We start from the raw sequence: 54581 nt of genomic DNA, 5'->3' as shown, positions 1-54581 counted from the left end.
GAGTCCGCCGATGAGCCCGCCACTGGCCATTCCGCCGATGGAGCCGGCGCCACCGTTGGAACCGCCACCGCTGGAGCTGCCGCCGGAGTTGGAGCTGCCACCACTGGAACTCCCACCGGAGCTACTGCCGCTGGAACCACCGCTGTTGGAACCGCCACCGGACGAACCGCCGGAGTTGGAGCCACCGCCGGAGTTGGAGCTGCCGCCGGACGAGCCCCCGGAGTTGGAACCGCCACCAGAGGATCCGCCGCTGGAGGAGCCACCGCTGTTCGAACTTCCGCCGGAGTTGGAGCTGCCACCGTTGCTGGAGGAGCCACCGCCGGACGAACCGCCACCGTTGGAACCACCGCCACTGGAGGAACCTCCGCCGGAGACGCCGCCGGTGTCGTCGTCGTCATCATCCGACCCACCGCTGTTGGAGCCGCCACCGGACGAGCCACCGGAGTTGGAGCTACCGCCGCTGTTCGAGCCGCCGCCGTTGTTCCCGCCGCCGCTGGAGGAGCTACCGCCGGAGTCACTGCCGCCGCTGTTCCCTCCCCCGCTGGAGGAACCACCACCGTTGGAGCCGCCGCCGTTGGAGCCGCCGCCGTTGCTGGAGGAGCCTCCGCCGGAGGCGCCTCCGGTGTCGTCGTCATCGTCGTCATCCGACCCGCCGCTGTTGGAGCCGCCGCCGTTGCTGGAGCCGCCGCCGTTCGCGCTGCCGCCGGAATTACCACCGCCGTTGGACCCGCCGCCTGAGGAGGACCCCCCGCCGTTGTCACCGCCGCCGTTGGACCCGCTACCGCCACCGTTCGAACCGCCACCGCTGGCTCCGCCAACGTTGTCACCGCCGCCGGAGTCGCCTCCACCGCCGTTGTTCCCACCGCCGCCGTTCGAACCGCCCCCACCGTTGGCGCCGCCGTTGTCGCCGCCGCCGTTGTCACCGTCGCCCGCGACCGTCGTCGATTCGCAGTCACCACCGAGGATGTTGCAGACCTGCGTCCGCAACCCGTCGGAAATCGCGGGTGCCACACCGCTGAACAGCAGCGTGCCGATGATGAGGGCGACCAGGCCGACCATGCCCACGTACTCGACCGTCGACTGCCCACGGTTACGACGCCAGGTGATCAGATGCGGAACCGACGGCACCGCCTCCCGGCGCAACCGCTCCAACGTCCAGCGCGGCCTCACCACCCGCCGCTCCGCCGGCAGATCGAACCACGACCGGCTCGCCCCCACACTCACCAACGCCAGCAGCGCACCCGGCAGAAGCAGTTGGCTGATACCCCGCGCCGAACCCCCGTACAAGTTCGCGACGCCACCCACCAGCAGCCACGCCTGCAGAGCGACCAACGCGAACCAGACCACCCTCCCCCCGGTCCACAAACGCCCCGCCAGAACCACCGCGGCGACACCCGGCACCACCGCGTACACCGCCGCCACACCCACCGTCACCGACACACGAGTGCCCAGCTCCAACAACGAGTTCAGCACACCCACGCCACCGAGCAGCGTCAGCCCGAACATCAAATACAGCAGAACCCGAGTCGCGGCCAGTGATCGCGGCAACTCCCATCGGTGCCCTGGGGTGCCGGCCTGGAACGCCAGGCCTTGTGAGTCCGACAACGGAGAAACCTTTCACCAACTGCTGAAGAAGTCCGGCCCCCACCGGGTCCAGCTGCGACGTGTACCTCGCCACGGTATGTACGGGCGAGACCCATTACGAAGGGCCCAGGGGCCCACTCCGGGCCCAAGATCGGCTGTCCGAACGGCTCGTGGTCCGGGAGGTGCCGGAGGAAACGAAGGCCACCGTCCCGGTGCCCGGAAATCTCCCCCCACGTATGGATTACTTTGGAGTCCTCCGGACGAGGCATTAGGTTAGGCTCGCCTAACAATTGGCCGGACTGTAAGGCGGCCGTCGACGTTCTTGGCCGATCCGTCTATCTGGAGGGGAGGGGGCGCTCGTACCCTGATACCGCGGGCCGCCAGCCGAAACCGGTCGATCCCCCACCCCCCAACCGAGGTTGAAACCGTCGTGTCCGTCCAGTTCCCGCCCTCCGCCGCGCCGCTCGCCGCCCACCCCGTGGACGTCCTGCCGGTCACCGTCCGCAGCCGACTGCTGGAGCTGGCGCGCGGCGCCGAGCCCGTGTCGGCGTACGTGTACGACGGAGAGGTCGCCGCCGCGCGGGCCCGGGAGTTGCGGGCCGCGCTGCCCGACTGGGCGGCCGTCTACTACGCGGTGAAGGCCAACTCCTTCCCCGGCGTCGTCCGCGCCCTCGCCCCGCACATCGACGGCTTCGAGGTCGCGTCCGTGAGCGAGCTGGAACTCGCCCTCGCGACAGGCGGGTTCACAGGCACCCCCGCCGTCGTCGCCGCCGGGCCCGCCAAGTCCGTGCCCGTTCTCACCGCCCTCGTGCGCGCCCGCGTCGAGGCCATCAACGCCGAGAGCCTGCTCGAACTCCACCGGATCAGCCGTATCGCCGTCGCCGAAGGCGTCACCGCGCGCGTCGCGCTGCGCGTCAATCCGGCCGACATCCCGATCAGCGGCTCGCTCCACATGGGCGGCGCGCCCTCGCAGTTCGGTGTCGCCGAGCCCGACGTACCCGACGTGCTCGACGCCGCGGGCAGACTTCCCGGCCTCGACATCGTCGGCTTCCACATCCACGCCGCGTCGAACAATCTCGACGCCGACACCCATGCGGCGTACCTTCGTTGGTGCGTCGAGTGGAGCGTGACCACGGCCGCCGCGACCGGCATCGAGCTGCGGCACGTCGACATCGGCGGCGGCATAGGCGTCGCCTTCGAGGGTGAGACGCCCTTCGACATGGCCCGGTTCGGTGAACTCGCCGCGCTCGTCGAGCCACCCGTGGGGGTGAAGGTCGTGCTGGAGCCCGGCCGGTTCCTGGTCGCGGACTGCGGCTGGTACGCGGCCGAGGTGACGGACGTCAAAGCCTCGTACGGCGAGTGGTTCGCCGTACTGCGTGGCGGAATCAACCACTTCCAGCTGCCCACTTCGTGGGACATCGTGCACAACGTCGCCGTGCTGCCCGTCGACGCGTGGGAGGCGGGCGAGGAGTGTCCGAGGCCCGCCGCGGAACATACGCGTGTCACCGTCGTGGGCGAGCTGTGCACACCGGAGGACACCCTGCTTCGGGACGTCCTCGTCGAGCGGGTGCGCGCGGGGGATCTCGTCGTCTTCCCCAACGCCGGTTCCTACGGTTGGGAGTTCGCCATGCACTCCTTCCTCGGGCACCCGGTCGCCGGGCGGCATCTGCTCTAGGGCGTGTCTCTCCAGCGTGTGTCTCCACGGCGTGTCTTCAGGGCGTGTCTTCAGGGCGTGTCTTCATGGCACGTCTTCAGGGCCCACGCCTCTTCTTCTCTCCTCACCCTCATCATCCGGAGCCGTTCCATGACCGTTCCCGCTGTCACGTTGCCCGCGGCCGCGCCGTCCGCCGCCGGGCGACCCGCGGAAGCCACCGCCGACTCCATCCTGGAGCGGCAGCGGGCCAGGGAGTCGTCCGCCCGTACGTACGCCCGTTCCTTCCCGATCGTCCCGGCCCGCGCCCACGGCATGACCATCGAGGGCACCGACGGCCGCCGCTATCTCGACTGCCTCTCCGGCGCCGGAACGCTCGCGCTCGGCCACAACCACCCCGTCGTGCGCGAGGCCATCCAGCGCACGCTCGACAGCGGGGCCCCGCTGCACGTACTCGACCTCGCGACGCCCGAGAAGGACGACTTCACGGACGCGCTGTTCGGGACGCTCCCGAAGGAGTTCGCCGACCGTGCCCGCGTGCACTTCTGCGGGCCCGCCGGGACGGACGCCGTCGAGGCCGCGCTGAAGCTGACGCAGACGGCGACCGGGCGGCGCGGGGTGCTCGCGTTCACCGGCGCGTACCACGGGATGACGGCGGGCGCGCTGGCGACGACCGGCAGCGTGGCCGTCAAGGAGCCGGTGCCGGGCGGGGGCGCGGCGGGTGGTGAGGTGACGCGGCTGCCGTACCCGTACGCGTACCGCTGCCCGTTCGGCGTCGGCGGCGAGCGCGGCGCGGAGCTGGCGGCGACGTACACCGAACGGCTGCTGGACGATCCGTCGGGCGGCGTCGTACGGCCGGCGGCGATGATCCTCGAAGCGGTCCAGGGCGAGGGCGGGGCCGTACCCGCGCCCGACGGGTGGCTGCGCGAGATGCGGCGGATCACGCGTGAGCGCGACATCCCGCTGATCGTGGACGAGGTGCAGACCGGTGTCGGGCGCACCGGCGCCTACTGGGCGGTCGAGCACAGCGGCATCGTGCCCGACGTGATGGTGATGTCGAAGGCGATCGGCGGCGGGCTGCCGCTGGCGGTGATCGTGTACGACCAGGAGTACGACGGGTGGCTGCCCGGCGCGCACACCGGCACGTTCCGGGGCAACACGCTGGCGATGGCGACCGGCGCGGCGACGCTCCGGTACGTCACGCGCGAAGGTCTCGCGGAGCGGGCGGCGACGGTCGGCGCGCGGATGTCCGCGCGGCTGGAGGGGCTGCGGTCCGAACTGCCGCTGATCGGCGACGTACGCGGACGAGGACTGATGATCGGCGTCGAAATCGTGGACCCCGAGGGGCCGTTGGACTCGTGCGGGTCCCGGCCGGTGGCGCCGGAGCTGGCGGCGCGGGTCCAGGAGGGTTGTCTGAGGCGGGGGTTGATCCTGGAGCTGGGCGGGCGGTTCGGGTCGACGGTGCGGCTGCTGCCGCCGCTGGTGATCACGGACGAGGAGGCCGAGTCGGTGCTGGAGAGGCTGACGGACGCGATCGTCGAGGCGTCCTCCTCCCGTGTCGCGGGGCGGGCGGCGTGACGACTCAGGCGCTGGGCGCCGCCGTTGAGGAAGCACTGCGGGCGCTGCGGCCGGCGACGGGCACGGAGCTGTCGGGCGGCGTGGGCGGGGCCGCGGCTCTGGAGCCTCTGGTACGTGAGGTGTTGGACGCGCTCGCGGAGGGCGCGGCCCGGCGCGGGGGGCCGGTCGCGGCCTCCTCGCCGGCCGGGATCGCGGCGGGCGTGGCCGAGGCGTTCGGCGCGGCGAGCGGTGCCGGCGCGCTCGGCCGGCTCACCGAGGTCCTCGCGCACGGCAGCGCGGACCCGGCCGACCCCGCGTGCGCGGCGCATCTGCACTGCCCGCCGCTGGCCGTCGCCGTCGCCGCCGACCTGGCGGTGTCCGCGCTGAACCCCTCCCAGGACTCGTGGGACCAGGCGCCGGCCGCAACCGCCCTGGAAACACTGCTCCTTGAGGAGCTGGCGGGCATGCTCGGCTACGACCCCGCCGAGGCGGCGGGCGTGCTGACCTCGGGCGGTACCGAGTCCAACCTGATGGGTCTGATGCTGGCCAGGGACCGGGTGCTGGGCGCCGCGACCGGCCGGCAGATCGAGATGACGGGTGTGCCGAGGGCGGGGGTGGGTGTCGGCCTGGGATCGGTGGCCGGGGCGCGGCCCCGGATCCTGGCGTCCGCCGCCGCACACTTCTCGGTGCAGCGGGCGGCGGCCCTGCTCGGGCTCGGCGAGGACTCGGTGATCCCGGTCGCGGTCGACTCCCAACTCCGGATGCTGACAAGCGCGTTGACGGCGGCGCTGGAGCGGTGCGTCGAGCGCGGACAGCTGCCGGTCGCGATCGTCGCGACCGCCGGTACGACCGACACCGGGGCGATCGACCCGCTGCGGGAGTGCGCGGAGCTGGCGGCGGAGTACGGGGCCTGGCTGCACGTGGACGCGGCGTACGGGGGCGGCGCGCTGCTGTCCGACCGGCTGGCGCCGCTGCTGGACGGCATCGAACTGGCCGACTCCGTCTCCCTGGACTGGCACAAGCTGGGCTGGCAGCCGGCCGCCGCGGGGATCTTCCTGGTGCGGAAGTCGGAGACGTACGCCTCGCTCGCCCGCCGCGCGGTCTATCTGAACCCGGCGGACGACGAGGAGGCCGGCTATCCGAGCCTGCTGGGTCTGTCCCTGCGTACGACGCGCCGCGCGGACGCCTTCAAGATCGCGGTGACGCTGCGGACGCTGGGGCGGGAGGGTCTTGGGCGGCTGGTCGACGCGTGCCACGAGCTGGCGGTGGCGGGGGCGCGGGCGGTGGCCGCGCGTCCGCGGCTGGAGCTGCACGGTGGCGGCGGGCCCGACGGTGGGGATCCGGTGCTGACGGCGTTCCTGTTCCGGTACGTGCCGGCCGGTGGGGCGGCGGACGAGGTGGTGGACGAGGCGGTGGACGAGGCCCGTGTCGATCACCTGAACGCGTCGCTGCGGCGGCGGTTGCTGAGGGAGGGCGGCGGGGTCGTGGGGCGTACGGAGCTGCCGGGGGAGGGGCCGGGGCGCGTACGGCTGAAGCTGACGCTGCTGAATCCGTACACGACGGCGGTGGAGGTGGAGCGGTTGCTGGACGCGGTGGTGGCGGCGGGTGTGGCGGAGGAGGGGGCGTGAGCGGGGAGGCCGGTGGGCGGGGCGCTGCCCCGGACCCCGGCCGGGGCGCTGCCCCGGACCCCGCTCCTCAAACGCCGGAGGGGCTGAATTGGTCCGCCGGTCCCAGCGAGGGCGAGGGGCTGAATTGGTCCGCCGGTCCCGGAAGGGGCGAAGGGCTGGTTGAGCCCGCAAGGCTGGGTGAGGGCGGAGAGTTGGATGGGGCGCCGGAGGGGTTGAACGGGCTCGACCCTCTCGATCATCCCGATCATCTCCGCGCCGCCGACTCCGCCGCCACCGAGACGCTCCTGCGCGCGTACGTCCGGGAGACCGGCGTCGAAGTGCCGTGCACCGGCGACGTGTTGTACCTGCCGCTGCCGTGCAGTGCGCTGACCCTGCGCGTGCGCGTGCTGTACCGGTCCGACACCGGGTGGCACCGGTTGGGGGCCGTCCGCGTCGTCACCTCGCAGCAGGGCGGCAGCCTGCCCGCCGACGTTTCGCTCGTCGCCGCCGCGCTCGTCCGGGAGTCCACCCTCGGGCGCGGCGCGCTGCCGCATCTCGGCGGGGACGCCGTCGCGCGCGTGCTCAACTCCGCCGCGCGGACCGGGGCCCACCTCGTTCGGCGCCGGGCCGAGAAGCCGGGAACGCGGGGCCCGACGCCCTTCCTCGACGCCGAGCAGGCGCTGCTCCTTGGCCACCCCTTCCATCCCGCTCCCAAGAGCCGCGAGGAAGCCTCGGACGTCGAACTCGACGCCTACTCGCCGGAGTTGCGAGGGTCCTTCGCGCTGCACTGGTTCGCCGTGCACCCGGACATCCTCGTCGGGGAGAGCGCCGACGGCCGTACTCCCGCCGAGCTGCTGCGGCCCCTCACCGCCGGGCTCGACCTGCGGGTGCCGGACGGGATGGCCGTGGTGCCCGCGCATCCGTGGCAGGCCAGGGACGTCCTCGCGCGGCCCGCCGTCGCCGCGCTCGTCGACGCGGGGTTGGTACGGCCCCTGGGACCCGCCGGGCCGGACTGGTACCCCACCTCCTCCGTACGGACCGTGCACCGGCCCGACGCCGACGTGATGCTGAAGCTCTCCCTCGGCATGCGGATCACCAACTCCCGCCGCAACAACCTCCGTAGCGAGATGCGCCTCGGTGTACGGGCCGCGCGGCTGCTGGCCGCGGGGCCCGCCGAGCGGCTGCGCGCCGAGCACCCGGAGTTCGGGATACTGCGCGACTTCGGGTGGGTGTCGGCGGGCCGCGATAAGGAGACCGGTCCGGAGAGCTGTCCGGAGACCGGTCTTGAGACCGCCGTACGCGACAACCCCTTCCGGCGCGGCGGCCCCCAGGGCCTCTGCGTCGCCGGGCTGGTCGCCGAGAGCACCGGGCCCGGTGACGGGTCGCCGCCCGCGTACCGCGCGCTGCTCGCCGAGGCCGTCGCCCGTACCGCCCGCGCCCACGGCGTCTCGACCGCCGAGGCGTCCGCGCGCTGGCTGGCCGCGTACCTCGACGTACTCGCCGTCCCGCTCATCAGGCTCCACGCCTGGTACGGGATCGCGCTGGAACCCCACCACCAGAACACCCTCGTCGCGCTCGACGCGCACGGACTGCCGCGCGCGGGCTGGTACCGCGACAGCCAGGGCTACTACGTCGCCGCGTCCCACGCGGCCGCCGTGGAGCGGCTGTTGCCGGGCGCGGCCGACGGGCTCGACCTCGTCTTCGAGGACGCGTTCGTGGACGAGCGCGTCGCGTACTACCTCGGCATCAACAACCTCCTCGGCCTCGTCGGCGCGTTCGGCGCGCTCGGGCTGGCCGACGAGGGCGACCTGTTGTGTGTGCTGCGTGCCCGGCTGGAGCGGCTGCGGGCCGCCGAGCCCGGGGCGAAGGGGCTGCTCGACCTGCTGCTCGACGCGCCCGTGCTGCGGTGCAAGGGCAACTATCTGACCTGCGTGGACGGGCTCGACGAGCTTGTCGGGGACGTTCAGTCCCAGTCCGTCTACGTCGACCTGACCAACCCCCTCGCGGAGGCCCGCCGGTGACCGAGTCCACCCCCCATGCGCACGACGCGCACGACGTCTACGACCTGGTCGGCGTCGGGATCGGGCCGTTCAACCTCTCGCTCGCCGCGCTCGCGGACGGCGCGCCGGAGCTGCGCACGCTGTTCCTCGACGCGAAGCCCGCCTTCTCCTGGCATCCCGGCCTGCTGATGGAGGGCACCACCCTCCAAGTCCCCTTCCTGGCGGACCTGGTGACGATGGTCGACCCGACGAGCCCGTGGTCGTACCTCAACTACCTGCGCCATCACGACCGGATGTTCCCGTTCTTCTTCTCGGAGCGCTTCCACATACCGCGCCGCGAGTACGACGCCTACTGCCGCTGGGTCTCGGACGCGCTGCCGTCCTGCCGATTCGACGCGCACGTGGAGGAGCTGGGCTGGGACGAGACGGATGACGTCTTCGTCGTCGCCCATCGCGCGGCGGACGGGACCCGTACGCGGGTGCGCGCCCGGCAGATCGTCCTCGGGGTGGGGACGAACCCGGTCGTGCCGGAGCCGCTGCGCCCGCTGCTCGCGGAGGGCGGGCACGCGGGCCGTGTCCTGCACAGCGCCGACTACCGCACGCACCGCGCGCGGCTCGCGGCCTGCGACGACGTGACCGTCATCGGGGCCGGCCAGTCCGGCGCGGAGGTCGCGCTGGATCTGCTGCGGCACCAGGACGGGGAGGGGGCGGGCGGGCCGTACGTCCGCTGGCTCGCCCGCACGAACGCGTTCGCGCCGATGGAGTACTCCAAGATCGGGCTCGAACACTTCACGCCCGACTACATCCGCTACTTCCGCGCCCTCCCCGAGGATCGGCGGGAACAGCTCGTGGCGGAGCAGTGGCAGCTCTACAAGGGCGTCAGCGAGGAGACGCTGGCCGAACTGCACGACGAGCTGTACGAGCGGACGATCGGCGGTGCGGAGCCAAGGGCCGCGCTGCATCCGGGAGTCGCCATCGTCGCCGCCGAAGTCGCCCCGGGCGGCTTTCTGCTGACGTGTCGTCACACTCAGCAGGAGGCGCTCTTCGAGATCCGTACGTCCGCGATCGTGTCGGCGACCGGGTACGCGGCGTCGCGCCCCGCCTTCCTCGACGGCGAGGACGGGCTGGGCACGCTCGTGGACTGGGACGAGAAGGGCCGGTACCGGATAGACGGTGACTACCGCGTCGCGCTCGACCCCCGTATATCGGGCGGGCTGTACGTCCAGAACGCCGAGCTGCACACGCACGGCGTCGGCGCGCCCGATCTGACGCTGGGCGCCTGGCGCGCGGCGACGATCCTGAACGCGGTGGCGGGCCGCACGGTGCTGCGCGTGCCGCACCGCGCGGCGTGGACGACATTCGGGGTCCCGCGCGCAGAGTCCGACTCCGAGTCCGGGTCCGACTCCGGGTCCGACTCCGGTGCCGTCCCGGCGGCGGTCGTCCGGCCCTGAGAGTCTGGAGCATTCAGTCATGTCGCGTGTCCGAGGAGAATCAACGTTGAATCACCCCAACCGGGCCGCCTGGGAGCAGGCCGGCCGGCGGCTGCTGGTCAAGGCCGTGGAGGAGTTCGCGTACGAGGAGCTGCTCGTACCCGTACCGGACGGACCGGACGGGCGGGGCACCGGGCCGGGCGTGCCTGGCACCTACCGGCTCGACCTCGGCGACGACGTCCACTGGACGCTGCGCGCCACCCGGGGCACCTTCGGGACCTGGCGCGTCGAGCCCGACAGCCTGCGCCGCCACCCCCACACCCCGGACCTCGGCCCCGAGCGGCTGCTGCTCGACGCGCGCCCCGTGCTCGGCTGGGACGGTGCCACCACCGCCGAGGTCCTGCGCGAGCTGACCGCGACCCGGCGGGCCGACGCGGCGGCCGTCGCCACGGCGCTGCCCGCCGCCGCGCTGGCCGATCTCGGGTACCTGGAGCTGGAGGCGTACCAGGACGGGCATCCCTGCATGCTCCTCAACAAGGGCCGCCTCGGCTTCTCGGCGTCCGACACCGCCGCCTACGCGCCCGAATCGGCCTCCGCCGTACGGCTGTTGTGGGCCGCCGTGCACAGCGACCTCGCGGTGTACTCCGGCGTCCCCGGGCTCGACGTCGAGCAACTGCTCGCCGAGGAGCTGGACGCGGCCACGCGGGAACGTTTCGCCACTGTCCTCGCGCGCGAGTGCGCCGAGACCGGGTTGCCCGCCGGCGCCTTCGTCTGGCTGCCCGTACACCCCTTCCACTGGGACGAGGCCGTCGCCACCCTCTTCGCGCCCTATCTCGCCGAGGGCCGCATCGTGCTGCTCGGACAGAGCGACGACCGCTACCGCCCGCTCCAGTCCATCCGCACCCTCGCCAACATCGACCACCCGCACCGCCGCAACGTCAAAGTCCCGCTCCTCGTCCGCAACACCCTTGTCTGGCGCGGACTTTCGACCGACCCGACCGAGGCCGCGCCCGACGTGAGCGCCTGGCTGCACTCCGTACGGGACGCCGATCCGTATCTGCGCGACGAGGTGCGCATCCATCCGCTCGGCGAGGTCGCGGCCGTCGCGGTGGGCCATCCGCTGTACGAGTCGGTGAAGGACGCGCCGTACCGCTACCACGAACTCCTCGGCGCCGTCTGGCGCGAGCCGGTCGCCGCGCTGCTCGACGCGGACGCGGGTGAACGGGCCCGCACCATGGCCGCGTTGCTCAAGATCGGGTCCGACGGGCGGGCATTGACCGCCGAGTTGGTCGAGCGCTCCGGGCTCACGCCCGCCGCCTGGCTGGAACGGTTCTTCGGCGCGCTGCTGCCGGGTCTGCTGCACTACCTCTACCGCTACGGCGTCGCCTTCTGCCCGCACGGCGAGAACACCGTCGTCCTCTTCGACCGCGACGAGATACCCGTCGGGATCGCCGTGAAGGACTTCGCCGAGGACGTGAACCTGCTGCCCGGCGACCGGCCCGAGTACGCGGGGCTCCCCGAGCGCGCCGACCGCGTCCTGCTCCGCTGGCCGGCCCACGAGCTGGCGCACTCGCTGCTCAGCGCGGTGTTCGCCGGGCACTTCCGGTTCTTCGCCCCGCTGTGCGCCGATCAACTCGCCCTGGACGAGGACGCGTTCTGGGCTCTCGTACGCGCCGAGATCGAGCGTTACCACGCCCGCTTCCCGGAGCTGGCCGACCGCTTCGACGCGTACGGTCTCTTCGCCCCGTCCTTCGACCGCGTCGCGCTCAACCGCGAACAGCTCCTGGGCGGCGGCTTCCACGACCGTGCGGAGCGGGACGAGGGCTTCGACGTCGTGCACGGCACCGTGCCGAACCCGCTGGCACGACTGGCACGAACAGAGGACCGGAAATGACCGAACAGGCCGACCCGTACGAGCTGTTGCGAGCCGAGGCCGCCGCCGGGAGGGCCGAGGAAGTCGTCGTCGCCGTCCCCGACCTCCAGGGGCGTCTCCAGGGCAGCCGGCTGTCCGTCCCGTACTTCCTCGAAGAGATCGCGAACGGCGCAGCGGGTTTCGGCGCGTGCGTCTATCTCCTGGCCTCAGACGTGGAGATGGACACCCGCCCCGGTTACGCCATCGACGCCTGGCAGACCGGCTTCGGCGACTTCCTCCTGCGGCCCGACCCCACCACCCTGCGCACGCACCTCCCCTGGGACGAGGGCACGGCCCTCGTACTCGCCGACGCGCACTGGCCGGGCGCGGCCGACTCCCCGGTCGCCGTCGCCCCCCGCCATATCCTCCGCACCCAGCTCGACCGCCTCGCCGAGCGCGGGCTGACCGCACTCGCCGGTACGGAACTCGAATTCCTCGTCTTCCTCGACACCTACCGCGCCGCCCGCGAGACCCGCTACCAGGGCCTGACGTCGGCCACCACGTACAACGTCGACTACTCGCTCCAGGGCCTGACCGACATCGAGCCCGTCGTACGCCGCATCCGGCGTGAGATGGGCCGCGCGGGGCTGGCGATGGAGACGGCGCGCGGGGAGGTGCACGCGGGACAGTACGAGATCGTCTTCCGTTACGCGGAGGCGATGACGACCTGCGACAACCACGTCTTCTTCAAGAACGGCGCCAAGCAGATCGCCGCCCAGGAGGGCGTGGCACTGACCTTCATGCCCAAGTTCGACGAGGGCGAGGGCAATTCGTGCCACATCCATCTGTCGCTGCGCGGCACGGAAGGCACCCCCGTCCTGGCCGACGCGTCCGCCGACGACGGCATGTCGGAGCTGATGCGCCACTTCGTGGCCGGTCAGCTCGCCTGCCTGCCGGACTTCGCCCTGCTGATGGCGCCGAACATCAACTCCTACAAGCGCCTCCAGCCCGGCGCCTTCGCCCCGACCGGCATCACCTGGGGCCGAGACAACAGGACGTGCCCGATACGCGTGGTGGGTACGGGCTCCTCCCTGCGCATCGAACACCGGGTGCCCGGCGGCGACGCGAACCCGTACCTGGCGGTCGCGGCGGCCGTCGCGGCCGGTCTGTACGGGATCGAGCACCGGCTCGAACTCCCGCCCCCGCACACGCGGAACGCCCTCGCCGACCCGTCGGTGCCCCGGCTGCCCGGCACGCTCACGGAGGCGCTGCACCGCTGGGAGAGCAGCGAGATCGCCGCGAAGGTCTTCGGCGAGCCGGTGGTCACGCACTACGCGCAGGCGGCCCGTACCGAACTGGCGGCGTTCGAGACGTCGGTGACGGACTGGGAGCGGATGCGGGGCTTCGAGCGGCTGTGATCGACAGTCCCTAGCTCGTGGCGCCGCCGTAGTTCTTCTCGATCTCGTCCAGCACCTGGCCCGCGCCCGTGTAACCGATGCCCAGCATCCACAGGTTGTCGTCGACCTTGAACGCCGCCTTCTCCTTCACCGCGGCCAGGTTCTTCCAGAGCGGGCCGCCGATGATGTCGGTCTCCTTGGCCTTCTTCGCGTCGCCGTAGGTGGAGTAGAAGATGACGTCCGCGTCGGCCTGGTCGATCTTCTCCGGGCTGACGTCGAGCGAGAAGCCGTCCTTGTCCTGGTTGGCCGGGCGGCCCACGCCGAGGTCGCCGAAGATCGAGCCGACGAACGTGTCGTTGAGGTAGAGGCGCGTGTCGGCGCCCTCCACGAAGCGGACGAAGCCGAACGTGGTCTTCCGCGCCGCCTCCGGGCCGCCGAGAGCCGTGGTCAGCGACTTCACGCGGGTGTCGTAGCCGGTGGCGATCGTCTTCGCCTCCGCCGCCTTGCCGAGGGCGTCGGCGTGCAGCTCGAAGTTCTCACGCCAGTTGGGGCCCGTGGTGTCGGAGAAGACGGTCGGGGCGATCTCCGACAGCGGCTGGTAGTTCTTCTCGTCGCGGACCTTGCTGCTCAGGATCAGGTCCGGCTTGAGGGCGGCGATGGCTTCGAGGTTCGGCTCGGCGATCAGGCCGACCGGCTTGATGCCCTTTAGCTTGTCCGCCGGGAGGTACGTGGAGAACGGCGCGTCCGCGACGGCCGTCGTGGCGCCGACCGGCGTGACCCCGAGCGTGATCGCGGAGTCGAGCGCGTCCGTGTCGAGCACGACGACGCGCTCGGGGTCGTCCGGGACCTTCACCTCGCCCATGGCGGTCTTCACGGCGTGCGTCGCTCCCGAACCGGCCTTGTCCGAGGGCTCGTCGCTGTCACTCCCGCCGCACGCGGAGAGCGAGACGGCGAGCGCGGTGACCGTGGCGGCGACGCCGAGACGGCGGGTGAGGTGTGTGGACACGGTGGGAAAGCCTCCCTGACAGCCGCCCGGAGTCGGCCCGGACGTAACTAAGGAGAACCTAACTTAGCGGGGTGGGGCGACAACTGCCGGACATTACGGTCCAGTCACCGGGCCCGTACCTGCCACGTACGTACCATCGCTGGATGCCGCACCCCCGCACCGACCCCGCCTGGGGCACCCTCCTCGACCTGGGCGAACGGGCCGCAGGCCCCCTGCACCTGCGGCTCGTCCGGGCCCTCCGGGCGGCCGTCGTGGACGGCCGTATCGCTCCCGGCAGCGCTCTGCCGCCCAGCCGGTCGCTCGCCGCCGACCTCGGCTGCTCCCGCTGGGTGGTGACCGAGGCGTACGCGCAGCTCGTCGCCGAGGGGTACTTCGAGGCGCGCGGTGGATCGGCGACCCGGGTGCGTACGGAGACGGCCGGGCGGGCGCCCTCGTACGAGCGGCGAGCCCAACAGGCCCTCTGGAAACCGGAGTTCGACATGCTGCCCGGCATGCCCGACCTCCGTGAGTTCCCCCGGAAACGGTGGGCCGACGCCGTACGGGACGCGACCGGCACGCTCACCCCCACCGACTTCGGCTATCCCGACCCCGCCGGCCACCACGCGCTGCGGGAGCGGATCGCCGCCTATCTCGTACGCGGCCGGGGCGCCGCACTCGACGCCGGACAGCTCGTCGTGTGCGGCGGCACGCTGGACGGTGTGCTCCGGCTGAGCCGCGCCCTGCGCGCGGCCGGGCACACCCACGTGGCCCTGGAGGACCCGGGCTGGTCCCGGCTCCGTACCGCCGTCACGGCCGCCGGGCTGACCGTCGTCGCCACCCCCGTGGACGACGACGGCCTGCGCGTCGACCTGCTGCGCCGCGAGCCGCACGTACGGGCGGTGATCGTGGCGCCCGCGCACCAGTTCCCCACCGGTGTCGTCCTCAGCCCGCCCCGCCGGGCCGAACTCATCGCCTGGGCACGGGAGACGGACGGCCTGATCATGGAGGACGACTACGACGCCGAGTTCCGCTACGACCGCCACCCCGTCGGCACGCTCCAGGGCATGGCCCCGGAACGGGTCGCCCTGCTGGGCTCGCTCAGCAAGACGCTGTCACCCGCCCTGCGTATCGGCTGGACGGTCGTGCCGCCGGGTGTGACGGGGCTGCTCGACGGGCTGTACGCGGCGGACGCCGTCGGGTCGCCGCCGCCCGTGATCGACCAGGCGGCGTTCTCCCGCTTCCTGGAGTCGGGGGCGTACGACCGGCATCTGCGCGCCTCCCGGCTCCGCTACCGACGGCGCCGCGACAGCCTCCTTACGGAGATCGCCGAACGGCTGCCGGAGCACCGGGTGTCGGGGGCCGCCGCCGGATTCCATCTGCTGCTGCATCTCACGGGGTGCGTGGCCGGGGACGTGGTCCGTGGCGCGGCTCGGCGCGAGGTGCGGCTGGCGGATCTGGCGGAGTACACGGCGGGAGGGGTCGCGACCCCGGGCGGCGGCGCTCTGGTCATCGGGTACGGCAACCTCGCCGACCCGTCGCTGCCCGAAGCCGTACGGCGGCTGGCCGACGCGATCCGCGAGGCGGGCGGCCCGGCGGGTCCGGTTGGCCGGGTCGGTCCGGCGGGTCCGGCGGGTCCGGCCCACTGATCAGCCTCGTCACGGCGCCGGGTCGCCCGCCGTGTCCAGCCGCGCCCGTATCTCCGCCGGCAGCTCCACCTCCAACGCGCCCAGCACCTCGTCCAGTTGCTCCAACGAACTGACCCCCACGATCGGCAGCACCGCCGGATCCGCCCCCATCAGCCAGGACAGCACCACCTGGTTGGGACTCGCGCCCAGCTCGTCCGCGACCTCGCGCAGCACGGCGAGCCGCGCCGGGGTGCCGGGATGGTCGTACGCGGCGGGCAGCGGCTTGTCCGCCCGCGTGTACCCGCCCGAGAGCAGCGACGAGTAGGCCATGAGCGTCAGTTCGGGCTCGCTGCGCACGTAGTCCAGCAGCTCCGGCGTCACATGCACATGCCCGGACTCCGGCAGGCCGGTGTCGAAGCGCGGCTGGAGGTAGGACTGGCGCTGCTGTACGCAGGTGTACGCCGCCCAGCCGTTGGCGTGCGAGATGTCACGCGCCCGCGCGGTGCGCCACGCGGTGTGGTTGGAGCAGCCGATGAGGCCGGCCAGGCCGCCCGTCACCAGCTCGTCCAGCGCGCCGAGGGTCTCGGCCAGCGGTACGGTCCGGTCCTCGATGTGTGTCCAGTAGAGGTCGATCCGGTCGGTGCCCAGGCGCCGCAGGCTGTCGGCGGCGGCTTTGCCGATCGCACCGGCCGACAGTCCTTCGGCCGTCTCCAGGCCGGTGCCGGGGACGGTGGGGCGGGCCCCGGCCTTGGTCGAGATCAGCACCTCGTCCCGGACACCCCGGCTCGCCAGCCAGCGGCCGACCGTGGTCTCGCTCTCGCCGCCGGTGGCGCCGGGGACCCAGAAGACGTAGTTGTTGGCGGTGTCGATCAGATTGCCGCCGGCCTCGACGAACCGGTCGAGGATCGCGAAGGACGTCTTCTCGTCCACGCTGCTGCCGAAGGGCAGCGCGCCCAGACACAGCGCACTGGCCAGGGGCCCGGACGGCCCGCCGATACGGCGTCGTCGCATGTCCACACTCCTCGTGTTCACGTTCGTGTTCGTGTTCGTGTCCGCGTTTCTCCCTTCACGCTAGGCGCTGATCGGCATGGTGTACCGGTCCGATCAGCGAGTGAAAAACCAGACCAATATCGACTCAGGAGCCGTGTGGGAGCCGTTCGCGTTCCCCGTGCGTCCCCAGAGGGAAGACGTGCGAATACCCCCACAGTTCCAGGAGAGACGAGCGTCATGGACTTCCCCACGAATGCGCCGAAGAGCGGACCCGCCGAGACCACCTTGGGCGAGCAGTTGCTGCTCCTGTCACTGGACGACGAGTCCGGGTCCGAGAAGGAGTCGACGAACGTCGCCTTCGCCATCGCCGCCGCGTCCCTGGTCGAGCTGGCGCTGGCGGGCCGGGTCGAGGTGGACGGCGACCACGTCACCGTCCGTGACACGACGCCGCTGGGCGATCCCACCCTCGACGCGGCACTGGCCGACATCGCCGGCTGGAACAAGTCCAAGCCGCGCAAGACGAAAGGGTGGATCGAGCACCTGAAGCGGGGCGCGGTGGCCGGGACGACCAAGAACCTGGTGGCGAAGGGCCTGGTCCGGGAGGAGAAGAAGAAGGTGCTCGGCCTCTTCCCCGTGACCCGCTACCCGGAGGCCGACGGCTCGGTCGAGACCGCGCTGCGGCAGCGGCTCGACGAGGTGGTGATGCGAGGGGCGACCGCCGACGAGCGCACAGCCGGTCTGGTGGCCCTGCTGCACGGGGCGAAACTGCATGGACTGCTTTACAAAAAGCCCGAGTTGAAGACCGCCAAGGCGAACATGGAGAAGATCGCGCACGGCGAGTGGGCGGCCCCGGCAGTACGCCAGGTGGTCAAGGCGGCGGAGGACGCGCTGATGGCGATCATCGTGGTGACGACGGTGACGACGACCACCACCTGACAGTGTCTGCCTGACGTCCCATCACCAGCCGGTGAAGACAAGGTGGTTGACCAGCAGCGCGACGACCGCCTGCCCGGCCAGCCACCCCCGCCGCCGGCCGGGCAGCAGGGCGGTGGCGGGGATCAGCCACAGCATGAACGGCAGCCAGATGCGCTCCGTCTCCGCCTTGCTCATCCCGGACAGATCGGCCGCGAGGATCGCGAGCAGCGCCGCCAGGACGAGAACGGCGAGGCGGAGCGCGGGAGTTCCGGGGGTGTGGTCGCGGCCCGGGCGCAGCTCCCGTACGGCGCGGGGCGCCAGCGTCAGGACCCGGCCGAGGCCCGCCACCGTCGCGAGGCCGACGGCCAGGGTCGTGGCGGCGAGGTTCCCCCAGATCCAGTACGCGTACGGGCGCACCCCGCCCGCGCCCTGGTAGTAGCGCACGACCAACTCCTGGTACGCCTCCCACCAGTTGAACCCCGCGAGCGTGAACGCCACCGGCACCACCGACGCCCCGACGAGCACCAGGGGCAGCGGGCGCGCGGTGCGGGCCAGGGCGAGGACGCCGAGGCCGGGGAGCGCCATGAGCGTCAGGCCGTACGAGAGGTAGCAGGTGAACCCGTACAGCAGCCCGGCACCCAATGCCGCCACGGCGGGCAGGCGCGTCGTACGGGTCGCGGCGAGCGCGAGCAGGGCGAGCGACCAGGCGGCGACGCCCGCGAAGTAGCCGTCCGCCGACGTGCCCATCCAGACGGCGGCCGGGGCCAGCGCCAGGAAGGGTGCCGCGCGGCGCGCCGTCGGCTCGTCCGTGAGGGCGCGGAGCGTGACGAGTACGGCGACCACGGCCGAGCCGCCGACGACGATGCACCAGACCCCCGCCCACGAGCCGCCGCCGAGGCCGATCCGGTCGAGCCAGACGAAGGTGAGGGTGGCGCCCGGCGGATGGCCCGCGACGTGGGCGGGCCAGTTGCCGGGTTCGCCGATCACGATGTGGTCGGCGAAGCCGCGCAGCGTCGTGCCGATGTCGGTGAAGCGGTCGATGACGCTGAGGTACTCGTGCTTGGTGGTGAGCCGGCGCGCCACGCCCGTGCGCCAGCCGTCGACGAGCGCCAGCGAGAACGTCCAGGCCAGCGCGGCGGCCCAGGTGGTGAGGAGCAGCGCGCGCCACGGCAGCCGGGCGGCGAGGCCGGGGCCGTACGCGACGATCAGGACGGCGACGGCGAGCGCGGCTGGGGTGCCGGGACCGAGGCGGGGATCCCACGTGCCCAGCAGGGGTGGCCAGTTGACCTGGAGGCTGCCGTCGGCGCGCTGGATCGCCCAGCCCACGAGTGAGGCTGCCGTGACGAGGGCGACGCCGACCGCGGCGGCGACGAGATCCCGGCGGTGGGGTGGGCGGGGAGTGCCTTCGCGGGGAAGGGTGTCCGCCGGCAGGTGTCCGCGTTCGTCGGTCTTCACCCCGGCACGTTATGCAGCGGGCGCCGGGTTCCGGCGGTGTGGCGGGGCCACGTCACCATTTCGTCAGAAGTCGTACCACCTCCCGGGCGGGTGCGCGGGCTTACGGTCGCCGCATGGATCACCGCCCGTCCCTCTCCAAACCGTCGAAGTTGCCCGCGCTGCCGACGCTGCCCACGCTTCCGACGGATCCCGGCTTCTGGCGCAGCCCGGTGCGTGGCGTCCGGTTCACCGCGGTACTCGGGCTCGTCCTGCTGGTCGGGCTCACGCTGGTGTTCGTGACGGGCCTGCTGTCGTACGCGGCGTACAACCCGGATCTCGCGTCCGTCAACGACAAGACGCCGGACCGGGGGTGGCTGGGCTTCTACCTCTTCGACTGGCCGACTCACCCGTACTGGCTCTACCGCCTCACGCAGGGATTCCACGTCACGGTGGGCATCGCGCTGATCCCGGTGGTGCTGGCGAAGCTCTGGTCGGTGATCCCGAGGTTCTTCGCGCTGCCGCCGGTGAAGTCGGTGGCGCACGCGCTGGAGCGGATCTCGCTGCTGCTGCTGGTGGGCGGTGTGCTGTTCGAGCTGATCACCGGGGTGCTCAACATCCAGCTGGACTATCTCTTCCCGGGCTCCTTCTATCCGCTGCACTTCTACGGCGCGTGGGTGTTCTTCGCGGGGTTCGTGGCGCATGCCGCGCTGAAGATGCCGAAGGCGCTGGCGGCGATCCGCAGCGGTGAGTTGCGGTCGGGGGGAAGGGCGGGGGGAAGGGCGGGGCGGCCGGGGCCCCCGCCGGGCGGGGAGCCGGGCGCGTACCGGGCTCCCGGTGGTCCCGCCGACGACGACCTGGCGTCGCCGAGGCCCGCCGCGCCGACCGTCTCGCGGCGCGGTGCCTTCGCCGTCGTCGGGGCGGGTTCGCTGTTCATGCTGCTCACGACGGCGGGCCGGAGCTTCGACGGGCCGCTGCGGCGTACCGCGCTGCTCGCCCCGCACGGCTGGGAGGATCCGGGCAGCGGCCCGAGCGGGTTCCAGATCAATAAGACCGCCGCGTCCGTCGGGGTCAGGGCGGCCGAGACGACGGACGGGTGGCGGCTGACCCTCAGCGGCCCAGCCGGGGACGTCATGCTCTCGCGCGCCCAGCTCCTCGCCATGGCCCAGCACACCTCCGAGCTGCCGATCGCCTGCGTGGAGGGCTGGTCGACGTCGAACCAGTCCTGGCGCGGCGTACGTCTGCGGGACCTCGCCGCGCTCGCGGGATATCCGGACGGCCCACCGGGGGTGTTCGTGGAATCCCTCCAGCGCAGGGGCAGTTTCCGGACGGGCGCGCTGCGCGACAACCAGGTGCGCGACGGGCGCTCGCTGCTGGCCCTGCAGGTCAATGGCGCGGATCTGTCGCTCGACCACGGGTTCCCGGCGCGGATCATCGTCCCGGCCGCGCCCGGGGTGCTCAACACGAAGTGGGTCACCAAGCTGACGTTCGGAGCGGTCTGATGAGTCCGATGCCTCCGATGCCTCCGATGAGTACGGTGAATCGCCGTCAGGCGTACCGGGCCCTGCTGGGCAGTCCGTTCCAGATCGTGCTGCTGCTCACCACGCTCGCGTTCGCGGGTTACGTGGGCGTACGGCTGCTGACGGGCGAGACGTTCATGATCGTGGTGTGGTTCGTCGGCGCCGCGCTCGTGCACGACCTCGTCCTGCTGCCGGTCTACACGGCGGCCGACCGTGCGGTGGCCGCCGCTCTGGGACCCCGGCGCCGGCTCGTCAACTTCGTACGCGTACCGGCCTTCCTGTCCTTGCTGCTCCTGCTGGTGTGGTTCCCGCTGATCACGGGGCGGGTGAGGCGTTACGAGCCGTACGCCGCCCTGTCGTCCGACGGGTTCCTGGCGCGCTGGCTGCTGGTGACCGCCGCGCTGTTCGCGTGCTCGGCGCTCTGCCTGGCGACGCGGGCGGTGTTGCGGCGCAGGGCCACGAAGGGACGGCCCGCCGCCTCCCACTGATCCACGGGCAGCCAGCCGAGGGCGCGCCCGTACCGGAGCAGGGCGGGGGTGCCGAGCCGGGCCCACGGGAAGTGCGAACCCGCCGCCCCCGGTGGCGGGCGGCGCCCGTCGTCCACCCGTACGCGTACGCGCTCGTCGACGTCCACGGGCGCGGTCTCGGCGATGATCAGCCCGCCGTGGGTCAGCAGCCCGCCGGCCCGGTGGAGCAGACCGGCCGGGTCGCCGCCGATGCCGATGTTGCCGTCGACGAGCAGGACGGTGCCCCAACGCCCCTCGCCGGGAAGGGGATCGAAGACGGAGCGGTGCAGGGCCGTGCCGCCGAGGCGCAGCGTACGTTCGACGGCCGCCTCGCTGACGTCGATGCCGAGCGCCCGCCGGCCCCGGGCCGCGAGCGCGGCGACGAGACGGCCGGGGCCGCAGCCGACGTCCAGGACGGCGCCCTCGCAACGGTGCAGGGCCGAGAGGTCGGCGGCGTCGGCGCGTGCGCACCAGCGTTCGACGTCGAGGGGCAGCAGCCAGCCGTCCGTACGGCGAAGGAAGAGCGGGCCGCGGCCGGCGCGGAGGGCGTCGGCGTACGGGTCGTCGCTCCAGGCGGCGGGCGCGGTGTCGGTGTCGGTGTCGGTGGCCGCGGTGGTGCCTTGTGTGGTCTCCGTCGCGCTCATCGGGCGCCCACCGGGGTCAGCCGGCGGAGGGTGGCGGCGAACTGTCCGTGCGGGGCGAGCGCCGCGACGTACTCCGCGTCGGCCGCCGAATCCACGTCGCGCAGGGGCGGGAGATCGCGCACGGTCAGCCCGGCGTCGACCAGACGACGACGCTGTACGGCGCCGGTCTCGGGTACGGACATGGGCACCCCGCGAATGAGGTCCGGCGGCGCGGACTCGGGCGCGGCGAGGCCGAGCGCCCAGAAGCCGCCGTCGTCGGCGGGCCCGAACCAGGCGTCGCGGTCGCCGAGCCCGACGGGGGCGAGCGCGGGGGCGAGCAGGGCGGGGGTGAGCTGCGGGGTGTCCATGCCGACGAGGAGCGTCGGCCCCGTACAGCTCTCGAAGGCGGCGGCGATCCGCTCGTCAAGACCGCCCGCGCCCTGCGGCACCACGTCGATGCCCGGCGGCAGCCAGGGTCCCGGGCGGCCTTCGAGGACGAGGACGCGGCGGCGGGCGGGGAGGGCGAGGACGGTCCGCAGGGTGTCGGCGAGAGCGGCTTCGGCGAGGAGGGCGGCCTCGGTGGGGCTGAAGGGCGGGGTGAGGCGGGTCTTGACGCGGCCGGGAAGGGGTTCCTTGGCGATGACGAGGAGGGTGGTGGCGGGGGACGTCACTTGGCCGCCTCCGCGGGGGTGCTGGCGGTGGTGGTCGCAGGTGCGTGTCGTGCGGGCTGTGCGGGCGGCTGACTCAGTACGGCGCGCATGTCGCGTACGGCGTGCCAGGTGCCCCGCCAGGTGCCGGTGACCTTGGACTTTCCCGTACGCGGCCGGTAGGTCACGTCGGTCTCGGTGACCGTCAGCCCGGCGTCGGCCGCGCGCACGACCATCTCCAGCGGGTAGCCGCTGCGCCGGTCGGTGAGGCCGAGCGCCAGCAGGTCCGCGCGGCGTGCGGCGCGCAGGGGGCCGAGGTCGTGGAGCGTCACGCCGGTACGGCGGCGCAGCATCCGGGAGAGGGCGAGATTCCCGGCGCGGGCGTGCGCGGGCCAGGCGCCGCGACCCTGCGGGCGACGGCGTCCGAGCATCAAGTCCGTCTGCCCGTCGGCGACTTGGCGTACGAAGCCGGGGAGGAGGCCGGGGTCGAGGGAACCGTCGCAGTCGCAGAAACAGACGTACTCGGCGTCGGCCGCGAGGAGGCCCGCGTGGCAGGCGGCACCGAAACCGCGCCGCGGTTCGTGCACGACGGTCGCGCCGAGCGCGCGTGCGATGTCCGCCGAGCCGTCCGTGGAGCCGTTGTCGACGACGATCGCGCGCCAGCCGACCGGGATGTGTTCCAGCACCCAGGGCAGTGCGGCTGCCTCGTCGAGGCAGGGCAGGACGACGTCGGCGGTGAGATCAGTGAGGTGGGTCACGGCGCTCACCCTACGGACCATAAAGCCGTATAACGGACTTCTGGTCCTTACGAAACAGGGACGTCCGGCCGTTCCGGGCGCTCGCCGGGACCGTCGCGGGCGGCGGAGTGCGAAGGTGGACGTATGCAGAGCAATCCCCCTGGAGGCGGCGGTCCCGCGCACGTGCTCGTGGTGGACGACGACCCGACCGTGGCCGAGGTCGTCGCCGGCTACCTCGACCGGGCCGGCCACGACGTCGCCCGCGCGGCCGACGGCCCGTCCGCGCTCGCGCACTTCGCGCGCCGGCGCCCGGACCTGGTCGTACTGGATCTGATGCTGCCCGGCATGGACGGCTTCGAGGTCTGCCGCCGGATGCGCCAACAGGGCGGCCCGGTGCCGGTGATCATGCTGACGGCGCGCGGGGACGAGGAGGACCGCGTGCTGGGCCTGGAGACGGGCGCGGACGACTACGTCACCAAGCCGTTCAGCCCACGGGAGTTGGTGCTGCGCGTGGAGTCGGTGCTGCGCCGGGCACGGCAGTCGGTGCCGCTCGGTTCGTCGCCGGCCGAGAACGTGCTGCGCACGGCCACCCTCACCCTGGACCCGACGGCCCGCCGCGCCACCCGCGACGGCGCCGAACTGGCGCTCACGCTGCGGGAGTTCGACCTGCTGGCGTTCTTCCTGCGGCATCCGGGGCGGGCGTTCTCGCGCGAGGAGCTGATGAGCGAGGTCTGGGGCTGGGACTTCGGCGACCTGTCGACGGTCACGGTCCATGTCCGCCGCCTCCGCGCCAAGATCGAACACGACCCGGCGCGGCCGAGGTTGATCCAGACGGTGTGGGGGGTGGGGTATCGCCTGGCGGGGGCGGGGGCGGGTGCGGGTGCGGAGGATTCGCGTACGGAGGCCGCGCGCGTTGCCGACGACCCGCCGAACGCGCCTACCGGGCCTGCGACGCCGGGCACCAAGGAGGCGCCCGCCGCCGGCGGCCTCGCCCCCACCACGTGGACGACGATGCCGGGCCAGGTGCAGTCGCCGACCGTCGATGGACGGCCGAACCCGCCCGCAGGGACTACCACCGCGCCCGCCGAACCCCGCACCGCGCCCGCCGGGATTACCACCGTGCCCGCCGGGACCGGCGCCGCCCCCACCCCGCCCGGCCACGGCGACACCCACCCCCGCCCCGACCTGAACCCCCACCCCCACCCCCACCCCCAAGGACCCGACCGGCCATGACCGACATGTTCCTCATCGCCCTCATCGCGTTCCTCGGGGCCGCCGCCGCCGGGCTGCTCGGGGCCCTCACACTGCGCCTCCTCCGGCACCGGTCGCTCGTCGTGTCCGTGACCGTCGTCGCCGCCGTCGCCGTGACCGCCATGCTCGCCGGGACGCTCGCCGTCGCCTGGGCGATGTTCCTCTCTCCGCACGACCTGAGCGTCGTCACGACGGTCGTCGCGATGGCCGCCGTCGTCTCCCTCCTCACCGCCGTCCTCCTCGGACGGTGGATGGTCGCCCGCAGCAGGGACCTGACCCTGGCCGCACGGTCGTTCGGCGACGGCGGCGTCTTCGCTGCGCCCGTCGAACCCGCGACCGCCGAACTGGCCGCGCTGACGCGCGAGTTGGCGGCCACCAGTGCCAAGCTGGACAGTTCGCGCGAGCGTGAGCGCGCGCTGGAGACCTCGCGGCGCGAACTCGTCGCGTGGATCTCGCACGACCTGCGGACGCCGCTCGCCGGGCTCCGCGCCATGTCGGAGGCGCTGGAGGACGGCATGGCCGTCGACTCCCCGCGATACCTGCGGCAGATACGTACCGAGGTCGAGCGCATGAACGGCATGGTCGGCGACCTCTTCGAACTCTCCCGGATCCACGCGGGATCACTCACCCTGACCCCCACCCGCATCTCCATGTACGACCTGGTCGGCGACGCCCTGGCCGGCGCCGACCCGCTGGCGCGCGAGCTGGGCGTACGGCTCGTGGGAGACCGTATCGACGCCGTACCGGTGGAGGTCGACAGCAAGGAGATGAGCCGCGTCCTCGGCAATCTGCTGGTCAACGCCATCCGCCGGACCCCGGCCGACGGCACGGTCGCCGTCACCGCGCGCCACTCCGAGGGCGGGGTGGTGCTCTCGGTGACGGACGGCTGCGGCGGGATCCCGGAGGAGGATCTGCCGCGGGTGTTCGACACTGGCTGGCGCGGCAGCGACGCCCGTACGCCCCCGGCCGGGGCGGGCCTCGGACTCGCGATCGTGCGCGGCATCGTGGAGGCCCACGAAGGCCGGGCGGCGGTCCGTAACGTCACGGGCGGCTGCTGCTTCGAGGTGACGCTCCCCGCGGCGGCCTGATCCCGGCCCTCCCGCTTACGGCGCCGGGCGACCTGCGCTCCGTACGGTTCACGTATGACTCGCTCAACTTCCCGCGCCGGCTTCCGCGCCCTGCACCACCACGACCTGCCCCTGGTCCTCCCCAACGCCTGGGACGTCCCCTCGGCCCTCGCCTTCGTCGAGGCCGGGTTCGAGGCGGTCGGCACGACCAGCTTCGGGGTCGCCTCCGGTCTCGGCCGCCCGGACGGCGGCCGGTCGACGCGCGACGCGAATCTTGCCCTGGCCCGCGCGCTGGCACCGCTGCCGGTGCATGTCAGCGTGGACATCGAGGACGGTTACTCGGACGACCCGGACGAGGTCGCCGCGTACGTCTCCGCGCTGGTGGCGGTCGCGGGCGTCAACATCGAGGACAGCACCGCCGAGACGCTCGTCGAGCCCGCCGCGCACGCCGCGAAGGTCGCAGCGGTGAAGCGGCGTTGCCCGGAGGTGTTCGTCAACGCGCGCGTCGACACGTACTGGCTCGGCCAGGACGCCACCGTCGCCGCGACGCTGGAACGCGCCGCGCGCTACGTCGAGGCGGGCGCGGACGGCGTGTTCGTCCCCGGCGCCACGGACCCCGCCGTGCTGCGCGAACTGGCGGCGGCCGTCCCCGTACCCCTCAACGTCCTCGCGATCCCCGCTCTCTCGCCCGCCGAACTGGCGGAGCTGGGCGTACGCCGTGTGAGTACGGGATCCCTGCCGTACCGGGCCGCGCTCCACGCGGCCGTCGCCGTCGCGGAAGCGGTACGGGGCGGCGGCAGCGTCCCCGAGGGGACGCCCTATCCGGCGCTACAGGCGCGACTCGTGGACTACGCCTCCGGGCTCGCGTAGCGGCGCCGTCGCGAACTCCGCCATGCCCTCGGCGAACCCCACCTCCGGCTTCCAGCCCAGCTCGTCGCGCAACGCCCGTGAGTCGGCGGTGACATGGCGTACGTCCCCGAGGCGGTACTCCCCGGTCACGACGGGCGCGGGCCCGCCGTGCGCCGCCGCCAGGGCGGCGGCCATCTCGCCGATGGTGTGCGGCTCGCCGCTGCCGGTGTTGTACGCGGCGAAGCCGGGGGCGACCGCCGTGGCGAGGGTGTCGAGCGCGGCCACGTTGGCGGCGGCCACGTCCCGTACGTGCACGAAGTCCCGCCGCTGGCCGCCGTCCTCGTACACACGGGGCGCCTCGCCGCGCGCCAGCGCGGACCGGAAGAAGGAGGCGACGCCCGCGTACGGGGTGTCGCGGGGCATCCCCGGCCCGTAGACGTTGTGGTACCGCAGGGACACGGCGCGCCCGCCCGTGGCGCGCGCCCACGAGGAGGCCAGATGCTCCTGCGTGAGCTTCGTCGTGGCGTACACGTTGCGGGGATCGGTGGGCGCGTCCTCGCCGACCAGGCCGGGTGTCAACTGCGCCCCACAGGCCGGGCAGTTGGGCTCGAACCGCCCCGCCTCCAGATCGACGGCCGCTCGCGGTCCGGGCCGGACCACGCCGTGGCGCGGGCAGTCGTAGCGCCCCTCGCCGTACACGACCATCGACCCGGCGAGCACCAGCGACCGCACGCCCGCGGCGGCCATGGCGGCGAGAAGCACGGCAGTGCCGAGGTCGTTGCACCCCACGTACGCGGGCGCGTCGGCGAAGTCCTTCCCGAGCCCGACCATGGCGGCCTGATGACAGACGGCGTCGACCCCACCGAGCACCGCGTCCACGCTCTCCCGGTCCCGCACGTCCCCGACGACCAGCCGCTCCCCGTCCCGCACCGGCCGGGGCAGGGCCCCGCCGTGCGCGGAGTGCAGCATCGCGTCGTACACGACCACTTCGTGACCGCGCGAGACGAGGGCCCCGGCGATCTCCGACCCGATGAACCCGGCTCCGCCGGTGACAAGTACACGCATGACCACCACGCTAGGCGCGCGATCACGGAGAGGTGCCCACCCGCGACGGCATGTCACGGGACCGTAAGATCCCGCCCCGCACCGTCCCGTACCGCACCGCCCCGCCCGTCCGCGCGGGATTGTCAGAGCCGTGGTGCAGGATCAACACGTCGGCTCTCGGAAGGGATCGGAAGGGGATGGGGATCGCCATGTCGATGACGAACCAGCAGGTGGCGGGGTACGCGTTTCTGCGCGCGCTGTATGCGGACGAGTACTTCCCGGATCACCTGCTCGACAAGGGGCGGGAGATCCTGCTTCGGCTTTGCGGGCGTATCGAGGCGCAGCGGCCTGTTGATCTGGCGGCGCTGTACGCGCTCACCGAGGGGGCGACGGAGGAGTTCAACCGCCTGCAGGAGGAGTTCTGGGCGGCGGGGAGTGAGATCGAGACCATGGCGCGTGACGAGATAGCCGGGGACTTCGGGTTCATCGCGGATGCCTACGGATTCGCGGACGCGGATCTGGAGGAGTTGGTCGCCGAACGCGACTGGTGAGGGACCGGTGTGGTCAGTCGACCTTCCAGACGATGTCCCCGCTGCGGCCGGGCGAGTACGTCACCGTGCCGACGACGGGACCCTGCCTTCCGACCTCGATGACGAGGTACCCCTCGGCGCTCTCACCGGGCTTGAGCTGTACGACCTCCGGCAGCGCGGGGCCCTGGACGGGCTCGAAGCCGGTGGCGGTCGTGCCGAAGATCTTCTCGCCCTCCCGAGCACCGACGGCCGTCCGGTACAGGGGTCGCTCCCCGGCGTCGAGCACTTCATCCGCCCGGTCGATGAAGACCGGCTGCGGAATCCGTCTGCCCTGCTCGAACGACGCGACCGACTGGGCCGCGTACCCCACCCGCTTCCCGAACTCCGTCCGGTCGAGGCCCGCCCGAACCCGCAGTCTCGTCCTGTGTCGTCATCCCGTCACCTGTCCCGAGCGCGTACACGCCGTACGCCGACGCGTACAACCGGTCCGCGACGGCGAGTCACCCCTGGTCACGCTATGCCACTGAGCGTCACCGTGGGGGCATGAACGGAAAACCCCCACTTCCCGTACGTCTCATCCGCGCCACCCAACCCCCAGCCCCCACCCACCACTTCACGATGCGCTTCTCCTCAACTCCGCGCGGTGCCCGTCTGGCCCGACGCCTGGCCGGGGAACGCCTCGACGCCTGGGGCGTTGCGTACGGGAGTGAGCCGCACGACGCGCTGACGCTGATCGTCGCGGAGCTGTGCGCGAACGCCGTGTGTCACGGACGCGTGCCCGGCAGGGACTTCCGGTTGGGGCTGACCGTCGCGCGCGTGGCCGACGGCGCGTCCGTCGGCGTAGAGGTCACCGATACACGCGGCGAGAAGCTTCCCGCCCCCGCCCCCGCACCCATTGGCCCGCCGGAGCCGCCACACGACGACGACGGCGGCCGAGGGCTCGTCCTAGTGGCCGCGCTCGCGGACGACTGGGGCTGGGACCCCCGCTTCGACGGGCCGGGCAAGACCGTCTGGGCGACGTTGGGCACCGTATCCCCGTAGGTGCCCGCGCCGGTCACGACCCGGCCTGCGGCTGACCGCCGTCGACCGGGACGTGCGCACCCGTTCACGGCTCCGGAAGTCGGCGAAAGCAGGAAGGCGATGCGATGCTCTCGTGCGCCATCCGCCATCCGCATCAGCCTCTTCGCCGCGCGGAGCAGTACCGGTGGTGAGTAACTGGGCGCGCTGCCAAGGGCGTTCATACGCCTGCCTGTGCCGTGCCCTCGGCGAGGGACGCGGTCGGCGGCGCGCCGGCCGGTCACTTCTTGCTGGTGTCCCAGGAGCTGGCGCCGAAGGTGCGTAGCAGGACGACCAGCGCGGCCCCAAGCCGCCAGTCCACTTCCGGCGCGTGCAGATGCAGTTTGTTGCCGCGGGATCTGAACTCCAGCGGGAGCTGCCCACCCGCGCGCCACTTGATGCGCCGTGGGGGCCGGGCGACACCACCCTCATTGCCGGGGGCACCGTCGAAAATGGAGACCAGGAGGATCAGCAGCTGTACGGGAAACGTCAGCCACCACATGCACCACCAGAAGATCCGGCCCTTGAAGCCCACTGCCTCGGGGCCGCCCGGCTGAGTCACGGTCCAGCGGGTGCGCAGGCCCCTGCCGCGGAGGGCCTTCTCGCGCCTGAGCGTGCCGATGAGCTCGCCGTGCGCACCGAGCGCCTGAAACGTCGCGACACCGCCGTTGGCTGACAGGGTCACCAAGGTGGCCACGCGCTCCCGGCGGTGCTCGTCCGCCCACAGGACGAAGGAGCGTGCGCCGCTCCTACGGGCCGCGAGGTATGCGGGTATGCCGTCCGGCGGCAGCTCGCGCTCCACGTACGCGACCACCTGGGCCGGTCCCGATCCGTCGGAGAAGTCGACCCAGTCCTTGACCGGCGCGGGAACGCCGTCGCGGACTCTCTCCCGGGAGGCTCTCATGCTCAGTACAGTGCTCACCCGACGTGCTCCTTCGTGCTTGGGCAGGTGCGGCTCCAGTCGCGCCCGCTCAACATCTGGTCAGACAACCCGCCCCACGGGGAGCGGAGTTGTTCGCCGGTCAGCCCGTCACGTCGTCCGTAGGCCCCCACCGCGATGTTCCCTACCACGCGCAGTCCCCCCGCCGCCGCCGTGAACGCAGACCGCATGGTATCCCTCGCCGCCGTCGTGCACGCCTGGCGGCGCCCTACGAAGGTGTGATTCCCGCCTGCCGCTGCTGCCGCACACGCCGCGTCATGAGCGCACCAGGGATGGCGACCGCGAGCAGGACCGGGATCGCGGCGGCGATCCCGAACCAGAGAAAGATGGCGAGGTAGCCGTAGGCACCCTTCCCCGCGTCCGCGTCCGCGTCCGCCTGTGCGAGGAGGACAAGGCTCACCACGAACGCAACCACCACGAGGACCGCGATGATGATTGCGAGCCAGATGAGAATGCCGGCCCATCGCCGATAGCCGGCGCTGACCCCCGGGGCTTGCGGTGGCGCGTACGCCCAGGGCGCACCGGGCATTTGGGCCCGGTGAGGGGCTGGCTGCTGGTCGGACATGGGGCCCAGTTCTACTGTGCGCGGCCCCGAAACACCACTCCCACCGCCGTGGCAAGGTTCTCCCGGACTGCCTTCATGAGGCACGCGTACGTTGTCCGGGTCGTGGTCGGGCACAACGAGCCCGTTCCTGTCTCCGCGAGGTGAGGGCAGCCGGAACCGGATCCCTCCGTGCCTGAAGTGCCTGAACGCGGCGCCGGGGGATACCCCCACCCCCCGGATGCCTGCCTGCCGCATGGGAAACAGCCGCCCCGTCAACAACCCTTGCAGCATGACGACTTACCGGAATCACAGCCAGAGAGCCCTCCTCCTCGCACTCTCCGCCGCCGCCGTCGCGGGCTCGTTGACCGTCGCCGGGCCGGCGGTCGCGCGGGGCGATGGTGGGGGTGGGGGTGGGCGGGGGATCGTGTGGGTGCCTTGTGCGCAGGCCGGGGGGCCGGTCGGGCAGGAGTGCGGGCAGTTGGAGGTGCCGCTCGACTACCGGAGGCCCGGTGGGGAGAAGGTGACGCTCGCCGTGAGCCGGGTGCGCAGTGAGCGGCCCGAGGCGCGGCGGGGAGTGCTGCTGATGATTCCCGGCGGGCCCGGTGGGTCCGGGGTGCAGGCGTTGGCCCGGAAGGGGAAGGCGCTGCAGGGGGAGATGGACGGGGCGTACGACATCGTGAGCTTCGATCCGCGTGGGGTCGGTGGCAGTACGACCGCGAGTTGCGGGCTCGACGTGGACGACCGGTATCTGGCGAACCTGCGGTCCTGGCCCGGTGCCGACGGGCAGATCGGCGAGAACGTGGCCCGCTCGCGCCGCACCGCCGAGGCGTGCGCGGAGAACGGGGGCGCGGTGCTGCGGAGTTTCACCTCCGCCAACGAGGTACGGGACATCGAGCGGTTCCGGCAGGCGCTGGGGGAGGAGAAGCTGTCGGCGTGGGGGACCTCGTACGGGACGTACATCGGGGCCGTGTACGCGCAGAAGTACCCGCAGCGCACGGACCGTTGGGTGCTGGACAGCAGCGGCGACCCCGACCACACGCGGGTCGAGCAGGGCTGGATGGCGAACACGTCGCAGGCCGTGGAGGACCGCTTCCCCGACTTCGCGGCCTGGGCTGCCGACCCGGCCCGGGACGCGGAGGGCGAGGGGCTCCGGCTGGCCGAACAGGCCGAGGACGTGCGGCCGTTGTTCCTCGCCGTCGCCGCGCGGCTGGACCGCGCGCCGAAGGAGTCGACCACCGAGGGCAACCCGCTGACCGGCAACATGCTGCGGCAGGCGTTCCTCAACGGCCTCTACAGCGACTCGGTCTTCCCGCAGCTCGCACGCCTCGTCCAGGCCGCCCAGGACCCGGCCGCCACGCCCGTGCTGACCCCGGAGATCGCCCAGCCGCTGCGCGACGAGGACGCGGCGGTCACGATGGGCGTCGTCTGCAACGACATTCGCTGGCCCGCCTCCGTCGGCGAATACGCGCGGGCCATGAAGGAGGACCGCGCCCGCTATCCGCTCACCGCGGGCATGCCCCGGAACGTGGGTCCCTGTGCCTTCTGGAAGAGCGACTACGCGGACAAGCCGACCCGTATCACGGACCGGGGTCCGTCCAACATCCTGATGATCCAGAGCCTGCGGGACCCGTCCACGCCGTACTTCGGTGGTCTGAAGATGCGTGAGGCGCTGGGCGACCGGGCCAGGCTCGTCACCGTCGACCAGGGCGGTCACGGGATGTATCTGGGCAACGGCAACGCGTGCGGCAACATCAAGGTCACCACGTTCCTGAAGACGGGCGAGCGGCCCGAGGGGGACGTGTACTGCGCGAGTTGAGCCGGGGAGGGAGGGGGAGGGCCGGCCTCAACCCGGCCCTAACCCGAACTGCCGAAGAGCTGGGTCCAGTACGTGGCCATCTCGCCGCCGCCGCGCAGGCCGATGCCTATGTGCGTGAAGTCCGGCTTGAGGATGTTGGCGCGGTGTCCGGGGCTGTCCATCCAGCCCTGGACCACCTCGGCGGCGGACCGCTGACCGCACGCGATGTTCTCGCCGATACCCCGGTGCGTGCAGCCCGCGGCGGCGGCCCGGTCCCACGGCTGCCGGCCGTCGGGGCTCGTATGGGAGTAGAAGCCCCGCGCGACCATGTCGTCGCTGTGCGCCTGCGCGGCCGCCGTCAGCCGGGGGTCGCCGGCCAGGGGGCGCAGGCCGGCGGCGGAACGCTCCGCGTTCGTGAGCGCGACGACGTCGGACGTGACAGCCGCCAGGCCGTGCGGGGTCAGCGGGCGGGCCCACACCGCCGTCCAGAAGATGTCGCCACCGGGGGCCGGGGCATGGGCGACGCCCACCTCGACAAGGGCGGGGTCGCGCACCGTACGGCCCATGCGGGTGTCGGTGAGGCAGTACGCGAGGAAGTCGGCTTCCGTACGAGGGCCGGAGACCAGTTGCTCGGCGACCGTCAGATAGGCGTATCCGTGGGACACGACCCGCTGGTGGAGGGAGACGCCGCCCGACCGGCCCCGTCCGGGCGCGGCGTCGAGCCGGCCCTTGGCGGCCATGGCGGTGCAGTGCGCCTGTGCCGCCGACGTGAGACGGGCGTCGGAGGTGACGGGCGGCGCGCCGGACCGTGAACGTTCGGCGTTGACGAGAGCGGTGAAGCCCCCCTCAAGGCCCCCCTCAGGGGTGGGGCTCTCCTCGGTCACCTCGATGCCGAAGTCGCGCGCCACCCCGGCCAGCCCGTCCGCGTAACCCTGGCCCAGAGCCCGCAGCTTCCAGCCGCCTCCCCGGCGGTAGATCTCCGCGAGCAGCAGCACGCTCTCGTGCGTCGGGCGCGGTGGCGTGAACCGGGCGAGGCCCCGGCCCGCGCTCCCCGTCACCGACAGCGTGGGCGCGGGCAGCCGGCCGAGCGGCACGGCCGGGTCGGCGGCGCTCACCACCACGGTGACCCGGCTCGCCCCCGCGCGCAGCCGCCCCACGTCCACCGTGACCGTGTCGGCCCGCAGACTCGCGCCGGGCGCCGACGGCTGGTTGTAGAAGACGAAGTCGCCGTCGTCGGAGACCTTTCCGTCCTCGCCGGTGATCAGCACGGACAGGTCGAAGGGCCCCGGCACCCGGATCGCGAGCGTGCCGCCGGGCAGCGACACGTTCCCACCGGAGATCAGATCGAGCATCGTGCCGCCTCCTTTCTGTCTGTTCCGGACGTTCGATGGGAGAACGCCGGGCGCGACCGGCAGGGTTCCCGCACCGTCCCTCATGGCCACCTCTCGCCATTTCGCACGCTCCGGGAACTCGGGCCCGCCACGCCGCGACAACTCAGAGGACGAGGACCGGACGAACGAAGAAGCGAAGACACACGGAGGCCGATGTGGCGAGCGACGCGGCGAGCGAAGGGGCCAGCGACGTGGCCAACGACGTGGCCAACGACGCGGCGAGCGACGACTGGTACGACGACGACAGCCTGTGGGTCGACTTCGCCCCCGCCATGTTCTCCGGCACCCGCGCCGAGACCGTCGCCGAGCTGGTCCGGACCGCCCCGCTGCTGGACTTCCCGCCCGGCTCCCGCGTCCTCGACCTCTGCTGCGGCCCCGGCCTCTTCCTCGTCCCCCTGGCCGCACGCGGCCACCGGGTGACCGGCGTCGATCTGAGCCCGGCCATGCTGGAGCGCGCCGAAGCCGCCTGCCGCGCGGCGGGCGCGGCGGACGTCACGCTCGTACGCGAGGACATGCTCACGTACGCCGCCCCCGAGGCCTACGACGTGATCCTCAACGTCTTCACCTCCTTCGGCTACTTCGAGGACGCGGACGACAACTTCCAGGTGCTGCGCAACGCGTGGCAGAGCCTCGCTCCCGGCGGCCGGCTGCTGGTCGATGTCATGGGTAAAGAGGTGCTCGCGGGCTGGATCGGCCGTCCACAGGCTGTGGATCTGCCGGACGGTTCGTACGTCGTGCAGCGCGACACCGTCCTGGACAGCTGGCGCAGGCTCCGGACCGACTGGACGCTTGTACGCGGCGAGAGTGCCCGCACCGCGTCCATCAGGTCGTTCCTCTACAGCGCGGCCGAACTGCACGACCTGTTCGTGGCGGCCGGGTTCGCGGACGTCGAGTGCTTCGGGGACTTCGACGGCGGACCGTACGACCAGACCTCGCGCCGGCTGATCGTCCGGGGTGTGAAGAAGTGACGCACCCGCCCGGCATCCGGAGACGCGGACCGCCCCGGCCCGCCCGCCCCGGCCGCCTGCCCGCCCGCCCCGACGTCCGTACGCCACGCTCCACAGTCCTGGAGGACCCGTACGCCATGCCCCAGCTCAGCCCGACCACCCCCCGCCTGTCGGTCCCCGTGCACGACCACATCACCGACGCCATGAAAGCCCCGGCCTTCCTCCGGCTCTCCGAGAACGTGGTGCTGGCCCGCTTCGAGACCATGAAGGTGTACGCGGCGCTCGGCGCCGTACGCGAACTGCTCGAACGCGGCCGGGTCGTGCCCGGCCAGACCCTCGTGGACAGTTCGAGCGGCATCTACGCCCTCGCGCTCGCCATGGCCTGCCACCGCTACGGCCTGCGCTGCCACATCGTGGCCTCCACCACCGTGGACGCCACGATGCGCGCCCAGTTGGAGGTCCTCGGCGCGACCGTCGACCAGATGCCGCCGTCGCAGAGCCTCCGGCTAGACCAGGAGAGACGTGTCCGGCATGTACGCCAACTCCTCGACTCACGGCCGGACTTCCACTGGATGCGGCAGTACCACGACGGCGTGCACCACACCGGCTACCGCGAGCTGGCCGACCTCGCCGCCGCCGCGCTGCCCGGCGAGGACCTGACCGTGGTCGGCACCGTCGGCACCGGCGCCTCCACCGGCGGCCTCACCCGCGCGCTGCGCGCCGACGGCCGCTCGGTGCGGCTGGTGGGCATTCAGCCGTTCGGCAGTGTGACGTTCGGCAGCGAGGGCTTCAGCGATCCGGACGCGATCATCGCGGGCATCGGCAGCTCCATCCCCTTCGGGAATGTGCGGCACGAGCTGTACGACACCGTCCACTGGCTCGACTTCCGGCACGCCATGGCCGGTTCCGTCGCGCTGCTGCGGCAGCACGCGGTGTTCGCGGGGCTGTCGACCGGCGCCGCGCATCTCGTCGCGGGGTGGGAGGCGGCCGGCGATCCGCGCCGTACGCATCTCGTCCTCGGCGCCGACACCGGACACCGTTACGCGGAGCGGGTGTTCGCCCGGCACGCGGAGGCGTCCGACCCGAGCGCGCTGAAACCGGAACGGATAGACGAGCTGGCCGAACTGCGCCCGCCCTGGGCCGTGATGGAGTGGGCGGGCCGCCCCGCGCCGCCCGCCGCCGTCGTCACGCCAGAAGGCTCCGGGGGCTCCGAAGCCTCCGAAGGCGAGGCGGGCCGATGACCATCGCCGCCCTGGAAGCACTCTCCTTCGGCCTCGGGCGTACGGCACAGGCCGCCCGCGCCGCCGGGCACCGCTTCGTGCTGCTGACCGGCGACCGGGGCGTGTACCGGCACGAACTCGCCACCGTGAGTGGTGCGGACGTCATTGACGTCATCGACGTCGACACCTTCGACCCGGACGCCGTACGCCGCGCCCTCGCGAGCGTGCCCGACCTCGCCGGGCTGATCAACACGACGGACACCTGGAGCGTGCCCGCGGCCGACCTCGCACAGGAACTCGGATTGCCGGGTCCGGATCCGGAGGCCGTAAAACTTCTTCGTGACAAGGCGCGCGTACGGCAGACCCTGCATCGGGCGGGGTTGAGCGCCGGGACGTCGGTGGTGGTCGAACCCCGGCGGGAGAGCGCCGAGTCGGTGCGCGCGGGCGTCGGGCTGCCCGCCGTGCTGAAGGTGTCGGCGGGGACGTCGTCGCGCGACGTGTGGATCGTGCACGACGAGGAGGACCTGAACGCGGCGCTCGCGGAGGCCGAGGAACGCGATCGGAAGGCGGGCGGACAGGGGCTGAACGGGCGGCTGTTCGCGGAGCCGTTCCTCGCCGGGCCGCTCTACAGCGCCGAGACCCTGGGCTGGGAGGGGCACACCCGGCTGCTGGGCGTGCTGAGTCGGCAGACGTCGCGCCGCCCCGCCGTACGGGAGGAGGCCGCGGCCTTCCCGGTGGCTCTGCCGGACGACGAACTGGCCGCGATCGAGCGGTGGGTGGGCGACGTGCTCGCGGCGGCCGGGCACGATCAGGGCTTCGCGCACGTCGAGTTCGTCCTCACCCGGCGCGGACCGGAGCTGGTGGAGATCAACCGCAGGATCGGCGGCGCCCTGGTCGCCGAGGCCATGTGCCGCACGCTCGAAGTCAACGTGTACGAGGCGCTGGTGGACGTCACGCTGGGACGCCGCCCACGCCTGCTGGACGCGCCGCTGCGGCCGACCGGTCCGGCCGTCGCGTTCGTCCTCGTGTACGCGGACGAACCGGGCGTCCTGGAGGGGTGGGCCGGGCTGGACGGTCTGAACGCCTTTCCCGGTGAGGTGAGTTGGTACCCGGTGCGGGCACCGGGCGATGCCGTGCCGCACGTGGGCGACCAGCGCGGATGTACGGGCATGGTCCTCGCGGAGGCGGCGACGGCGGAGTTGGCGCAGCACCGGGCGTGGAGCGCGGCGACGACGGTGCGGCCGGTGATGAAGACGGCCGAGCGGGGGTGAGGCCGCCACGCCGTCCGGCGGGATCTCTGACGAGTCCTCAAGTCTTCCTGCTCGGCGGCTCGTTCCTCATCACCCTCGGCAGCTTCGCCGTACTCCCGTACATGTCGGTGCTCCTCCACGACCGTTTCGGGCTCGGCCTCGGGGTGGTGGGCGTCGTGCTGGCCGTCGCGTCGCTGGTGCAGTTCTCCGGCGGGGTCGTCGGGGCGGCGCTGGCGGCCCGGATCGGGCTGCGGGCCACGATGCTGGTGGCGCTCGCCGTACGTACGGCGGGCTTCGCCGCGTTCGTACCGGGCCTGACCCGGCCGGTCGTCGCGGTGGCCGCGCTGTTCCTGGTCTCGTGCGGCGCCGCGCTGTACCTGCCCGCCAACAAGGCTTATCTGGTGGCGGGTTGTGGGCCGGAGCGGCGGCCGGGGCTGCTCGCGGCGAGCGGTTCCGCCTTCAACGCGGGCATCGCGCTGGGGCCGCCGGCGGCGGCGCCGTTCGTACTGACGTCGCCGGGCGGGCTGTTCACGGGCGTGGCTGTGCTGTTCGCGCTGGTGGGGGCGGGGCACGCGCTGCTGCCGTCGGTGGCGGACGACCGGGCGGCGGAGGAGGGGGCCGAGGGTGAGCGAGCCGGCGAGGACAGGGGCGTGGAGAGCGGTGCGGTCTCCGGCCGCCACCTCCCGCCCTTCGCCTTCACCGTCCTCGCCGTCTACGTCTTCATGTTCTTCCAGCACTACCTCGCCCTCTACGCCGTGCCCCGCACCTCCACCGCCTTCTACGGCACCGTCCTCATGGGTTACGCGATCCTCCTCGTCGTCGCCCAGCCCCTCTTCGCCCGCCGCCTCGCCGCCCTCCCGTACGCCACCGCGCTGCGGCTCGGCTTCGGCGCGATGGCCGCCGGTACGGCCGTGCTCGCGCTCGGCGGCCGGGCGGGGATCGCGGTCGGCGCGGTGCTGCTCTGCCTCGGCGAGATCGTCCTCTTCCTGAAGAACGACCTGGAAGCCCTGGACCGGTCCACCGCCCCCTCCGCGACGGTCTTCGGCAGACAGCGGCTGGCGGCCGGGCTCGGGGCGTTCGCGGCGGCCGTGGTCGGCGGGCAGTTGTACGGGGTGGCCGAACGGGCTTCGGCGGTACCGGTGTTCTGGGTGGTGGTCAGCGCGCAGGCGGTGGTGCTGCCCGCGCTGCTGGTGGTGTGCGTGGCCGGGGCAGCGCGGCGCCGCACGGGAGGCGAGCCGGTCGGGGCCCGCCTCCCGCGCTGAGGTGTGTGCCTCAGACGGCCTTCACATGGCCATGACCGGCACCGTGCTCTCCGGGCTCTCCGGGCTCTTCGGGTTCTCCGTGCTCTCCGGGTTCTGCGGGTTCTGCGGGTTTCCCGGGTTCTGCGCGCTCTCGTCCTCCGGCTCCCACACTGCCGCGAGATCCCGCCGGGCGCGGGCGACCCGGGACCGTATCGTCCCGACCGGGCAGCCCAGCGCGTCGGCGGCCTCCGCGTACGACAGCCCGAGGAGGCGGGTCAGTACGAACGCCTGACGGCGACCCGGATCCATCGCGGCGAGCGCGTCCGCGAGCGCCACCGACTCCTCGAAGCCCGGCAGATGACGTGGCTGGGCACGGTCCGCGACGGTCACCCAGTCCGTGGTGTCGGCGATCCGGGGCCGTACGGCGGCGCGCCGGTACCGGTCGACGACCACGCGGCGCGCGATCGCCAGCAGCCAGACGCGCGCGCAGGAACGCCCAGCGAAGCGCGCGAGGCTCGCCAGCGCCCGCAGGTACGTCTCCTGGGTGAGGTCGTCGGCGCCGCGCACGTCGGCGCTGAGGTGCGCGACGAAGCGGCGTACGTCGTCGTACGTGGCGCGTACGAAGAGTTCGGCCGCCCGCCGGTCACCGAGACCGGCGGCCAGGGCCCACGCGGTGATCTCGGAGTCGTCGGCGGTGTTGGCGGTGTTGGCGGCGCGTGGGTGTCTGCCGGTGGTCGGATGTATGCGGGTGGGGGGTATGCGCGTGGGCACAGGGGTGTGCAGGGCAGCAGGTATCACGAGACGTCCTTCGCGTCCGGGCCGCGTGGCCCGTGGAATCAGAGCGGTGGTGTGCGTGGAGCGGAGAAGCGCTCAGGACGGAAGGAGTGGCGGCCCGCGCCGCGACACGACGTGCAGGGGCGGGAGTTGGGCCGGGGGCCGGATCGGCCGGTAGGCGACGGGGGGCGCGAGCACCGGGAGGTACGTCGGCCCGCCGCCGCTCAGCACCGCGTGGGCGAAGCGGAGCCGCTCGTACACGAACAGCCCGAGGGTGCCCATCAGTTGTACGAAGGCGCGGTCGCCGCGCCACAGCCACAGGCCGCACACGAGGCCGGCGAGCAGGTGGGCGCCGATCATGCCGGAGCCGAGGCCGGAGGTGTCGAGCAGTCCGGTCAACCCGTTCAGGCTGAGGAGTTCACCGAAGGCCTCGTGCGTCATCTCGCCGCTGCCGCTGCCTGTGCCGCCGCCTTCATGGCCGCTGCCATGCCCGACGTGGCCGCCGGGCGGCCGGGGATGCAGGCCGCTGAACACGGCGTGCAGCAGCAGCTGTCCGGCGGCGCTCGCCGCGACGATCGCCGCGACGCCGCGTTCCTTCCGGGACAGCAGCCAGCCCGCGCCGCAGACCGGCAGGAAGGCGAGGGCGAGCACGCGCGGCGGCAGCGGGCCACCGGACGACAGGGCGTGGCCGAGCCCGGACACCAGGACACACACGGCGGCGAAGACCGCGGTGCGTGCGAGGCGGAGTGCGGGTCCGGCTCCCATGGCCGTCATGGTGCCAGCGTGACAGGGCTGTCGCGAAAGGACACCTGATGGGTATACATCGGATGTTCACGCGCTATGCGGGGACAAGGAGTTGGTGTGATCCAGCTCACATGAAGACCTCGGGAACTTCTTGGCCCCGGCCACCGACACCTCCAACAGACAGTACGACCGCGCGCACCCACGCACGACCGCATCACTGCAACATCGCACGACCGCATCACCGCATCACCGCACCAACTCCGTACGACGGAAGATGACGGAACCGGAGACCGCCCGATGAATCCGCCCCCAGAGCCCGTGACACCCGACGCAGAGAAGACCCCGGCTTCGAGCCCGGCGGCCAAGGCCGAAGCCGAGACCAAGGTCGAGGCCGACGCCAAGGTCGAGGCCAAGGCCAAGGCCAAGGCTGAGGTCGAGACCCCGGCCGCCGCGGCTCCCGCGAGGGCCACCGCCACCACCTCGCCCACGCCGCGCGTCACCCTCCGCTCGGACCTGCGGGCGAGCTGGCTCGACGGCACGGTCGCCCTGGTCGTGACGGCCGCCGTCTTCGTCATCCTCTACGTCCGGATCAAGTCGGAGGCGTCCTCCACCCTCACCGTCATGCCCTTCATGGCGGACACGGGCGAGTTCTGGATGTACTACCTCAGCCAGGCGTTCGGCTGGTCCGCGCTCCTCTGGGCGTGGGGCACCGTCGTCATCGGCCTGCTGCTCTCCGGCCCGCGCCCCGCGCGCCTGCCGCTCTCCGGCCCCCGCCTGGAGCGGCTGCACCGCACCACCAGCCTCAACACGATCGCGCTCATCGTCGCCCACGCGCTGCTGTTCGCCGCCGAGTTGATCTACCAGGACACCGACTCCTGGCCCTCGCGGGTGGGCAGCGCCGTACTGGAGACGTTCATCCCCGGCGGCTACAACTCCGGCACCGGCGTCTGGGCCATGCCGATCGGCCAGGCGGCCCTCTACCTCGCGATCCCGCTCGGCCTGCTCTTCTACGTACGCCACCGCATCGGCCCGAAGACGTGGCGGATCATGCACCGCTTCGTGCTCGTCGTGTACGTCCTGAGCGTCTGGCACACCCTGCTGTACGGCACGAACGTCTGGTACGACGGAGCCTTCCGCAACACGGTGTGGCTCCTCCAACTCCCGCTCGCCGCACTCTTCCTGCTCCGCCTCCTCCGCCCGGCCCGCCGCTCGGAACGCCTCGCGTCGCCGAGCGCGCACCAAGGGTCGAAGGCCGGCTGGAGCCTGCGCATGTCGGGTCGGGTGGCGGTCGTGGCCATCATCGGTGTCCTGGTCGCGGTGATCGCCTCGGGACGTGACGGCGGGCGTACGGTGCCGCCGGAGGACACGTCGTCCACGCACGTGCACGACGAGTGAGACGAGTGACCGGGTGAGTCGGGTAGGACGAGTGACCGGGTGCCGGCCGGCGTCGGCGCCGGCGCCGGCGGCCAGGTGCGTGCGACCAACCGGACCGTCCCCTTCCGCGCCGTAACATCCGTATCTTCCCCACCTCCCGCACCTCCTTCACCACCCTTCCCGCCCCCTTCGCCCCCGCCCGGGTCGCACGCTCAACCGGGCCCGGCGAAGGGGGCGTTGCCCATGTGAATTCCATGCGGTTGCCATGGAGCACGGCACCTGAGGTCGCCATACTTTCCAGAGGGAACACCCACCCTCGACATGGTCGATTCGGAGCGTGCTGTGATCGACGAGACGACAGCGGGCCTGCTGGAGGCGGCAGGTCCGCAGATGTACCGGCGGAACTCGTTCCGTATCACCGGCCTGCCCACTTCCGCCGACCGGCGGACCGTGCGGCAGCGCCAGCAGCGCATCACCCCCGCGCTCGAACTCGGCGCCGACGTCGATCTCGGGCACTCGCTCCCCGTCCGGCTGGACGACGTCCGTGGCGCCTTCGACCGCATACTCGGCGATCCGCGCCGCCGGCTGGTCGACGAACTGTTCTGGCTCTGGGACGGGAACGGGGCCGGGGGCGGGGCGGCGAACGGGAACGGGTCGGCCGACGGCAGCGCGTCCACCTGCCCCTGCCCCAAGACGCTGCACCACGACCACGACGCGGCCGTGCGCGCACACAGCGCCGCGCTCGACCTGGAGGTCGAGAACGCCGCCCTGTCGTCGGGACAGCGCCTCGACGAGGTCACCCAACTCTGGTCCAACGCGGCTCGGTTGTGGGGCCAGGTGCTCCGCCGCGCCGTGTTCTGGGACCACGTACGGCACCGCATCTCCGTACTCGACGACCGGCAGCTCGACGAGTCCGTGATCGACACGCTCCGGGACGCGCTGCCGGCCATCCTCGTCAAACCGCTCATCGAGCTGGCCGCGGCGGCGTCGACGCCCGCCGACCGGGCCCGGCTCGCTCTCCGGGCACGGGACTGGCCCCTCGTACCGGCCAACCTGGTCGACGACCAGCTGGAGGAGGCCGCCGCGCCTCACTACGAGTCGCTCCGCGCGACCGCGAAACGGGCGTCGTCCCAGTTGGAAGGGGGGAACTGGGACGGCGCCGCGGCCGAGGCGTACGACCACGCCCTGCCCGCACTGGCCCGGCTGGAGGCCCTGGTCCCGTACGCCAGGCACCGCCGTACCGCGAGCGCCCGCAACGATGTCGCGGTGCTGCTCAACAACTGCGCCACCGCCGCCGCCGATGTGCTCGGTCCGGCCGCGAACCTGAACGCGTCGAAGTGGTTCCGTACGGCAGCCGAACTGGCGACGGACCCGGTCACCCAGCAGACGATCAGGACGAACCGTGACGGCCTGACCGAGATGATGACCACCTTCACGCAGATCAAGGCGCAGGTCGACCAGTTGGTCGCCGCCGGCCATGTGCATCTGGCCAGAACGCTGCTGCTGAGGGTCAAGAGCCAGCTGGCCGGCGGACCGGGGACCGAAGAGATCGACCGGATGCTGGCGAACCTCCGGGTCCGGCCCGGTACGTACACGCAGCGAAGCAGCGGTGGCGGGGTTCGGGCCCTGGCCTGGGCCGTGCTCCTCGCCCTGGGGATCCTCTTCGCGGCGTGGATCGGGGGGTACTTCGACGGCGGGGACTCCGGCTCCGGCGCCGGGTCGGTGAGCGGCACCGCGGTCGTGTCCGCGGCGGAGATCACGGACAACAGCCCGGTGGGCAGCTGCATCGGGCAGGAGTCGGACTGGGAGCCCGGCGCACGCGAGGTGGACGTGGTCTCGTGCGACGACCCGCACTGGGGGGAGGTGGTGGCGTACGTACCACTGGTGGACCTGGAGTCCAGGTACCTGACGGCGGAGTACCCCGGAATCGACCAGGCGGTGGCGCTCTCCCGGTTCCGGTGCGAACGCGCCCTCGCCGAGTTCCGTCCGGACGACACGACGATGACGGTCAAGTACGCGACCCCGGGCAAGGAGGACTGGGACCCGTCGGGGCCGACGCTCGACGAGTACACGACGTGCGTGGCGCACCGGCTGGACAACCAGAACATGACGTCCTCGGACCGGGTGAACGTGGACGCGCCGGCCTTTCCCACGTCCGTGCCGATGTCCACGTTCGCCGGGAGCATAGCGGCCAACGCGCCGGTGGGATCGTGCGTGGAGAGCAAGACCGACCTCGCCGTCACGACGACGGATCTCCCCATCGTGCCGTGCGAGGAGCCCCATTGGGCCGAGATCGTGGGCTATCCCGTTCTGTACGCGGACGACGCGGGTAAGTGGCCCGGCGACAAAGCCGTCTTCGCGCGGGCGCAGACGGCTTGCCAGACGCTGACGGGGGGCCTGACCAACGACCTGAGCCTGCACGTCACTTATCCGGCCTCGGACTGGTGGACCAGTCCGGACCGCCCGATCTACGCCATGTGTGCCGTGTCCTACCTGGCCGACAACACCTTCACCGGCGGACTGCGATGACACGATCGCCGGATGGACGGCTGCCGGAGGAACCACTGCCGGACGGACGGCCGTCTGAGGGTCGACTGCCGGACGGGCGACCGGCCGAGGGCCGGCTGCCGGATGGGCGACCGGTCGAGGGCCGGCTGCCGGACGGGCGACTGCCGATGATGACCACGGAGGAGAAACGGGTGGTGGGGGTCAAGGGGGCGGCTCTGCGCGTCAGTTCGCCGGAGGGCGGGCAGAGCGTCTTCGAGCTGAGCGGCGTGTCGGTCACCGTCGGGCGCGCCGTGCCCGAGCGGGCTCCCGACGTGGGTCTCGGACCGGATCCGCAGCGCTGGGTCGGCCGGCTGCACTGCACGCTCGACTTCGCCGACGGCATGTGGTCGGTGACGGACAACGCGAGCGTCAACGGGACGCTGCTGAGACATGGCGACGCCATCGAACGTCTCCAGGCGCGCAAGCGCATACAGCACGGGGACACCGTGCTGATCCTCGGCGACATGGACCCCGAAGGGGAGCCGGTGTACTGGGAGTTGACCTTCCTGGACCCGCACACCACCCGGCCGGCGCCGTTCGGTTCGCCGTCCGACGTACGCCACACCGGCCCGTGCCTGCGGTACGACTGGGTGGCCGCCAGGGCGTACCGCAACGTGGACGGCGAGGAGACGCTGATCACCGGACTGCGGCCGCAGGGGCATCAGTTGCTGCGCTACATGGCAGGGCGCAGCACGAGCGGCGCGGCCGTCGCGTGTGAACACGCCGAGCTGATCACGGCGTTGTGGGGCGCGCACGAGGAGTGGGCGCCGCACCGCTCGTACAGCAGGGCGGACATCGCGGGGGTCGTACGGGCCGTACGGCGCTGTGTGGAGGCGGATCCGTCGAATCCGAAGATCCTGGAGACGGTGACGGGGATCGGGTACCGCCTCAACGTCCTTGCGGGCGGGGGCAGTACGGGGACAGCAAGGCCTACGGGGAAACAGGGGGCGTGACGGGGATGACACTGCTCGTCAGTGGTGACCGGGTCAGCGACACCCTCGTGATCGACCGCTCGCTGGGTGAGGGCGCGTTCGCCGAGGTCCACCGGGTGCGCCACGAGTATCTCGGCTGGCAGGCGATGAAGCTGTTCAAACGGGTCGCCTCCAAGGAGGAGACGGTACGGATGCTGGACGAGGCCCGGCTGCTGTCGACGCTCGGGCACCCGAACATCGTCCGGGTCTTCGACGCGAACACCGTGCGTACTCCCGAGGGTGTGCGGGGCTTCTTCACGATGGAGTACGTCGCGGGCGGCAGCCTCGAACGACTGGCCGCCGCGCACAAGTCGATGGTGCCCAGGGACCTGGTCGCCGAGGTGATCACGCAGATCGCGAGCGGTCTCGCCGTCGCGCACGACCAGGATCCGCCGATCGTGCACCGGGATGTGACCATGGCCAATGTCCTTGTCGGCTACGACGGGACGGGCATGCGGGTGCGGGTGAGCGACTTCGGGCTGGCGAAGCGCGCCGATCCGTTCACGCATCTGGCCAGCGCCCAGGGGACGTACGCCTTCATGGCGCCCGAAGTGATGCGCAACCAGGGCTACTCGTGCGCCAGCGACGTGTGGTCGGTCGGTGTGATCGCGTATCTGCTGCTGACGAACCGCTTTCCGTTCCATCAGGGCGGGGAGGAGTTCTCGTCGTTCTCCTTCGGCCGGTTCAACCGGTCGCTGCTGCCGCCGAGCAGCTACAACGACGAGGTCGACGCGGACCTGGACCGCATCGTGCTCGCCATGCTCGAACTCGACCCGCAGAACCGGCCGGCCACGGCCCAGATCCTCGGGGACGCGCTGCGCGAACGCGCGGAGGCGGTGGCGGCCGTGGCGGCCGATGCGGCGGGCAGGTCCGTCGGATCCGCCGACGCCTCCGGCCACTCCAACTCCAACTCCAACTCCGATTCCGATTCCGATTCCGATTCCGATTCCGACGGCTCTGCCGGTTCCTCCGCGTCCGGGACTTCGCGCGCGGGCGGGGAGCCCAAGTCCGTAACCAAACGTCCCAACAGGCCGCCCACGCAACGCGCACGGCGGCTGGCCGAAGAAGCACTCGCACTGGCCCGCTCGCCGGGGGAACTCGACCGCGCCGCCGACCTCATGGAGGAGGCCGTCAACTTGTCGCCGTACCTGCGCGACCTGCATCTGTCCAAGCTCACGCTGTGGCGCCGGGGGGTGATGATGTGAGCGGGCGGCTGTCCCGGCTGCGGGCGGACCTGCGACAGCGGCGGCACCACCGCGCGTTCCGGATCGCGCCGCTGCCGTGGGACGAGCCGTCGCGCGAGGAACTGGAGCGGCTGCTCGCGGGGGTGACGGCGATGGCGGCGTCGGCGTCCGTGGTGTCGACGGAGTCGGGCGTCGGCGATGATCCCCGACCGGCCGCCCAACAGGCGCCTCCCGATGAGCCGTTGGACGAGAAGGCGCTCGCCGATGCCGCGACGAATCTGTGGCGTGCCCAGCGCAGGCTCTCCCGCCAGGGTGAGGAGGCGTCCACGCGCTCCCGGCAGACCGGCCGCTATCTGCGTTCGTGCCGCGAGGCGCTGGACGACGCCGGGCTGCTGGTACAGGAACACGAGGGCGACGCGTTCCACGCCGGTCGGTCGCTGGAGGCGCTGGCCTTCGAGGACGATCCGTCGCTGACGGCCGACACCGTACGGGAGACCATCCGGCCGACGATCTATCTGCACGGCCGTCGTATCCAGATGGGTCAGGTGATCGTGGGCTGTCCGCCCAAGGCGTCTGAGCCTGCCCCGTCTGAGTCTGCACCGTTTGAGCCTGCACCGTCCGAGCCCGAGGACTCCGTCCCCGTGGCTGCCCCTGCCTCCTCCCCTGTCTCTTCCTCTTCCCCTGTCTCAGAAGCACCGTCCAGCTCGGACCACGAGAGGACCGATCATGCGTGACACCGTCGACTTCGGTATCGACCTGGGTACGACCAACAGCGCCATCGCCGTCGTCGAGGGCGGCGGTGTGTCCGTCATCAAGAACAACGACGGCTGGGACATCACACCCTCGGCGGTCTGGATGCCCAAGGAGGGCCGGGTCCACGTCGGCCGCGCGGCGCGCGACTGGGTGGAGAAGGACCCGGCCAACGCCACCGCCGAGTTCAAGCTGGAGATGGGTCTGGCCGACTCGCGGAAGGTCTTCGAGACCGCCGGGGTCTCTTTCACCCCGCCGCAGCTCTCCGCCGAAGTGCTCAAGTCGCTCCGCGCGGACGCCACACACCACTGCGGCTCCGCGCCCGAATCGGCGGTGATCACCGTCCCTGCGGCCTTCGCGCTGAATCAGAACAAGGCCACCATCGAGGCCGCGAAGCTCGCCGGCTTCACCGCCGCCTGCCCGCTGGTGCAGGAGCCGACGGCGGCGGCGTTCGCGTACGGCTTCCAGGACGCCACCGACCGCGCGTACTGGATGGTGTTCGACTTCGGCGGCGGCACCTTCGACGCCGCGCTGGTCAGCAAGCGCGACGGCGACCTGCGGGTGCTCAACCACGCGGGGGACCCGTACCTCGGCGGCAAGCTGATCGACTGGGCGCTGATCGAGCGGCTGCTGGTGCCCGCAGCCGTTTCGCAGCTCGGGCTGGCGGACATGCGCAGGGACAACCCGAAGTGGCGTGCGAACTTCGCGAAGCTGAAGCGCGCGGCCGAGGACGCGAAGATCCACCTCTCGCGGCGCAACCAGGTCGAGCTGCTGGTCGACCTCAACGACGGTGACGGCAACCCGGTCACCTTCGAGCACACGCTGACCCGCGGTGAACTCGACTCGGTCGCCGAACCGTTCTACGTCCGGGCGATCAACCTGTGCCGCGACGCGCTCGCAGAAGCGGCTCTCGGTCCGGACGACATCGACCGTCTGCTGCTCGTCGGGGGCGTCACGCTCTCGCCCGGCCTGCGCGAACGGCTGGCCGACCCGCGCCACGGCCTCGGGATCGAACTGGACGTCAGCCTCGACCCGACCACGGTCGTCGCCCGTGGCGCGGCGATCTTCGCCAGCACGGTCCGGATCCCGCAGTCGAAGTCGGCGCCGGTCCCGGCCGGGCAGTTCGCCGTCGAGCTGTCGTACGAGCCCAGTGTCACCACCCTCCAGCCCACGGTCGGCGGTCGTCTGCGTGGCTCGTCGGAGTCGGGGGCAGGTGCGGGCGCGGATTCCGGGGCGGCGTCCGGGGCGCCGGTGAACTGGACCGGGTACACGGTCACGTTGAACAACCCGCAGGGCCAGCCGCCGTTCCGCACCGCCGCCATCTCGGTGAACGCGGAGGGTGTCTTCGTCACCGACGTCGCCGTCGACCCGCACACCACCTCGAAGTTCTTCGTCGAGCTGACCGACCCGTCGGGCGCACGGTGCGAACTCACCTCCAACACCCTGTCGATCACCCACCGGGACCTGGAGTTCGGCGGCGTACGGCTCGCGAACTCGCTCGGCATCCAGCTCGCCGAGCAGGTCTTCGCGCCCATGCTGCGCAAGGGCGCCACCCTGCCGACCTCGGTGCGTGAGGTGTTCCGTACGTCGGCGGCCCTGCACCGCTCCGACGCCGACGCGACGATCCGCATCCCGGTCATCCACGGCGAACGCAGCCGGGCCGACCGCAACCGTACGGTGGGAATGCTGGAGATCCGGCCGCGTGACATCCGGATCGACCTGCCGGCGGGCAGCGAGGTCGAGGTGACGGTCGAGGTCGACAGGTCCAGCATGGTGACGGTGATCGCCGATGTGCCGCTGGTGCAGGCGCAGTTCGAGGCCGAGATCGACCTCGACAACATCCGGACCAAGGATCCCGAGGTGCTGCGGGACGACCTGGACGAGGCGGAGGGACGGCTGGCGGCGCTGCGCGGATTCGTGGCGGACGCGGGCTCGGCGGACGCCGAGCGTCGGCTGGCCAAGCTGGACGAGGAGCGGTCCGTCAGCACCGCCCGCGACCAGGTGGAGGCGGCGGCCGTGGACAACGGCGCGGCGGCCACGGCGGAGGAGCGACTGCGCGATCTCCAGGCCGAGTTGGACGACATCGCGGACGCGGTGGGGCTGCCCGGTCTCGTACGGGACCTGCGGGCCTCGCTCGCCGAGGCCGACGAACTCGTGCGCCAGCACGGCGACACGGCCGACCGGCAGGAACTCGCCGCGATCCGGAGCCGGGCCGACGAGGCGATCAACGCGCAGGACTCGGTCGCCGTGCGAGGGCTCATCGACCGGACGGGGACGCTGCTGTTCGAACTTGAGCGGCGGAGCCCCGACTGGTCGGTGAAGCTGTTCTACACGCTCCAGGAGATGCTCCGGTCGTCCGGGCAGGCGGGGCCGCTCATCCAGGAGGGGCAGCGCGCCATCGCGGCGAACGACCGGCAGGGACTGGACGCGGTGAACCAGCGCCTGTACCGGCTGCTTCCGAAGGATGAGCAGGAGAAGGTCGTCTGGCTGGGCAGGTCATGAGCGGCGTGGGCGAGGTGAGTGAGGTGACCGAGGTGACTGACGACTCGGTGGACGCGCGGGCCCTGAGCCTCCAACTGGCCGTGAACCGGGCACACTCGGCGGCACGGGCGGGGGATCTTGCCCTGGCGGCGCGACTGCTGGACGAGCTGGGCGAGTTGGACTGGCCGGACGCGGGGCGGGTCAGCCTTGAGAAGGCCGACACGGAATCCGGTGCTGACCGGGCAACGGTGCTGGCCGCGCTCAATCTGCGCGCCAAGGTGCATGCCCAGCGAGGTGAGTTGGCCGAGGCGGACGCGTGCTGGTCCCGGGTGGAGGCGCTCGCGCCCGACGACCCGGACGCGGCGGCCGGCCGCCGTACGCTCGCGAAGATCGCCGCCGGACGTCGGCACGCCCGCCCCGTCGTCCACACCGGCCGGGTCGCGGTGATCGCCGCCGCGCTGGTGGGGGCCGCGCTGATCGGCGGTGGCGGCTGGCTCTTCGCGAACGCCGACGACGGTGAGGGCGGCGAGGGCGGCGATGGCGGCCGGGCCTCGAAGTCGGTGGCCGAGTCGGACACCGGATCGGAGCGGCTGAGGGTGGAGTCGCGTCGTGCGGACGAACTCAAGGCGCGGCTGGCGGCGATCGAGGACGGCTTCACGGCCGACGCCGAGCAGCGCGACAGCACGCTCGACGAGGTCGCGAAGCGGCTGGCGATGCCGGGCGTGGAGATCCGGCGCCATGCCGAGGACGTCCAACTGGTGTTCAGTACCGGGGTGTTCCCGTACGACTCCGTGATCAGCCCGGAGGGCGCCGAGGCGCTGACGGAGATCGGCCGCAGGCTGGCCGACCTGGAGTCCGAGGCGGGTACGGGGGTGGAGACCACGGTGGTGGGTCACTCCGTCGCCGTGCCCGGCGGGGCCCCGAGCGGCGGATCGGTCGTCGCGCTGAACCGCGCCCGGGTCGCTGCCCAGTATCTGGCGCAGGACAGCGACCTGCGGCTGACGGACTTCCGGCTGGTCAGCGCGGACCAGCGGCGGGGCCCCTTCCCCGCGACGGACGCGAACGCGCCTCGCAACCGTACGGTCACGCTGCTGATCACCCCGAAGGAGCCACGCCCCGCGCCCTGACCTACCCGCCTACTTACCTACCGTGCCGCGAACTGCGTGAGGATGGCCTGCACTTCGTAGATGTCGACGCCCTTGGTGAAGGTCTTCTGGATCGGCACCGAGGCGCCGGAGAGCCAGATCTTCAGCTCGGCGTCGAGATCGAACGTGCCGGCCGTCTCCACGGCGAAGTGCGTGATGCTCCGGTACGGGATGGAGTGGTACTCGGTCTTCTTGCCGGTTATCCCCTGCTTGTCGACGAGGATCAGCCGCCGGTCGGTGAAGAGGATGCTGTCGCGGATCAACTGGTACGCAGCGTGCACCTGTTCGCCCTGCCCCAGCAGGCGCGCGTAGTCCTGCTGAGCGGTGGCCGGATTGATGGTGTGTGCGTTGCCGAACAGCGCCATGTGAGTCCCCCATTTATCCAAGTTGCACGATCTTCGTACTATACCGGCGGACCGGTCAGGGGCCAGAAGTCGTCGCAGCGGCGGCCGGCTGCGAGCATCGCCGCCACCCGCGAGATCGTCGCGGTATGGCGGCGTGGCGTCCGACTCTCCCCCTGATGGCCAACATCTCCAAGGAAGTTGAGCGGACTCGCTCGGTGGTCTCAGCTCTGGCCGGGGTCGCGGTTGTAGAGCTTTCGGGCCCAGAGGTAGGCGAGGAGGGCGATGGTTGTGCTCCAGGCGGCGGTGAGGGCGGCGTTGTTGCCGATGGGTGTTCCGGTGAGGAGTCCGCGGAGGGTTTCCATGACGGGGGTGAAGGGCTGGTACTCGGCGAACCAGCGGAGCCCGGTGGGCATGGAGTCGGTGGGGACGAACCCGCTGCCGAGGAACGGCAGCAGCGTCAGGGGCATCGGCAGGTTGCTGGCGCCTTCGACGGTCTTGCTGACCAGGCCGAGAGCGACCGACAGCCAGATGACCGCGAAGGCGATCATCCCCAGGATCCCCAGCGCCGCAAGCCATTCCACCGGGGTCGCGTCGCTGCGGAACCCGATGACAAGCGCCACGGCCACCACGATCACCATCGCGATCACGGTCTGGACGAGACTCCCGACGACGTGCCCCGTCAGTACAGAGGCACGGGAGATGGACATGGTGCGGAAGCGGGAGATGATCCCCTCGGTCATGTCCATCGCGACGGAGACCGCGGTGCCCTGGGCGACGGCGGCGACGGTCATGAGCAGGATCCCGGGCATCACGTAGACGATGTACTCACCACGACCACCCCCCGCCCCACCGCCCGCCCCGCTGGTGGGGCCGAGTCCGTTGCCGATGGCGCCGCCGAAGACGTAGACGAACAGCAGCAGGAACACCACCGGCATCCCCGCCAGCAGCACCGTCATCGACGGATAGCGCAGCATGTGCCGCAGATTGCGCCGCAGCATCGTCGCCGAGTCCGTCAGCGTGTGGTTGAGAGAACTCATCGGGTCACAGCCTTCCCGGTCACAGGGCGGGTGGGGGTGGACTGGGGCTGTCCGGTCAGGGCGAGGAACACATCGTCCAGATCCGGGGTGTGGACGGTCAGTTCCTTCGCCTCGACGGATTCGGCGTCAAGGAGTTCGAGCAGGGCGCGCAGGGAGGGGACGCGTCCGTCGCTGGGCACCTGCAGGGTCAGTGCGTCCTCGTCACGCGGGAGGTCGTCCAGGGTCCGCGACAGGACCCCCACCGCCGTCTCGAAGGCGGTGGTGTCGGTGAACCGCAACTGGACGTGCCCGCCGGGGACCAGGCGTTTCAGCTCCCCGGGTGTGCCCTCGGCGACGAGGCGCCCGTGGTCCAGCACCGCGATCCGGTCCGCGAGCTGGTCGGCCTCCTCCAGATACTGCGTCGTCAGGAAGATCGTCACCCCCTGGTCCGCGACCAGGGAGCGGATGATCTCCCACATCGTGCGCCGGCTCCTCGGATCGAGCCCCGTCGTCGGCTCGTCGAGGAAGATCACCCGGGGGTCACCGACCAGCGTCATCGCCAGATCCAGCCGCCGCCGCATCCCGCCCGAGTACGCCGACACCACCTTGTCCGCCGCCCCGGCCAGATCGAACCGCTCCAGCAGCTCCTCCGTCCGCCGACGCCCCACGGCACGCCCCAGATGACGCAGATCCGCCATCAGGCGCAGGTTCTCCCGGCCGCTCAACAACCCGTCCACCGCCGAGAACTGACCCGTCACCCCGATCACCGACCGCACACCCTCCGGCTCACGCCCCAGATCATGACCCCCCACCCGCACCACCCCACCATCAGCACCGATCAACGTCGACAGAATCTGCACCACCGTCGTCTTCCCCGCACCATTAGGACCCAGCAACGCAAACACCGAACCCTCCACCACCTCCAGATCAACACCACCAAGAACAACCTTCTCGCCGAATGATTTTCGGAGTCCGACGGCGCTGATCGCCGATGCGGAGTGCTGGTTGGTCATGAGTCCTCGTTTCGTTGGAGATGGGCATGGCGGAGAAGGGCATGCCGGATCGAGGTCTGGGCATCGCATCGGACACCAGTTCGATCAACTGTGGATGGGCGGTCGCGCTTCCGGGGTGTACGGCTGGTCAGTCGTGCCGGACGCCGATGCGGCCGTAACGCCATAGTGGCATCATGATGGCGTCATGGCAAGGCTCTCTGGCTCAACCGTGCTGCACTCTTGGCTCAACCGCTCATCGCCACCCGGTGTCATCGCAGGTGAGGGGCCCTTCTCGGTATGAGTTGACGCGCCCCATCCAATAGCGCCAACCACCAGCTGCCCGGCCGCCGACGCCCGGCCGGATGCCACGCGGCGGCACCCAATGGCACCGACTGGCGCAGGGACTGGCGCCCATCCCCGTCAGATGGCACCGGCCGCCGTCGGCAGCGGACTCACGCGTCGCGCAGCTTGAACACCGCCGCCCCCGCCAGCAGCCCGGCTCCCGCCCAGCCGGCCAGGACCGCGAGGCCCGACCAGGGGCCGATGGGCAGGCTGTCCAGGTTCTTGGTCGCCTGAACGGCCAGCCCCGCCGAGGCGGGGGCCCACTCCCGTATCCGCTCCCGCCACTCCTCGTTGCCCACCAACTCGACCACGGCGGGCAGTGCGTAGAGCAGTCCGAGCACCGTCGTGATCGCCCCGGCCGTGTCCCGTACGAGCGCGGCCACGCCCAGAGAGAGCAGAGCTATCAGGCCGAAGTAGAGAACCGTGCCCACGGCGGCACGCAGGGCCGGTTCCTCGGAGAGGGAGAGCGGCGCCGCACTGAAGCCGTTGCCGGGCAGGATGAGCCGGCCGGCGAACAGTGAACCGAGGACGGCGACCGTCCCCGCGGCCAGTGCGGCACCCGTGACGACCGCCGCCTTGGCGGCGAGGACACGAGCCCGGCCCGGCACCGCCGTCAGCGTGGCGTGAATGGTCCCGGTCCCGTACTCACTGCTCATCGCCAGCACCCCGAACGCGGCCACCGCCGCCTGGCCGAGCCAGATGCCGGTGAGGCTGAGCTTGACGGTGTCCTCGTGGCACTCGTCCGGCGACGGACACTGGTCCGTCGACACCGTCCCCGTGGCCGCCGCCCCCAGCGCCACCGTCAGCGCGGCCACGGCGAGCAGCAGCCACCAAGTGCTCGGGACCGTGCGCAGTTTCGTCCATTCCGCGTGCAGTGCCCCCATCACGCGTCCCTCCGGCGCAGCCGCCAGACCGCCAGTCCCAGAAGCACGACCGCCCAGGCGCACAGCGCCGAGAGCCCTGCCCACGGGTCTTGCGGGTAACAGCCTTCCTCGGGCAGGCAGACGGTGTCCACGTGCTCGTACTCCGGGAGCGTCCGCTGCACCGCGAAGCCGGCGAGGGGGGTCAGCTTCATCACCCAGTGCGCGGTGCCGATGGGCAGTCCGGAGAGAAGGACGACCGGCAGGACGAGCGCGACCACGATCAACGTGACGGCCGCGGCCGTGTTCCGCAGGAGCGCGCCCACGGCCAGGGCCAGCACGGCGACGGCGGCCAGCAGCACGGCGGTGCCGACGACGGCGCGCAGCACGGGCCCGTCGGTGAGGGCCACGTCGGGATAGAAGACGGGGTTGGGCATCCGGTCGCGCAACTCGGGCTCGCTGAGCAGGAACGAGAGCACGGCGGCGACAAGTCCGGCCACGAAGGCGGCTCCCGCCAGGACGACGGCCTTGGCGGCGAGCACCCTGCCCCGGCGCGGACTGGCCGTAAGCGTCGTGAGGATCATGCCGCGCCGGTATTCGGCGGTGATGAACAGCACGCTCAGCGCCACCAGCGGAATGAGTCCTATCTGCGCCCCGGTGAGGGACTGCTGGGTGATGTCGACCTCCGGCGTGTGGGGCGCGATGTCGCCGGATCCCGTCAGTGTCCAGGTGCCGGACTTCTCCGTCGAACTGTCCGGTGTCCCCTTGGGGTCTCCGTTTCCGCCGACGGCCGCACCGACGTTGTCCTGACGCCAGGTGCCCTTTCCGCCGTCCACCGAGACGTGGTCGAAGGCCGCAGTGACCCGCGCGGGACG

General features: G+C 71.9%; 43 protein-coding genes and 3 pseudogenes (1 of these 46 only partly in view). 27 read left to right on the top strand and 19 right to left on the bottom strand.

Annotation, left to right across the window (positions count from 1 at the left end; genetic code table 11):
* Positions 1-1506, bottom strand: a pseudogene (locus ACFT9I_RS20625) (hypothetical protein); the annotation flags it as partial.
* A gap of 508 nt (positions 1507-2014) precedes the next feature.
* Here ACFT9I_RS20625 and ACFT9I_RS20620 point away from each other — a divergent pair.
* From ACFT9I_RS20620 to ACFT9I_RS20590, 7 genes are all read left to right on the top strand, one after another.
* A complete protein-coding gene (locus tag ACFT9I_RS20620; protein ID WP_382566141.1) occupies positions 2015-3259 on the top strand; it encodes an alanine racemase in 1245 nt (414 codons plus the stop codon).
* Between the two features lie 129 nt (positions 3260-3388).
* Positions 3389-4813, top strand: coding sequence for a diaminobutyrate--2-oxoglutarate transaminase (locus ACFT9I_RS20615; RefSeq protein WP_382566139.1), 1425 nt, complete (start codon positions 3389-3391; stop codon positions 4811-4813).
* On the top strand, positions 4810-6420 hold the full coding sequence (locus ACFT9I_RS20610) for a pyridoxal phosphate-dependent decarboxylase family protein (RefSeq protein WP_382566138.1): 1611 nt from the start codon (positions 4810-4812) through the stop codon (positions 6418-6420). Before ACFT9I_RS20615 ends, ACFT9I_RS20610 begins: the two co-directional genes overlap by 4 nt.
* Positions 6421-6632: 212 nt before the next feature.
* Positions 6633-8420, top strand: a complete 1788-nt coding sequence (locus ACFT9I_RS20605; protein ID WP_382566137.1) for an IucA/IucC family protein — start codon at positions 6633-6635, stop codon at positions 8418-8420.
* A complete protein-coding gene (locus ACFT9I_RS20600) occupies positions 8417-9850 on the top strand; it encodes a lysine N(6)-hydroxylase/L-ornithine N(5)-oxygenase family protein (RefSeq protein WP_382566136.1) in 1434 nt (477 codons plus the stop codon). Before ACFT9I_RS20605 ends, ACFT9I_RS20600 begins: the two co-directional genes overlap by 4 nt.
* Before the next feature lie 46 nt (positions 9851-9896).
* Positions 9897-11723 (top strand): IucA/IucC family protein, encoded by a 1827-nt coding sequence (locus ACFT9I_RS20595; RefSeq protein ID WP_382566134.1) that lies wholly within the window; start codon positions 9897-9899, stop codon positions 11721-11723.
* Complete coding sequence (locus tag ACFT9I_RS20590; protein ID WP_382566133.1) at positions 11720-13099, top strand: glutamine synthetase family protein; 1380 nt, start codon at positions 11720-11722, stop codon at positions 13097-13099. Before ACFT9I_RS20595 ends, ACFT9I_RS20590 begins: the two co-directional genes overlap by 4 nt.
* Before the next feature lie 10 nt (positions 13100-13109).
* Here the strand turns inward: ACFT9I_RS20590 and ACFT9I_RS20585 are convergent, their stop codons facing one another.
* Positions 13110-14084, bottom strand: coding sequence for an ABC transporter substrate-binding protein (locus ACFT9I_RS20585; protein WP_382566131.1), 975 nt, complete (start codon positions 14082-14084; stop codon positions 13110-13112).
* Between the two features lie 143 nt (positions 14085-14227).
* Between ACFT9I_RS20585 and ACFT9I_RS20580 the strand changes: the two genes are divergently transcribed.
* Entirely contained in the window at positions 14228-15709 is a 1482-nt protein-coding gene (locus tag ACFT9I_RS20580; protein ID WP_382566129.1) for a PLP-dependent aminotransferase family protein, read from the top strand.
* A 9-nt stretch (positions 15710-15718) separates the two neighbouring features.
* On the opposite strand, the gene ACFT9I_RS20575 is transcribed toward ACFT9I_RS20580, so the two are convergent.
* Positions 15719-16699 carry an aldo/keto reductase gene (locus ACFT9I_RS20575; protein WP_382566126.1) on the bottom strand — a complete coding sequence of 327 codons (981 nt, stop codon included), beginning with the start codon at positions 16697-16699 and terminating at the stop codon, positions 15719-15721.
* Between the two features lie 216 nt (positions 16700-16915).
* Here ACFT9I_RS20575 and ACFT9I_RS20570 point away from each other — a divergent pair, with 216 nt between their 5' ends.
* Entirely contained in the window at positions 16916-17614 is a 699-nt protein-coding gene (locus tag ACFT9I_RS20570) for a GPP34 family phosphoprotein (protein ID WP_382566124.1), read from the top strand.
* 21 nt (positions 17615-17635) lie between these two features.
* On the opposite strand, the gene ACFT9I_RS20565 is transcribed toward ACFT9I_RS20570, so the two are convergent.
* Positions 17636-19048, bottom strand: a complete 1413-nt coding sequence (locus tag ACFT9I_RS20565; RefSeq protein WP_382566122.1) for a hypothetical protein — start codon at positions 19046-19048, stop codon at positions 17636-17638.
* A gap of 113 nt (positions 19049-19161) precedes the next feature.
* Here ACFT9I_RS20565 and ACFT9I_RS20560 point away from each other — a divergent pair, with 113 nt between their 5' ends.
* On the top strand, positions 19162-20526 hold the full coding sequence (locus ACFT9I_RS20560; protein WP_382566121.1) for a molybdopterin-dependent oxidoreductase: 1365 nt from the start codon (positions 19162-19164) through the stop codon (positions 20524-20526).
* A gap of 352 nt (positions 20527-20878) precedes the next feature.
* Here the strand turns inward: ACFT9I_RS20560 and ACFT9I_RS20555 are convergent, their stop codons facing one another.
* From ACFT9I_RS20555 to ACFT9I_RS20545, 3 genes are read right to left on the bottom strand one after another with little or no spacing between them, the layout of a single operon-like run.
* Positions 20879-21694, bottom strand: a complete 816-nt coding sequence (locus tag ACFT9I_RS20555; RefSeq protein WP_382566119.1) for a methyltransferase domain-containing protein — start codon at positions 21692-21694, stop codon at positions 20879-20881.
* A complete protein-coding gene (locus ACFT9I_RS20550) occupies positions 21691-22344 on the bottom strand; it encodes a DUF2064 domain-containing protein (RefSeq protein ID WP_382566116.1) in 654 nt (217 codons plus the stop codon). The genes ACFT9I_RS20555 and ACFT9I_RS20550 overlap by 4 nt, the downstream gene beginning before the upstream one ends.
* Complete coding sequence (locus ACFT9I_RS20545; RefSeq protein ID WP_382566114.1) at positions 22341-23078, bottom strand: glycosyltransferase family 2 protein; 738 nt, start codon at positions 23076-23078, stop codon at positions 22341-22343. Before ACFT9I_RS20545 ends, ACFT9I_RS20550 begins: the two co-directional genes overlap by 4 nt.
* Before the next feature lie 123 nt (positions 23079-23201).
* On the opposite strand from ACFT9I_RS20545, the pseudogene ACFT9I_RS20540 reads away from it, so the two are divergent.
* The 3 genes and pseudogenes from ACFT9I_RS20540 to ACFT9I_RS20530 form a co-directional block, all read left to right on the top strand.
* Positions 23202-23928, top strand: a pseudogene (locus ACFT9I_RS20540) (response regulator transcription factor); the annotation flags it as partial.
* A gap of 358 nt (positions 23929-24286) precedes the next feature.
* Positions 24287-25396 carry a sensor histidine kinase gene (locus ACFT9I_RS20535; RefSeq protein WP_382566113.1) on the top strand — a complete coding sequence of 370 codons (1110 nt, stop codon included), beginning with the start codon at positions 24287-24289 and terminating at the stop codon, positions 25394-25396.
* Positions 25397-25450: 54 nt separating this feature from the next.
* A complete protein-coding gene (locus tag ACFT9I_RS20530) occupies positions 25451-26245 on the top strand; it encodes an isocitrate lyase/phosphoenolpyruvate mutase family protein (RefSeq protein WP_382566111.1) in 795 nt (264 codons plus the stop codon).
* Here ACFT9I_RS20530 and ACFT9I_RS20525 read toward each other — a convergent pair.
* The gene (locus ACFT9I_RS20525) at positions 26204-27289 is read right to left on the bottom strand and encodes an NAD-dependent epimerase/dehydratase family protein (protein WP_382566110.1); all 1086 of its coding nucleotides are present in this window, start codon (positions 27287-27289) and stop codon (positions 26204-26206) included. The genes ACFT9I_RS20530 and ACFT9I_RS20525 overlap by 42 nt on opposite strands.
* A gap of 188 nt (positions 27290-27477) precedes the next feature.
* Here ACFT9I_RS20525 and ACFT9I_RS20520 point away from each other — a divergent pair, with 188 nt between their 5' ends.
* Positions 27478-27819, top strand: a complete 342-nt coding sequence (locus ACFT9I_RS20520; RefSeq protein WP_382566154.1) for a DUF5713 family protein — start codon at positions 27478-27480, stop codon at positions 27817-27819.
* A gap of 250 nt (positions 27820-28069) precedes the next feature.
* On the opposite strand, the pseudogene ACFT9I_RS20515 reads toward ACFT9I_RS20520, so the two are convergent.
* Positions 28070-28213: pseudogene (locus ACFT9I_RS20515) on the bottom strand (helix-turn-helix domain-containing protein); the annotation flags it as partial.
* A gap of 128 nt (positions 28214-28341) precedes the next feature.
* On the opposite strand from ACFT9I_RS20515, the gene ACFT9I_RS20510 reads away from it, so the two are divergent.
* On the top strand, positions 28342-28839 hold the full coding sequence (locus ACFT9I_RS20510; protein ID WP_382566108.1) for an ATP-binding protein: 498 nt from the start codon (positions 28342-28344) through the stop codon (positions 28837-28839).
* Positions 28840-29095: 256 nt separating this feature from the next.
* On the opposite strand, the gene ACFT9I_RS20505 is transcribed toward ACFT9I_RS20510, so the two are convergent.
* Both ACFT9I_RS20505 and ACFT9I_RS20500 read right to left on the bottom strand, forming a co-directional pair.
* A complete protein-coding gene (locus ACFT9I_RS20505; RefSeq protein ID WP_382566106.1) occupies positions 29096-29776 on the bottom strand; it encodes a hypothetical protein in 681 nt (226 codons plus the stop codon).
* 226 nt (positions 29777-30002) lie between these two features.
* Positions 30003-30359, bottom strand: coding sequence for a hypothetical protein (locus tag ACFT9I_RS20500; protein ID WP_382566104.1), 357 nt, complete (start codon positions 30357-30359; stop codon positions 30003-30005).
* Positions 30360-30627: 268 nt separating this feature from the next.
* Between ACFT9I_RS20500 and ACFT9I_RS20495 the strand changes: the two genes are divergently transcribed.
* Positions 30628-32154, top strand: coding sequence for an alpha/beta hydrolase (locus ACFT9I_RS20495; RefSeq protein ID WP_382566102.1), 1527 nt, complete (start codon positions 30628-30630; stop codon positions 32152-32154).
* Between the two features lie 38 nt (positions 32155-32192).
* On the opposite strand, the gene ACFT9I_RS20490 is transcribed toward ACFT9I_RS20495, so the two are convergent.
* Positions 32193-33485 carry a CAP domain-containing protein gene (locus ACFT9I_RS20490; RefSeq protein WP_382566101.1) on the bottom strand — a complete coding sequence of 431 codons (1293 nt, stop codon included), beginning with the start codon at positions 33483-33485 and terminating at the stop codon, positions 32193-32195.
* 311 nt (positions 33486-33796) lie between these two features.
* On the opposite strand from ACFT9I_RS20490, the gene ACFT9I_RS20485 reads away from it, so the two are divergent.
* The 4 genes from ACFT9I_RS20485 (at position 33797) to ACFT9I_RS20470 (ending at position 38203) form a co-directional block, all read left to right on the top strand.
* A complete protein-coding gene (locus tag ACFT9I_RS20485) occupies positions 33797-34492 on the top strand; it encodes a class I SAM-dependent methyltransferase (protein WP_382566153.1) in 696 nt (231 codons plus the stop codon).
* 116 nt (positions 34493-34608) lie between these two features.
* Positions 34609-35712 (top strand): pyridoxal-phosphate dependent enzyme, encoded by a 1104-nt coding sequence (locus ACFT9I_RS20480; RefSeq protein ID WP_382566151.1) that lies wholly within the window; start codon positions 34609-34611, stop codon positions 35710-35712.
* Entirely contained in the window at positions 35709-36962 is a 1254-nt protein-coding gene (locus ACFT9I_RS20475; protein ID WP_382566099.1) for an ATP-grasp domain-containing protein, read from the top strand. Before ACFT9I_RS20480 ends, ACFT9I_RS20475 begins: the two co-directional genes overlap by 4 nt.
* Positions 36959-38203, top strand: a complete 1245-nt coding sequence (locus ACFT9I_RS20470) for an MFS transporter (RefSeq protein WP_382566097.1) — start codon at positions 36959-36961, stop codon at positions 38201-38203. Before ACFT9I_RS20475 ends, ACFT9I_RS20470 begins: the two co-directional genes overlap by 4 nt.
* A gap of 21 nt (positions 38204-38224) precedes the next feature.
* Here ACFT9I_RS20470 and ACFT9I_RS20465 read toward each other — a convergent pair whose 3' ends face one another.
* Both ACFT9I_RS20465 and ACFT9I_RS20460 read right to left on the bottom strand, forming a co-directional pair.
* Positions 38225-38926, bottom strand: coding sequence for a sigma-70 family RNA polymerase sigma factor (locus ACFT9I_RS20465; RefSeq protein ID WP_382566150.1), 702 nt, complete (start codon positions 38924-38926; stop codon positions 38225-38227).
* Positions 38927-39052: 126 nt separating this feature from the next.
* On the bottom strand, positions 39053-39730 hold the full coding sequence (locus ACFT9I_RS20460; RefSeq protein ID WP_382566095.1) for a hypothetical protein: 678 nt from the start codon (positions 39728-39730) through the stop codon (positions 39053-39055).
* Between the two features lie 267 nt (positions 39731-39997).
* On the opposite strand from ACFT9I_RS20460, the gene ACFT9I_RS20455 reads away from it, so the two are divergent.
* From ACFT9I_RS20455 to ACFT9I_RS20425, 7 genes are all read left to right on the top strand, one after another.
* On the top strand, positions 39998-41095 hold the full coding sequence (locus ACFT9I_RS20455) for a ferric reductase-like transmembrane domain-containing protein (protein WP_382566094.1): 1098 nt from the start codon (positions 39998-40000) through the stop codon (positions 41093-41095).
* 300 nt (positions 41096-41395) lie between these two features.
* Positions 41396-43603 carry a hypothetical protein gene (locus ACFT9I_RS20450; RefSeq protein ID WP_382566092.1) on the top strand — a complete coding sequence of 736 codons (2208 nt, stop codon included), beginning with the start codon at positions 41396-41398 and terminating at the stop codon, positions 43601-43603.
* 146 nt (positions 43604-43749) lie between these two features.
* Positions 43750-44574 carry an FHA domain-containing protein gene (locus tag ACFT9I_RS20445; protein ID WP_382566090.1) on the top strand — a complete coding sequence of 275 codons (825 nt, stop codon included), beginning with the start codon at positions 43750-43752 and terminating at the stop codon, positions 44572-44574.
* A gap of 5 nt (positions 44575-44579) precedes the next feature.
* A complete protein-coding gene (locus tag ACFT9I_RS20440; RefSeq protein WP_382566148.1) occupies positions 44580-45797 on the top strand; it encodes a serine/threonine-protein kinase in 1218 nt (405 codons plus the stop codon).
* On the top strand, positions 45794-46510 hold the full coding sequence (locus tag ACFT9I_RS20435; RefSeq protein WP_382566088.1) for a hypothetical protein: 717 nt from the start codon (positions 45794-45796) through the stop codon (positions 46508-46510). The genes ACFT9I_RS20440 and ACFT9I_RS20435 overlap by 4 nt, the downstream gene beginning before the upstream one ends.
* Positions 46503-49028: an Hsp70 family protein gene (locus tag ACFT9I_RS20430; RefSeq protein WP_382566086.1), complete on the top strand. Its 2526-nt coding sequence runs from the start codon at positions 46503-46505 to the stop codon at positions 49026-49028. Before ACFT9I_RS20435 ends, ACFT9I_RS20430 begins: the two co-directional genes overlap by 8 nt.
* A 23-nt stretch (positions 49029-49051) precedes the next feature.
* Positions 49052-50134 carry a hypothetical protein gene (locus tag ACFT9I_RS20425; RefSeq protein ID WP_382566085.1) on the top strand — a complete coding sequence of 361 codons (1083 nt, stop codon included), beginning with the start codon at positions 49052-49054 and terminating at the stop codon, positions 50132-50134.
* A gap of 17 nt (positions 50135-50151) precedes the next feature.
* On the opposite strand, the gene ACFT9I_RS20420 is transcribed toward ACFT9I_RS20425, so the two are convergent.
* The 5 genes from ACFT9I_RS20420 to ACFT9I_RS20400 form a co-directional block, all read right to left on the bottom strand.
* Entirely contained in the window at positions 50152-50517 is a 366-nt protein-coding gene (locus ACFT9I_RS20420) for a PH domain-containing protein (protein ID WP_363244683.1), read from the bottom strand.
* 200 nt (positions 50518-50717) lie between these two features.
* Positions 50718-51533: an ABC transporter permease gene (locus ACFT9I_RS20415; protein ID WP_382566083.1), complete on the bottom strand. Its 816-nt coding sequence runs from the start codon at positions 51531-51533 to the stop codon at positions 50718-50720.
* Positions 51530-52525 (bottom strand): ATP-binding cassette domain-containing protein, encoded by a 996-nt coding sequence (locus tag ACFT9I_RS20410; RefSeq protein ID WP_382566081.1) that lies wholly within the window; start codon positions 52523-52525, stop codon positions 51530-51532. Before ACFT9I_RS20410 ends, ACFT9I_RS20415 begins: the two co-directional genes overlap by 4 nt.
* 431 nt (positions 52526-52956) lie before the next feature.
* The gene (locus ACFT9I_RS20405; RefSeq protein WP_382566080.1) at positions 52957-53730 is read right to left on the bottom strand and encodes an ABC transporter permease; all 774 of its coding nucleotides are present in this window, start codon (positions 53728-53730) and stop codon (positions 52957-52959) included.
* A protein-coding gene (locus ACFT9I_RS20400; RefSeq protein ID WP_382566078.1) for an ABC transporter permease subunit crosses the window boundary here: on the bottom strand, positions 53730-54581 show its 3' portion. 675 nt of this gene lie beyond the right edge of the window; only the last 852 of its 1527 coding nucleotides appear in the window; its start codon lies off the right edge, out of view — the gene reads right to left on this strand; its stop codon occupies positions 53730-53732. Before ACFT9I_RS20400 ends, ACFT9I_RS20405 begins: the two co-directional genes overlap by 1 nt.

It is taken from the genome of Streptomyces sp. NPDC057137 (assembly GCF_042670825.1).
Taxonomy (GTDB): Bacteria; Actinomycetota; Actinomycetes; order Streptomycetales; family Streptomycetaceae; genus Streptomyces.
Note: the sequence above shows the minus strand (reverse complement) of the source record. Positions and strands in the feature narration are given on the sequence as shown.

Bases quoted from the DNA above. Each gene is read 5' to 3' on its own strand.
- ACFT9I_RS20615 (WP_382566139.1), top strand. From the start codon at position 3,389: ATGACCGTTCCCGCTGTCACGTTGCCCGCGGCCGCGCCGTCCGCCGCC.
- ACFT9I_RS20590 (WP_382566133.1), top strand. From the start codon at position 11,720: ATGACCGAACAGGCCGACCCGTACGAGCTGTTGCGAGCCGAGGCCGCC.
- ACFT9I_RS20580 (WP_382566129.1), top strand. From the start codon at position 14,228: ATGCCGCACCCCCGCACCGACCCCGCCTGGGGCACCCTCCTCGACCTG.
- ACFT9I_RS20575 (WP_382566126.1), bottom strand. From the start codon at position 16,699: ATGCGACGACGCCGTATCGGCGGGCCGTCCGGGCCCCTGGCCAGTGCG.
- ACFT9I_RS20570 (WP_382566124.1), top strand. From the start codon at position 16,916: ATGGACTTCCCCACGAATGCGCCGAAGAGCGGACCCGCCGAGACCACC.
- ACFT9I_RS20560 (WP_382566121.1), top strand. From the start codon at position 19,162: ATGGATCACCGCCCGTCCCTCTCCAAACCGTCGAAGTTGCCCGCGCTG.
- ACFT9I_RS20555 (WP_382566119.1), bottom strand. From the start codon at position 21,694: ATGAGCGCGACGGAGACCACACAAGGCACCACCGCGGCCACCGACACC.
- ACFT9I_RS20535 (WP_382566113.1), top strand. From the start codon at position 24,287: ATGACCGACATGTTCCTCATCGCCCTCATCGCGTTCCTCGGGGCCGCC.
- ACFT9I_RS20530 (WP_382566111.1), top strand. From the start codon at position 25,451: ATGACTCGCTCAACTTCCCGCGCCGGCTTCCGCGCCCTGCACCACCAC.
- ACFT9I_RS20525 (WP_382566110.1), bottom strand. From the start codon at position 27,289: ATGCGTGTACTTGTCACCGGCGGAGCCGGGTTCATCGGGTCGGAGATC.
- ACFT9I_RS20520 (WP_382566154.1), top strand. From the start codon at position 27,478: ATGTCGATGACGAACCAGCAGGTGGCGGGGTACGCGTTTCTGCGCGCG.
- ACFT9I_RS20510 (WP_382566108.1), top strand. From the start codon at position 28,342: ATGAACGGAAAACCCCCACTTCCCGTACGTCTCATCCGCGCCACCCAA.
- ACFT9I_RS20500 (WP_382566104.1), bottom strand. From the start codon at position 30,359: ATGTCCGACCAGCAGCCAGCCCCTCACCGGGCCCAAATGCCCGGTGCG.
- ACFT9I_RS20495 (WP_382566102.1), top strand. From the start codon at position 30,628: ATGACGACTTACCGGAATCACAGCCAGAGAGCCCTCCTCCTCGCACTC.
- ACFT9I_RS20490 (WP_382566101.1), bottom strand. From the start codon at position 33,485: ATGCTCGATCTGATCTCCGGTGGGAACGTGTCGCTGCCCGGCGGCACG.
- ACFT9I_RS20485 (WP_382566153.1), top strand. From the start codon at position 33,797: ATGTTCTCCGGCACCCGCGCCGAGACCGTCGCCGAGCTGGTCCGGACC.
- ACFT9I_RS20480 (WP_382566151.1), top strand. From the start codon at position 34,609: ATGCCCCAGCTCAGCCCGACCACCCCCCGCCTGTCGGTCCCCGTGCAC.
- ACFT9I_RS20475 (WP_382566099.1), top strand. From the start codon at position 35,709: ATGACCATCGCCGCCCTGGAAGCACTCTCCTTCGGCCTCGGGCGTACG.
- ACFT9I_RS20460 (WP_382566095.1), bottom strand. From the start codon at position 39,730: ATGACGGCCATGGGAGCCGGACCCGCACTCCGCCTCGCACGCACCGCG.
- ACFT9I_RS20455 (WP_382566094.1), top strand. From the start codon at position 39,998: ATGAATCCGCCCCCAGAGCCCGTGACACCCGACGCAGAGAAGACCCCG.
- ACFT9I_RS20450 (WP_382566092.1), top strand. From the start codon at position 41,396: ATGGTCGATTCGGAGCGTGCTGTGATCGACGAGACGACAGCGGGCCTG.
- ACFT9I_RS20445 (WP_382566090.1), top strand. From the start codon at position 43,750: ATGATGACCACGGAGGAGAAACGGGTGGTGGGGGTCAAGGGGGCGGCT.
- ACFT9I_RS20440 (WP_382566148.1), top strand. From the start codon at position 44,580: ATGACACTGCTCGTCAGTGGTGACCGGGTCAGCGACACCCTCGTGATC.
- ACFT9I_RS20430 (WP_382566086.1), top strand. From the start codon at position 46,503: ATGCGTGACACCGTCGACTTCGGTATCGACCTGGGTACGACCAACAGC.
- ACFT9I_RS20420 (WP_363244683.1), bottom strand. From the start codon at position 50,517: ATGGCGCTGTTCGGCAACGCACACACCATCAATCCGGCCACCGCTCAG.
- ACFT9I_RS20415 (WP_382566083.1), bottom strand. From the start codon at position 51,533: ATGAGTTCTCTCAACCACACGCTGACGGACTCGGCGACGATGCTGCGG.
- ACFT9I_RS20410 (WP_382566081.1), bottom strand. From the start codon at position 52,525: ATGACCAACCAGCACTCCGCATCGGCGATCAGCGCCGTCGGACTCCGA.
- ACFT9I_RS20405 (WP_382566080.1), bottom strand. From the start codon at position 53,730: ATGGGGGCACTGCACGCGGAATGGACGAAACTGCGCACGGTCCCGAGC.